Origin of the sequence: Actinoallomurus sp. NPDC050550, from assembly GCF_040655075.1 — a bacterium.
GTDB lineage: Bacteria > Actinomycetota > Actinomycetes > Streptosporangiales > Streptosporangiaceae > Actinoallomurus.
In genome coordinates, this window is sequence record NZ_JBFAJC010000082.1 from 1 (window position 1) to 42,317 (window position 42,317).

Annotated in this window: 35 protein-coding genes and 2 pseudogenes; 15 read left to right on the plus strand and 22 right to left on the minus strand. The window is 70.3% G+C overall.

Annotated elements, in window-relative coordinates:
* Window positions 1-260: 260 nt before the first annotated feature.
* From AB0I04_RS51180 to AB0I04_RS51195, 4 genes are all read right to left on the minus strand, one after another.
* Window positions 261-704 carry an NUDIX domain-containing protein gene (locus tag AB0I04_RS51180; protein ID WP_360902884.1) on the minus strand — a complete coding sequence of 148 codons (444 nt, stop codon included), beginning with the start codon at window positions 702-704 and terminating at the stop codon, window positions 261-263.
* Between the two features lie 96 nt (window positions 705-800).
* On the minus strand, window positions 801-1,637 hold the full coding sequence (locus AB0I04_RS51185) for a PaaX family transcriptional regulator C-terminal domain-containing protein (protein ID WP_360902887.1): 837 nt from the start codon (window positions 1,635-1,637) through the stop codon (window positions 801-803).
* Window positions 1,638-1,807: 170 nt separating this feature from the next.
* Window positions 1,808-4,165, minus strand: coding sequence for a bifunctional salicylyl-CoA 5-hydroxylase/oxidoreductase (locus AB0I04_RS51190; RefSeq protein ID WP_360902890.1), 2,358 nt, complete (start codon window positions 4,163-4,165; stop codon window positions 1,808-1,810).
* A 118-nt stretch (window positions 4,166-4,283) separates the two neighbouring features.
* Window positions 4,284-4,700 (minus strand): RidA family protein, encoded by a 417-nt coding sequence (locus AB0I04_RS51195; RefSeq protein ID WP_360902893.1) that lies wholly within the window; start codon window positions 4,698-4,700, stop codon window positions 4,284-4,286.
* An 84-nt stretch (window positions 4,701-4,784) separates the two neighbouring features.
* Here AB0I04_RS51195 and AB0I04_RS51200 point away from each other — a divergent pair, with 84 nt between their 5' ends.
* The 6 genes and pseudogenes from AB0I04_RS51200 to AB0I04_RS51225 all read left to right on the plus strand — a co-directional run bounded on the left by AB0I04_RS51200 (window position 4,785) and on the right by AB0I04_RS51225 (window position 10,454).
* Complete coding sequence (locus tag AB0I04_RS51200; RefSeq protein WP_360902896.1) at window positions 4,785-5,693, plus strand: acyl-CoA thioesterase domain-containing protein; 909 nt, start codon at window positions 4,785-4,787, stop codon at window positions 5,691-5,693.
* 101 nt (window positions 5,694-5,794) lie between these two features.
* A complete protein-coding gene (locus AB0I04_RS51205; protein ID WP_360902899.1) occupies window positions 5,795-6,277 on the plus strand; it encodes a cupin domain-containing protein in 483 nt (160 codons plus the stop codon).
* Window positions 6,274-7,935: an AMP-binding protein gene (locus AB0I04_RS51210; protein ID WP_360902902.1), complete on the plus strand. Its 1,662-nt coding sequence runs from the start codon at window positions 6,274-6,276 to the stop codon at window positions 7,933-7,935. The genes AB0I04_RS51205 and AB0I04_RS51210 overlap by 4 nt, the downstream gene beginning before the upstream one ends.
* Window positions 7,936-7,972: 37 nt before the next feature.
* Window positions 7,973-8,068: pseudogene (locus AB0I04_RS51215) on the plus strand (DNA-binding response regulator); the annotation flags it as partial.
* Between the two features lie 82 nt (window positions 8,069-8,150).
* Window positions 8,151-9,152: a lysylphosphatidylglycerol synthase transmembrane domain-containing protein gene (locus tag AB0I04_RS51220; RefSeq protein WP_360902905.1), complete on the plus strand. Its 1,002-nt coding sequence runs from the start codon at window positions 8,151-8,153 to the stop codon at window positions 9,150-9,152.
* An 84-nt stretch (window positions 9,153-9,236) separates the two neighbouring features.
* On the plus strand, window positions 9,237-10,454 hold the full coding sequence (locus AB0I04_RS51225; protein WP_360902908.1) for a serine hydrolase domain-containing protein: 1,218 nt from the start codon (window positions 9,237-9,239) through the stop codon (window positions 10,452-10,454).
* Between the two features lie 116 nt (window positions 10,455-10,570).
* Here AB0I04_RS51225 and AB0I04_RS51230 read toward each other — a convergent pair whose 3' ends face one another.
* The 3 genes from AB0I04_RS51230 to AB0I04_RS51240 form a co-directional block, all read right to left on the minus strand.
* Window positions 10,571-11,659 carry a cobalamin-dependent protein gene (locus AB0I04_RS51230; protein WP_360902911.1) on the minus strand — a complete coding sequence of 363 codons (1,089 nt, stop codon included), beginning with the start codon at window positions 11,657-11,659 and terminating at the stop codon, window positions 10,571-10,573.
* Window positions 11,656-13,269 (minus strand): SpoIIE family protein phosphatase, encoded by a 1,614-nt coding sequence (locus AB0I04_RS51235; RefSeq protein ID WP_360902914.1) that lies wholly within the window; start codon window positions 13,267-13,269, stop codon window positions 11,656-11,658. Before AB0I04_RS51235 ends, AB0I04_RS51230 begins: the two co-directional genes overlap by 4 nt.
* Window positions 13,270-13,438: 169 nt before the next feature.
* Window positions 13,439-13,678, minus strand: coding sequence for an EF-hand domain-containing protein (locus AB0I04_RS51240; RefSeq protein ID WP_360902917.1), 240 nt, complete (start codon window positions 13,676-13,678; stop codon window positions 13,439-13,441).
* 139 nt (window positions 13,679-13,817) lie between these two features.
* Between AB0I04_RS51240 and AB0I04_RS51245 the strand changes: the two genes are divergently transcribed.
* On the plus strand, window positions 13,818-15,410 hold the full coding sequence (locus AB0I04_RS51245; protein ID WP_360902920.1) for a metallophosphoesterase family protein: 1,593 nt from the start codon (window positions 13,818-13,820) through the stop codon (window positions 15,408-15,410).
* 93 nt (window positions 15,411-15,503) lie between these two features.
* Here the strand turns inward: AB0I04_RS51245 and AB0I04_RS51250 are convergent, their stop codons facing one another.
* Both AB0I04_RS51250 and AB0I04_RS51255 read right to left on the minus strand, forming a co-directional pair.
* Window positions 15,504-15,824 (minus strand): Lsr2 family protein, encoded by a 321-nt coding sequence (locus AB0I04_RS51250; RefSeq protein ID WP_360902923.1) that lies wholly within the window; start codon window positions 15,822-15,824, stop codon window positions 15,504-15,506.
* Window positions 15,825-15,996: 172 nt separating this feature from the next.
* The gene (locus AB0I04_RS51255; RefSeq protein ID WP_360902926.1) at window positions 15,997-18,681 is read right to left on the minus strand and encodes a discoidin domain-containing protein; all 2,685 of its coding nucleotides are present in this window, start codon (window positions 18,679-18,681) and stop codon (window positions 15,997-15,999) included.
* Between the two features lie 459 nt (window positions 18,682-19,140).
* Between AB0I04_RS51255 and AB0I04_RS51260 the strand changes: the two genes are divergently transcribed.
* From AB0I04_RS51260 to AB0I04_RS51290, 7 genes are all read left to right on the plus strand, one after another.
* On the plus strand, window positions 19,141-19,263 hold the full coding sequence (locus tag AB0I04_RS51260) for a lasso RiPP family leader peptide-containing protein (RefSeq protein ID WP_360902929.1): 123 nt from the start codon (window positions 19,141-19,143) through the stop codon (window positions 19,261-19,263).
* Window positions 19,263-21,143 carry an asparagine synthase-related protein gene (locus AB0I04_RS51265; RefSeq protein WP_360902983.1) on the plus strand — a complete coding sequence of 627 codons (1,881 nt, stop codon included), beginning with the start codon at window positions 19,263-19,265 and terminating at the stop codon, window positions 21,141-21,143. The genes AB0I04_RS51260 and AB0I04_RS51265 overlap by 1 nt, the downstream gene beginning before the upstream one ends.
* Window positions 21,130-21,411, plus strand: a complete 282-nt coding sequence (locus AB0I04_RS51270) for a lasso peptide biosynthesis PqqD family chaperone (protein ID WP_360902986.1) — start codon at window positions 21,130-21,132, stop codon at window positions 21,409-21,411. Before AB0I04_RS51265 ends, AB0I04_RS51270 begins: the two co-directional genes overlap by 14 nt.
* Window positions 21,408-21,836 carry a lasso peptide biosynthesis B2 protein gene (locus AB0I04_RS51275; RefSeq protein WP_360902932.1) on the plus strand — a complete coding sequence of 143 codons (429 nt, stop codon included), beginning with the start codon at window positions 21,408-21,410 and terminating at the stop codon, window positions 21,834-21,836. The genes AB0I04_RS51270 and AB0I04_RS51275 overlap by 4 nt, the downstream gene beginning before the upstream one ends.
* Window positions 21,833-22,771, plus strand: a complete 939-nt coding sequence (locus AB0I04_RS51280) for an ATP-binding cassette domain-containing protein (protein ID WP_360902935.1) — start codon at window positions 21,833-21,835, stop codon at window positions 22,769-22,771. Before AB0I04_RS51275 ends, AB0I04_RS51280 begins: the two co-directional genes overlap by 4 nt.
* Window positions 22,771-23,622, plus strand: a complete 852-nt coding sequence (locus AB0I04_RS51285; RefSeq protein ID WP_360902938.1) for an ABC transporter permease — start codon at window positions 22,771-22,773, stop codon at window positions 23,620-23,622. Before AB0I04_RS51280 ends, AB0I04_RS51285 begins: the two co-directional genes overlap by 1 nt.
* A 140-nt stretch (window positions 23,623-23,762) precedes the next feature.
* On the plus strand, window positions 23,763-23,960 hold the full coding sequence (locus AB0I04_RS51290; RefSeq protein ID WP_360902941.1) for a hypothetical protein: 198 nt from the start codon (window positions 23,763-23,765) through the stop codon (window positions 23,958-23,960).
* A 162-nt stretch (window positions 23,961-24,122) separates the two neighbouring features.
* Here the strand turns inward: AB0I04_RS51290 and AB0I04_RS51295 are convergent, their stop codons facing one another.
* The 8 genes from AB0I04_RS51295 to AB0I04_RS51330 all read right to left on the minus strand — a co-directional run bounded on the left by AB0I04_RS51295 (window position 24,123) and on the right by AB0I04_RS51330 (window position 36,639).
* On the minus strand, window positions 24,123-24,743 hold the full coding sequence (locus AB0I04_RS51295; protein WP_360902944.1) for an L-threonylcarbamoyladenylate synthase: 621 nt from the start codon (window positions 24,741-24,743) through the stop codon (window positions 24,123-24,125).
* Window positions 24,744-24,938: 195 nt separating this feature from the next.
* On the minus strand, window positions 24,939-26,708 hold the full coding sequence (locus tag AB0I04_RS51300; RefSeq protein ID WP_360902947.1) for a sulfatase: 1,770 nt from the start codon (window positions 26,706-26,708) through the stop codon (window positions 24,939-24,941).
* A 15-nt stretch (window positions 26,709-26,723) separates the two neighbouring features.
* Window positions 26,724-27,614, minus strand: a complete 891-nt coding sequence (locus AB0I04_RS51305; protein ID WP_360902950.1) for a formylglycine-generating enzyme family protein — start codon at window positions 27,612-27,614, stop codon at window positions 26,724-26,726.
* 35 nt (window positions 27,615-27,649) lie between these two features.
* Window positions 27,650-29,098, minus strand: a complete 1,449-nt coding sequence (locus AB0I04_RS51310) for a sulfatase-like hydrolase/transferase (RefSeq protein WP_360902953.1) — start codon at window positions 29,096-29,098, stop codon at window positions 27,650-27,652.
* The gene (locus AB0I04_RS51315; RefSeq protein WP_360902956.1) at window positions 29,095-30,618 is read right to left on the minus strand and encodes a sulfatase; all 1,524 of its coding nucleotides are present in this window, start codon (window positions 30,616-30,618) and stop codon (window positions 29,095-29,097) included. Before AB0I04_RS51315 ends, AB0I04_RS51310 begins: the two co-directional genes overlap by 4 nt.
* The gene (locus tag AB0I04_RS51320; protein ID WP_360902959.1) at window positions 30,615-33,029 is read right to left on the minus strand and encodes a glycoside hydrolase family 3 C-terminal domain-containing protein; all 2,415 of its coding nucleotides are present in this window, start codon (window positions 33,027-33,029) and stop codon (window positions 30,615-30,617) included. The genes AB0I04_RS51315 and AB0I04_RS51320 overlap by 4 nt, the downstream gene beginning before the upstream one ends.
* 23 nt (window positions 33,030-33,052) lie before the next feature.
* A complete protein-coding gene (locus tag AB0I04_RS51325; protein WP_360902962.1) occupies window positions 33,053-34,654 on the minus strand; it encodes an arylsulfatase in 1,602 nt (533 codons plus the stop codon).
* Window positions 34,651-36,639: an ABC transporter ATP-binding protein gene (locus AB0I04_RS51330; RefSeq protein WP_360902965.1), complete on the minus strand. Its 1,989-nt coding sequence runs from the start codon at window positions 36,637-36,639 to the stop codon at window positions 34,651-34,653. The genes AB0I04_RS51325 and AB0I04_RS51330 overlap by 4 nt, the downstream gene beginning before the upstream one ends.
* Window positions 36,640-36,773: 134 nt before the next feature.
* Here AB0I04_RS51330 and AB0I04_RS51335 point away from each other — a divergent pair, with 134 nt between their 5' ends.
* Window positions 36,774-37,952, plus strand: coding sequence for an RNA-guided endonuclease TnpB family protein (locus AB0I04_RS51335; RefSeq protein ID WP_360902968.1), 1,179 nt, complete (start codon window positions 36,774-36,776; stop codon window positions 37,950-37,952).
* 42 nt (window positions 37,953-37,994) lie between these two features.
* On the opposite strand, the gene AB0I04_RS51340 is transcribed toward AB0I04_RS51335, so the two are convergent.
* The 5 genes and pseudogenes from AB0I04_RS51340 to AB0I04_RS51360 all read right to left on the minus strand — a co-directional run.
* Window positions 37,995-38,861, minus strand: a complete 867-nt coding sequence (locus tag AB0I04_RS51340; RefSeq protein ID WP_360902971.1) for an ABC transporter permease — start codon at window positions 38,859-38,861, stop codon at window positions 37,995-37,997.
* Complete coding sequence (locus AB0I04_RS51345; protein ID WP_360902974.1) at window positions 38,858-39,814, minus strand: ABC transporter permease; 957 nt, start codon at window positions 39,812-39,814, stop codon at window positions 38,858-38,860. Before AB0I04_RS51345 ends, AB0I04_RS51340 begins: the two co-directional genes overlap by 4 nt.
* A gap of 2 nt (window positions 39,815-39,816) precedes the next feature.
* Window positions 39,817-41,373: an ABC transporter substrate-binding protein gene (locus AB0I04_RS51350; RefSeq protein WP_360902977.1), complete on the minus strand. Its 1,557-nt coding sequence runs from the start codon at window positions 41,371-41,373 to the stop codon at window positions 39,817-39,819.
* A 113-nt stretch (window positions 41,374-41,486) separates the two neighbouring features.
* Window positions 41,487-42,116, minus strand: coding sequence for a TetR/AcrR family transcriptional regulator (locus AB0I04_RS51355; protein WP_360902980.1), 630 nt, complete (start codon window positions 42,114-42,116; stop codon window positions 41,487-41,489).
* A gap of 73 nt (window positions 42,117-42,189) precedes the next feature.
* Window positions 42,190-42,317 (minus strand): annotated as a pseudogene (locus tag AB0I04_RS51360) (AraC family transcriptional regulator); the annotation flags it as partial.

Genomic DNA, 42,317 nt, shown 5'->3' on the forward strand with positions numbered 1-42,317 from the left:
ACTGTTTCCAGCTCCCGTCTGGGGCTTGTTTCCTCAATCTTACCGATCCGTTTCCCTTTGTCGAATCGACCGACTCGGGGGCACTTCTCGGCCCTCCCCAATATACGGCAACCGAAGTCCGAAAACCCCTGAACCCGTTTCTGGGAAGGTCCCGGCGACCGCGCCACCAGACGGTGTCACGTACTCGAGCCGGGCTGATAGATCCATATTAGCTCATCTCCGAGACTCCTCATGCCAGTCCGGACAACAGACAGCCGGCCTCACGTTGCCGGAGCACGGTCACTGCGGCGGCTGAACCACTCCCCGATCGATCGTTTGTACCCGTCCGGCATGCGAAGCCCGGGCACCTCCGTCTCGCTGAAGAGCGCGGCTTTCGCATGTTCATGGCTGACCTGGGGCGGCCGGTCGGTCGTGAGCTCGCACCCGTAGGTGACGATCAGTACGTCCGCCTCGGGAGCGATGTGATACACCCACGTGTCGAGGATCGCCGCGACCGTCACCGGCCAGGACGCCTCTTCCAGGATCTCCCGCGCCAGGCAGACCTCGGGGGATTCCCCAAGCTCGAGTTTGCCGCCCGGCAGTTCCCATTCATCTCGCTCGTTCCGCAGCAGCAACACCCGGTCGGCCGGGTCGAGCACAACGCCTTTGACGCTCACCGCGAACCGGTGCACCGTACCCCTGCCCGCGGTCAAATCCTCTGCCATGCCTGCACCGCACCACGAGCACGGTCCGGCGGTCAACGACGAACTCCCGGTGACCGACCGGGATGACCGGAGCACGAAACCGTGGCAGGTCGCCGGCTATCCCTTGAGGACGGATTCGACGAACTTGTGCGCGGGCTTGGCGAGCCGCTCGTGCAGTTCGAAGAAGGTCTCGGCTGCTCGCATCCCGTTCCAGTCCGTCGGCAGCACCTCGGAGGGAAGCCCCGGATCGGAGTACGGAAGACGGCGCCAGTCCGTGAGGGCGCTGACGTGGTCCACGAATGCCTGAGCAGGATCGATGTCCACGCGGTCGCGATAGCCGCTCAGGATCGGATCGTAACGCTCGAGGAACTCGTCATAGAGGTCCTGCAGGCGAGGCAGATCCCACCAACTTGGGACCTGATCCCTGACGTCGGTGAATGCCAGGTGGTGCGCGTGGAAGAGATTGACGTAGGCGCTCAGCCCGTTGCGCTCGAGGGCGTCGCGCGTCTCGTCGAGGAGATGGGCGGGCGCGATCCAGACTCCCGCGGCGACCGTGCCGAACCCGAGCCAGGTCAGTCGTGAGCGCAGTTGGTGTCGCTTGTCGCGTTCCGTCTCCGGCACGCTGAAGACGGCCAGCAGCCAGCCCTCGTCGGTGGTCGCCTGTCGTCGTTCGAAGATCCGCCGGTCGCCCTCGTTCAAGATCTGGTAGGCCTCCTGGGACAACGCGTACCCGGCGGTGCCGTCGACCTTGGTCGAGGTGAGGAGACCGCGCCGCTTGAGGCGGAAGATCGCCGACCGGACGGAGGGTGCGTCGACGCCGCATCGAGCGAGCAGTTTGATGACCGAGGCGACACTCATCCAGCCGCCGACCTCACGCGCGTACAACCCGTACACGGTGACGATCAGAGCGCGGGGTTTCTGGCCCCGGCCACTGAACTCGTCGTCATCGGCCACCACGACGCACCTCCGCGCTCACGGACGCACTCCTGGTGTGCTCCCTTACGTAGTATCGACGGTCGTCATCGTACCGACTCATTGATGCCGGCCTCCGACCGGCCGGGGCGCACGACAGAGGCGCACGACAGAGGCATCCGGGCTTCTCCAGCCGCCATTCTCGTCGCCGGTCACGGCAGCCAGCGCGCGTGCCGGGTGCCGGACCGGCCCTCTCGGATCAGCTGCAGCCGTGGCTTCGGACCGTCGGTCCGGCCGGTCTGCGGCTTGCGGCGGCCGGCCTGCCAGGGCAGGGGCCAGGTCGCTCCCGGCCCGGTGTAGCCCTGCTCGACGGCCGCGTGCAGCGTCCAGCTGGGATCGTAGAGGTGGGCCCGCCCCAGGGCGCACAGGTCGGCGCGGCCGGCCAGGATGATCGAGTTGACGTCGTCGTACGAGGAGATGACGCCGACCGCGATCGTCGGGATGCCGGCCTGGTTGCGGATCCGGTCGGCGTACGGCGTCTGGTACGACCGGCCGAAGGCCGGCTTCTCGTCGGGTGTCACCTGACCGGTGGACACGTCGATGGCCGCGGCACCAGCGTCCGCGAACGCGCGGGCGATCTCGACGGCGTCGTCTCCGGTGATGCCGTCGTCGACCCAGTCGGTCGCCGAGATCCGTACGGTCATCGGCTTGTGCCGAGGCCACACCCGACGCATCGCGCGGAAGACCTGGAGCGGGTAGCGGAGCCGGGCGGCGAGGTCACCTCCGTACTCGTCGGTGCGGCGGTTCGTCACCGGGGAGATGAAGGAGGACAGCAGATAGCCGTGCGCGCAGTGCAGTTCGAGGAGGTCGAAGCCGGCGGCCTCCGCACGCCGCGCCGCGTCGACGAACTGCTGCTCGATCTCGTCCAGGTCGGCATGGGTGAGCTCGCGGGGCACCTGGTTGACCCCTTCTCGGTACGGGAGGCCGGAGGGCGCGACGACCTCCCAGTTGTCCTCGGGCAGCGGCCGGTCGATCCCCTCCCACATGAGGCGCGTGGAGCCCTTGCGGCCGGAATGGCCGATCTGGACGCCGATCTTCGCGGCGCTCTCGCCGTGCACGAAGTCGGTGAGCCGGCGCCATGCGGCCGTCTGTTCCTCGGTCCAGATGCCGGTGCAGCCGGGCGTGATGCGCCCCGTTTCGGATACGCAGACCATCTCGGTCATGACCAGACCCGCGCCGCCGAGCGCCTTGCCTCCCATATGAACCAGGTGGAAGTCGTCCGGTACTCCATTGACCGCCCGGTACATGTCCATCGGTGACACGACGATCCGGTTGACCAGCTCGAGTTCGCCGAGGCGGAAGGGGTGGAACATCGGCGGTGTCGCGGGCCCGTCGCCGGGGCGGTGCGGCTGCCGCTCGGCGAACCAGGCGTCGGCGCGGGCGACGAACTCGGGGTCGCGCAGCCGGAGGTTGTCGTAGGTGACCCGCCGGCTGCGGGTCATGATGTTGAACGCGAACTGCTCGGGCTCCTGGCCGACGTACTGTCCGAGATTCTCGAACCACTCCAGACTCGCCTGGGCCGCCCGCTGGGTGGACCGGACGATCGGCTTGCGCTCGGCCTCGTACGCGGTGAGCGCGTCGTCCAGGGTGGGCTGCTCGTGCAGGCACGCCGCCAGGGCCAGGGCGTCCTCCATGGCCAGCTTGGTGCCCGACCCGATGGAGAAGTGGGCGGTGTGCGCGGCGTCGCCCAGGAGCACGACGTTCTCATGCCGCCAGTTCTCGTTCCGTACGGTGGCGAAGTTGATCCATTTGCTGTTGTTCGCGCGGAGCGAGCAGCCGCCCAGCTCCTCGGCGAAGATCTCCTTCACCCGCGCGATCGACGTCTCGTCCGACTCCCCCGGGGCGAGGTTCCGGTCGGCCGACGCGTCGAAGCCGGCCCCGCGCCAGACGTCCTCGTGCATCTCGACGATGAACGTGCTGCCGTGGGCGTCGAACGGGTAGCCGTGGGCCTGCATCACGCCGTACGGGGTCTCGCGGATGTAGAACTTGAAGGCGTCGAACACCTTGTCCGTGCCGAGCCACATGTACTTGCAGGAGCGCTGCTCCAGGTCGGGGTTGAAGGAGTCGGCGTACTTCGACCGGACCGCCGAGTTGAGCCCGTCGGCGGCGACCACCAGGTCGTGGGTCGCGGCGAGTTGCGCGACGTCGGGCGCCTCGGCGAGGAAGTGGACGGTGACGCCGAGTTCGCGGCAGCGCCGCTGCATGATCTCCAGCAGCCTCTTTCGACTCAGCGCCGCGAAGCCGTGGCCTCCGCTGGTGAGCACCTGACCGCGGTAGTGGACGTCGATGTCGTCCCAGCGGGCGAACTCCGCCTCCATCCGGCGGTATATGCCGGGATCGGCGTGCTCGATCCCGCCGAGCGTCTCATCGGAGAACACCACGCCGAATCCGAAGGTGTCGTCCGGGGCGTTGCGCTCCCAGACGGTGATCTCGTGGTGCGGCCCCAACTGCTTCGCCAGCACCGAGAAGTACAGACCGCCCGGGCCTCCTCCGATGACCGCAATCCGCACGATGTCCTCCTCCTGCGACGACGGGCCGATGTGAAGTTATCGCGCGAATTCGACGACCGTCAAGAAAGCGTAATGCGCTTGGCCGGAGTTCACCCGGGCACCCTCAGCTTGGCCGGGCTCACGCGGGCACCCTCAGTCGCTCGTCCGGGATCACGGCGGTGCCGAGGATCTCGATCATGGCTTCCGGCTGCCACAGCTCGGTGCATCCGATGCCCGCCATCGCCGGATAGACCGGCCCGGCCATCTCCCGCCAGACCTTGCCGATCTCTTTTCCGTGCGCCTGATAGTCGGCGATGTCGGTGAGGTAGATCGTGATGCTGACCAGGTCCTCCGGCTCTCCGCCCACCTCGCGAAGCGCGGTCAGCAGGTTGCCGAACGCCTGCCGGAACTGCTCGACGATGCCCCCGTCGACGATGCGCATGTTCGCGTCCAGCGCGGTCTGCCCGCCCAGGTAGAGCGTGTTCCCCTGCAGCGTGCCGTGCGAGTAGCCGCTCGGCGCGGGCAGGGCGGCGGGGTTGACGGCGATGGGCTTCACAGGGGTCCTCCTCGGCTCGTTATTGACAATATATGACGACCGTGAAGAATACGGCATACCACGTACGAAGGGATTCCGGCTCGCATGACCCCAACCTCGGAGATCCTCACGGCGGCGCTCAGCCTGGCCCCCACGGCCCCGGAGCAGTTCGACGAGGCCTATGTCGCCACGTCACAGGACTGCCCGTGGCCGAAGGCATACGGCGGCGACCTCGTCGCCCAGGCCGCCGTCGCGGCGATGCGCTCGGTCGGCGACGACCGGACGCTGCACTCGATGCACAGCTACTTCATGCGACCGGTCGAGGTCGGTGCCGAGATCCGCTACGAGGTAGAACGCCTCAGAGACGGGCGCGGCTACTCCACCCGGCACGTCCGCGGATACTCCGGCGGCAGGCTCGCCTACATCGCCATGGCCTCCTTCCACGCCCTGGAACAGGGGGGTGAATACGCCGCGGCCATGCCCGCAGGCGTCCCGGATCCGGACGCGCTGCCGACCAGCGCCGCCTACCTGGAGCCGATCGAGCCCGACAGTGACGCTGGCGGCACCATGACCAAGGAGTCGAAGGCGTACTGGTCGTCGGGGCGCAGCTTCGACATGCGGCACGTACCGGGCCCGGTCTACCTCACGGTGGAAGGCGGGCCGGTCCCGCACCAGGCGATCTGGGTGAAGCCCTTCGACGCGCTCCGGCCCGTCGCAGGGCTCACGTCGCGAGCACGGGACCTCGCGGCCCTCGCCTACGTCTGCGACTACACCATCCTGGAGCCGATCCTCCGCGTCCTCGACCTTCCGTGGGCGCTCCCCGGGCTCATGACGGCGAGCCTCGACCACGCGATGTGGTTCCACCGCCACGAGCCGATGGACGACTGGCTGCTCTACGCGCAGGAGGCGGGAGCGGCCCAGGACGGTCGCGGCCTGGGGCTCGGCCGCTTCTTCAGCCGTACGGGACGACACCTGGCCACGGTCGTGCAGGAGGGGGTCATCCGTACGTCCTGACCATGGACCGACGGCGACGTCGCCGAGACCGAGACCGCCGGCATCGGCATCAGCCTCACCACCGCCTCACCCCACGACCGACCGGAACGGAGCCGACCCCCATGGAACCCGACCTCAGCAAGTACCGCCTCGAGGGCGACAACTCGATGTACCGACTGCCCAGCGGCCTCGTCGCTCCCGTGGTGACGCGCGGCGGATCGGAGAACGTCAACACCGCCGATTCCGGCGGGGCCGTCCGGGTCTCGGGGGTCAGCATCCAGCACACCCCGGCCACCAGGCTGTGGTTCGGCAAGGTCAGCAACGAGCCCGGCTATCGCTCGGTCTCCCACCACCACGGCGAGGCCGAGACCGGGGGCTACGTCCTGTCGGGCCGGGCGCGCATCTACTTCGGCGACAAGTTCGAGGACTACGTCGACATGGAGGAGGGCGACTGGGTCTTCGTGCCGCCGTTCATGCCCCACGTCGAGTGCAACCTCTCGCGGACCGATCCGCTGACGTGGATGACCACTCGCACACCGGAGAACATCGTCGTCAACCTGCCCGACGTCGCCGACGCGGACCTGCGCGACTGGCCGGCCCGATGACGACCTCCCCGGTGGCCCCCTCGTACTCGGCGCACCTGGACACCTTCACCCGCGACCACCTGCCTCCCGCCCGCCTGTGGCCGACGATCGAGTTCACCACGCCGGACCTGCGCTACCCGGACCGGCTCAACGCCGCCACCGAACTCGTCGACGTCCCCATCGCGACGTTCGGGGCCGACCGGCCGGCGCTCCGTACGCCGGCCGGGGAGACCTGGTCGTACGGCGAGCTGCGTACGCGGGCCAACCAGGTCGCGCAGGTGCTGACGGAGGACCTCGGCCTGGTTCCGGGGCAGCGCGTCATGCTCCGCTCGCCCAACAACCCGTGGACGGTCGCCGCGTGGCTCGGCGTGCTCAAGGCCGGTGGCGTCGTCGTCACCACGATGGCCGCACTGCGCGCCCGGGAGATCGCCCCGATCGTCGAGCGGACCCGGCCCTCGATCGCGCTGGTCGACCACCGGTGCGCCGAGGACGCGTACATCGTCCGGGACACGACGCTGCCGTCGCTGACGGTCGTGGAGTACGGCGGTACCGGTCCGGAGGATCTCATCGCCCGCGCCGCTGCCAAGTCCGGCGCGTTCACCGACGTGGAGACGTCCGCCGATGACGTGGCGCTCCTCGGGCCGACCTCCGGCAGCACCGGCACGCCGAAGATCACCATGCACTTCCACCGGGACATCCTGTCCATCGACGGCACCTTCGGCCGTCATGTGCTGAAGCTGGTCGCGGACGACGTGGTCGCCTGCTCCGCCCCCTTGGCCTTCACCTTCGGCCTCGGCATGCTCGTCGTCTTCCCTCTGCGGGCCGGCGCCTGCATGCTGCTGACCGAGTCCGCCACCCCGCTGCAGCTCGCGGAGATCGTCGAGCGGGAAGGCGTCACCGTTCTCGCGACGGCGCCCACGGCGTACCGGGCCATCCTGCGAGAAGGGCAGGAACGGCGGCTCGCCGGGCTCCGGGCCGGGGTATCGGCGGGCGAGCACATCCCCCAGGACACGTGGGAGAAGCTGCGGGACACGCTCGGGCTTGAGATCATCGACGGCATCGGCGCCACCGAGCTGCTGCACATCTTCATCGCAGCCGCCGGTGACGACATCCGGCCCGGGGCGACCGGCAAGCCGGTGCCCGGATACCGGGCCGCTGTCCTCAACCCCGACGGCGCGGAACTCGGCCCCGGAGAGCCGGGCCTGCTGGGCGTCATCGGCCCGATCGGCTGCCGCTACCTCGACGACGAGCGACAGCAGAACTACGTCCTGAGCGGCTGGAACATCACCGGAGACATCTTTTATAAGGACGAGGACGGCTACTTCTTCTACCAGTCCCGCAGCGACAACATGATCGTCTCCTCGGGCTACAACATCGGTGGTCCCGAAGTCGAGGCCGCCATCGACACGCACCCTGACGTCCTCGAGTCCGCGGTCATCGGCCGCCCGGACGCCGAGCGCGGCTCGGTCGTGTGCGCCTTCGTGGTGCTCCGCGACGGCGTGACGCGCGACGCCGCCGAGGCCAAGGAGATCCAGGATCACGTCAAGCGGATCCTGGCCCCATACAAGTACCCGCGCGATGTGCGGTTCTGTGACTCCCTGCCGCGCAACGCGAACGGCAAACTGCAGCACTTCGCGCTTCGCCGGATCCTGGAGAGCGAACAGTCCACCTCGGCCTGACGACCGCGCGACCAGCATGGCTTCCCATCAATCCAGGGAGGCCGGCGCCGACGACTACGTGAGCAAGCCGTTCGGGTTCGCGGAGCTGCTCGCCCGAATCCGGGCGCACCCGCGGGACGGCGCGCCAGCCGCATGATCGCCGGTTCGACAGCTACTATTTCAGTAGTAGCCGGTGGCTCTTCCGGAGCTGGATGACGGTAGGGAATGGGGCTGGCGTGACCGAAAACTCCCGGCGATCGGGCTCGTCGCTTCCCAAAGTGCTGCTGAGTGCCGGTGTCGCCTGCGCCGTCGTTGTGCTGGGAGTCATGCACCGCGCGACCGTGGACGCGGGCGGGGACAGTCTGGCCGGTGCCGACGGGGAGTGGCTGCTGCTCGCCGGGCTCGGCACCGTGGCGCTGTGGGCGGCGTGCACGGTGTCACTGCTCGGGTCGATGCCGGTACGCCTCCCGGTGGCGCGGGTGTTCGCGGTACAGGTCGCCGCGTCCTTCGTGAACCATCTGCTGCCCGCAGGCTCGGGCGGCATCGCGGTCAACGTGCGGTTCATGCAGCGGCACGGCATCAGCCGCGGCTCCGCCGTGGGCGCCGTCGGGTTGAACTCCCTGGCGACCGGCATCACGCACCTCGCCCTGCTGGCGGGCGTTGTCCTGATCGCCCCGTCCACGGTGGGCCGGCTGGACGTCCGCGTGCCGCGGCCCACCGGGCCGCTGCCGCATCCCGGGCCGGGCGCGGCGCTGGTGATCGGCGCGGTCGCGGCTGCCGCCGCGTTCACTCTGACGCTGAAGCGGCCGAGACGGTGGCTCGGTCGGCTCGCCGCGCGGGCGGCGTCGGCCGCCCGGCAGATGATGCGTGAGATGGCGGAGCTGAAGGCGGTTCTCCGGCACCCGGGTCGTGCTGCGGCGCTGTGGCTCGGCTCGCTGACCCTCCCGTTCTTCCACACGCTCGTGCTGTTCTCGATACTCCAGAGCCTGCGGGTGCCCATCGCGCTCGGCAGCGTCATGGTGATCTACCTGGGTGTGTCGTCCGTGGCGGCTCTCATCCCCTCGCCCGGTGGAATCGGCGGGCTGGACGTGGCGCTGGTCACGGGGCTGGCCGCCACAGGCGCATCGTCCACAGTGGCCGTTGGAGCGGTGCTCGGCTACCGGGTGATCACCGTGTGGCTGCCGCTGCTTCCCGCCGCCGGCATGTTCGCCCTGCTGCTGCGCCGCCGGATCATCTGATATCGGAGGTGTATCCAGCGTTACCCCGGAGACGGAAGGCTGCACCATGGGCGCCGGGCCCTGCCCGTCGGTCTAATCGATCTCATGAAGAAAGCACGAACGAGAAGACCGATGGTGCTCGCCGGGGCCGTTCTGGCCGTCTCCATGGCGGCCGGCGCCGCGACCGCTTCGGCCGCTCCCCCTGCCACGGGCACGCTGCCGCCGCTGGACCCGGCGACGATGCGCGCAGCGATCGCCGGGCTGCCGAACGCGACCGTGACGGGCGCGATGGTCAAGGTCACCGGGCCCGCCGGGCACTGGAGCGGCACCTCCGGCGTCGGGAACGTCCGGACCGGGACGCCCGTGCCCGCGGACGGCCGGTTCCGGGCCGGCAGCATCTCCAAGGTGTTCACCGCCGTGGTCGTCCTTCAGCTCGTCGCCGAGCACAAGGTCGACCTCGACCAGTCCGTCCAGCACTACCTGCCGGGCCTGCTGCCCGCCGGCTACCCGAAGGTCACGGTCCGGCAGCTCCTCGATCACACCAGCGGCCTGCCGACCGGCGGCAGTCTCGGCGCGCCGCAGGGTGACCCGAACCAGTGGTTCGTGGACCATCGGTTCGACAGCTGGACACCGCAAGAGATCGTCGCCGACGCGATGAAGAACCCGATGGACTTCGCGCCCGGCACCCGGCAGCGCTACAACGGCGTCAACTACTTCGTCGCCGGCCTCCTCATCGAGAAGGTGACCGGACGCTCCTACGCCCACGAGGTACGGCAGCGGATCCTCCGCCCTCTGCACCTGCGCGGCACCTACATCCTGGACCGGCACGACCCGCGCCTGCCCGGCCCCCACTCCCACGGCTACGTCGCGGTGACCACGAACGGCACGACCGTTCTGGACGACGTGTCCGAGCAGAGCCCCTATCCGTGGGCCGAAGGCGGGATCATTTCCACCAGCGACGACCTCACCGGCTTCATCCGCGCCATCTTCCAGGGCCGCGTGGTGCCCCGCTCCGTGCTCGGCGCCATGTTCACCGTGCCGAACGTCGAGTACGCCGACAAGAACAACTGCAACATCGGGCCCGGCGCCGGTCGCGCCTGTTACAGCGCGGGCCTGATGCGCGTGACCCTGCCCAACGGTCTGACCGGCTGGGGCAAGACCGGCCAACGCCCCGGCTACACCAGCGGCATGTTCGCCACCCGCGACCTTCGCCGCGTCCTGGTCTACTCGCTCAACCCGACGGGCAACAAGGACGGCTCGGAGCAGCCCTACGTCCTCAAGATCGCCGCCGCCGCCTTCGACCCGTCCCTCTCGCATTCCTGACGCGTCTTCTGGCCTGGCACCGACCCGCCGCCTGCCCCTACGTCCTTCCGGGACAGGCAGGCGGCGGGTTTCGCTCATCGGCCAGTCGTCCCCGGGACGTGAGCGCTCGCAGCCGGTCACGCCGACGCTCCTGGCCGAGCGTTTGCGACGCCCTTCAGCGCGCCCTGGCCGTCACGGAGCAGGCCGACGGCGCGGGGGAGGTCCTTGAGCTGTTCGCCCAGCAGGTCCAGGGCCAGGCCGACCGAGTAGGCGGGAACGCCGCGCGCGGTGAGGATGTCGCCGGTCCAGGCGATGAACCGCGTGAACAGGCCGGAGTCGTCCATGTAGAGGGCGACGCCGAGGAACTCCGTGATGTGGGCGATGTCGTCGGCAGCGTGCTGACGCTGCCGGTCGCTGTAGCCGGCCATGGCCGGGAACCGTTCCGGCAGCGCGGCGAGGACCGCCGAGACGAGCCGGTGGGCGCTGCGCGTGACCAGCGTGTACTCCTGGTCTGCCAGGTGTGGCAGGTCGTCCAGCGGCTGACGGGCGGCTGCCGGGGCGAGAGGACCGGCGACGATCTCCTCGAGGCGGCCGGCCGCCGCACGGGCGTCGGGTGCCCAGCCGTCGGCGCCGAGCCGGTCGGCGTAGCGGCCGCCGGGCCCGAAGGCCGCGCCGCCGACCATGACCGGGACACCTGCGGCCTGGCCCGCGATGATCGTGGCGTGCGCGGTGGGCAGGCGGGTCGGGATGGACGAGGACAGGGCCAGCGCGTCGGGTCCCGTACGGTGCAGGTGGTCGATCAGATGCGGGACGGGCACCTGCGCGCCGAGGAAGTCGACGTGCCAGCCCCGCAGCCGCAGGGTCTCCGCCAGCAGGCGGGCGGGTAGGGCATGCCACTCCCCGTCGACGCACGCCACCGTGATCCGGCCCCGCCGCGGCTCCCGGGGCGAGGCCGTGTGGCGGGCCACGGCGGCGATGACACGGTCGTTGACGGCCGTCGCGGCGTGCTCCTGGGCGACGCCGATTCGGTTCGCCGCCCATTCGACGCCGACCTTCACCTGAACCGGCGCGATCACGTCCAACAGCGCCGACTCGGGGTCCAGGCCGGCGTCCACCGCCGCCAGTACGACCTCCACGGCGCCGTACTCGTCGCCCTCCCGCACGGCGTCCCACAGCCGGGCGGAAAGGACTTCGGTGGCGCTGCGGTCCGGAGTCGAAGCGGTCATCGTCGGGTTTCCCGGCCTCGTGAGTGCCGCTCCGCCGCCTCCGGGCGCCCGCTGTGCGGCGCGGTGATCGCAACGATGGCCATGTCGTCGTGTTCCCGGTTCCCGGCCCACTGCGCCGCGAGCATTTGCACGCGCTCCACGATGGCTTCGGCGGGCATCCCCGCGCATTCGGACAGAGCGTCCATCAGCCGCTGTTCGCCGAAGAGTGCGGCCTCGCCGAGCGGGCCGCCACGGACCTCGGTGATGCCGTCGGTATACAACACACAGGTCTCGCCCGGCGCCAGTTCGACCCGGGCGGTCGTCGCTTCGATGTCGGAGAGCGTCCCGATCAGGTCTCCTTGGGTGGCGGCCTTCTCAACGCGGCCGTCAGACCGCACGATGAGCGGCGGCGGATGCCCGGCGCTGGTCAGCCTCAGCCGGACACGGTCACCGGTCCGTACCGCCGATGCCAGCACCAAGGTGACGAACCGGCTCGACTCGGTGTTCAGCAGCGCCCCGTTGAGCAGGGTCAGCATCCGCATGTGGTCGCCGGCCATGGGCAACAGCGCGTGGAGCGTGGTGCGGATCTTGCCGGTGGTGACCGCCGCCTCCAGCCCTTTGCCGCACACGTCGCCGAGGACGACGAGGGACTCGGCGGCTTCGTCGGCACCGGGGTGGACGTCGTAGAAGTCACCGCCGATGAGGTCGCTGCGCACCGACGCGCGATACGCGCCGGCGAAGTCCACGCCGTGGACGTGGCGCAGCCGGGGCGGCAGCAGTTCGCGCCTGAGGATCGTGGTGATCCCGGCCTGCTCGGCGTACATCTGGGCCGCCGACAGGGCCGCACCGGCCCGCGCGGCGAAGATGCGGGCGGATATCTCCTCGTTCTCGCTGAACACCGGCAGGCCGCTGCGGCGCAGCAGGATGAGCGCGCCGACCGGGGTGCCGTGGCCGGGCAGCGGCGTCACCACCACCGCGCCGACCGGCCCGCCGAACGCCTCCGGCACGGCCCACGACGGCAGCTCACCCGGATCGATCCGGCGGGAGGGCACCGGTGGGAAGCCCTGCAGTGCCTCGCTCAGCCCCGGCACCTCGACGGGGTCGGCCTGCACCGTACGGCGGGATACGCCGGCGCCACGGATCGCGAAGGCCGTCGGCAGCCGGTCTCCCACGCCGGGCATGACCAGCACCGCGGCGTCGGCCAGGTGGTCGGCCGCCAGCCGTACCGCGACCTCCGTGCACCGGTCGATGTTCAAGGTCGACAGCAGCGCGGTGGACGTCTCCTCGAGGAACGTCGCGCGCTGCCGCTCCGCCACCAGCTCGGTCTCGGCCCGCCGCCGGTCCGTGTCGTCGACCAGCCACCACATCACGTTCCCGTCAGGTGCGCGGGTCGGGTGCGCCTCGAAGCTGCGCTCCCCGGCCTGTCCCCGCACAGGCTCGGCCCCGGTGCCAGACCGGTCCGCAGCGCGGTGCGCCTCCGCCAGCCAGTCGGGCATCGTCGCGGCGAGGCTCGCCCCCGGCCGGGCTCGCGGAAACAGCCGGGCGGCGGCCTCGTTGAGCTCGACCACCCGGCCGTCGGCGTCGGCGATCACCACCGGGTACGGAGCGGCACCCCACAAGGCGCCGGTCACCCGACCTGGGCCCTGCCGGTCCGCGGGAGTAGCGCTGGAAACGTCCACGCGTCGGGCCCGCGGTCTCGCGAGCCCCCGCCACCTTTCCGATCGAGAACGTCACTAGCTCGATTGTCACGCTAGCCGCTCGCCGGAAATGCCTGGTCGGAGGCCCTGGCCCTACGCGGTATCAGTCGTCGGAGCCCAGTTCGGGAAGGTTCCCGGCCAGTGGCACGAACTCCGTCACCGACAGCAGCCCGTCGTTGTCGGTGTCGTACTCCGCGAACAGCGCCTTGACGATCCCCGACAGATCATTCACCTCGGCCGCCGGGAACATCCCCGCGATCGCCGCGGTCACCTCATCGACGGTGAGCCGCCCATCCCCATCGGTGTCGTACCGCGCGAACACCGCCTCGTACTGATCGGACATGATTCCCTTCCACCAGAGCGACCGTGGCCCCCGATGGTAACCACCGCCACAGTGTTCACGCACCTGAGATGATCGGTTCACGCCTCCATTACCAGCGACGACGATCGTGCTCCCGGGTATCGATCGATGAGGAGTCCTGATGGCCGAGTCCCGAAACGAGTCACACGACCAGGTCGCCAGACGGCAGGTGCTGCGCGGTCTGGGCGGGCTGGCCATCGCCGCGCCGGTCCTGGCCCGGCCCGGCAGCGCCGCGGCACTGGCGACCACCCCGGACCAGGCGGGAGCGCCGGCACCGGAGCAGTTGCACCTGCAGTTCGGCGCGGACGCCGCGCATGAGGTGGCGGTCTCCTGGGCCGCACCGCAGCGGGTCCGCCGTCCGGTCGTCCGGCTCGGCAGGCCGGGTCATGGGCTCGGTTCGGAGGTCGAGGCCGAGGAGCGGGTCTACACGGAGGCCCTCACCGGGGAGACCGTCTTCACGTACCACGCCGTCCTGCCCCGGCTCGCCGCCGACACCCGCTACGAGTACCACGTGGCGCACCGCGGCGCGGCGCCGCTCGGCGGGTCGTTCCGCACGGCACCTCGGGGCCGGTCCAAGGGCTTCCGGTTCACCAGCTTCGGTGACCAGGCCATTCCCGCCAAGGTCGGCAAGGGGCTCGGGCCGGCCACGCCGAACGCCGGCTACATCGTCGACGCCGTGGAGCGGCTCGACCCGCTGTTCCATCTGCTGAACGGCGACCTGTGCTACGCGAACGTCAGTGACGTGCCCGTACAGACGTGGCAGTCCTTCTTCAACAACAACCAGCGTTCGGCGCGCAACCGCCCGTGGATGCCCTGTGCGGGCAACCATGAGAACGAGGTCGGCAACGGCCCGGAAGGCTACCTGTCGTACCAGACCCGCTTCACGTTGCCGGACAACGGATCGCGGGAGTTCGCCGGCAACTGGTACGCCTTCACGGTCGGACCGATCCGGGTGATCTCCATCAACAATGACGACGTGTGCCTGCAGGATGGCGCGTTCAGCGCGTACCGGCGCGACAACGTCCCCGGCTACAAGGCGAAGGGGTACGACCCCTACATCCGCGGATACAGCCACGGGGCGCAGAAGGCCTGGCTGGAGCGGACGCTACGCGCGGCGAGCGAGGACCCGGCCATCGACTGGATCATCGTCTGCATGCACCAGGTGGCGATGTCCTCCGCGCACTTCAACGGCGCCGATCTCGGCATCCGCCAGGAGTTCCTCCCCCTCTTCGACAAGTACGGCGTCGACCTCGTCGTAGCCGGACACGAGCATCATTTCGAGCGGACCTTCCCGGTCAAGGGGGTGCTGCCGGGCAGTTCGCTGCTCACGCCGGCGCCGCAGGACACCGATGCGTCCGTCATCGACACCACCAAGGGCACCGTGCACATGATCATCGGCGGCGGCGGGCACTCCTCCGCGACGCCGTGGTCGGCGTTCGACTCACCGCACGACGGCGTGGTGATCTACGACGTGGGCCCCGGCGACCCGACGACCCAGCGCGCTTCCAAGACCACCACCGAGCCCGCGCCCTGGTCGGCCTACCGCGACCTGCAGCGGCCGTACGGCTTCGCCGCGTTCGACTTCGAGCCGCACGCCCCGGGCGGGAACACCGAGATCACCGTCACCCACTACGGTGCCGACCTCGGCTCCGCCGACTACCAGGAGCTGGACCGGTTCGTGCTCCGCAAGCCGCACGGCGGGCACCGGGCGTGATCGCCTGATCGAGCGACGCACCGGGCGCGGGCATATACCCCGTCCGGTGCCGCTCCAGATCAACACACGCCACAGCGCGGGACTCCACGACCGTCAGTGTGCTCGCTGATACTCTTCGACGATCGTCGCCGGGATCCGGCCGCGTTCGCTGACCTCGATTCCGCTGGCCTTCGCCCACGCACGGATGTCCGCGCTGCGCCGTCGGCTGGCAACGGCACGGCCTCCCTGCTGCCGGACGCCACCGGACCGCCGTGCACGCTGCACGAACGGCGACAGACGGTCACGCAGTATTCGCGCGTTGTCGGCGCTGAGGTCGATTTCATACGTGACCCCGTCGATGGCGAACGAGACCGTCTCTTCCGCTTCGTCGCCATCCAGATCGTCGATAAGACGTTTAATGACTTGCTGCGCCATTTTGTTCCTCCGTGGTTTCGGAGGCACAATAGTAACGTAAGCAGTTCGGCCTCTCATGAAACTCCCATCAGAGGCCCTTCATGGCCTGCGGAGCAACTTCTACGCTCCCGGCCATGAATGAAGAACTACACCACCTGGCCCGAGGCCTGTCATTCGGCCTGGTCACATTCATTCATCGGCTGGGCGCGGTCAGGACCTGGACCTCGGCGAGCGCGAGTTGGCCGGTCCCGGCGAGTTGGACGCGGACGTACCGGCCGCCGTGCCCGACGGGAATCGTAGTCGGCCGCCCGGCCTGCACGGTCTCGTGGTGGGACCACACCCCTGGCTGAGCGAGAGTGTCGCTCACCGAGGTGGATGAGAAAGGCGCGTCGGAGACGAAGACGTAGTAGTCCGCGAGCCCGGCGGCGCAGCAGTCCGCCCGGTTGTAGACCGCGATCCGCTCGATCGGGTAAGGGGCTCCCGCGTCGACCTGCCACCACGGCTGTGCCTCGGTCTTCGTGCCGGCGTAGTTGTTCAGGTCGTCGTCCACCGCATAGCTCGCAGGGTAATTGGAGGACACCGTCGAGGACTGCGCGACCTGCTTGCCGAGCGCCACATTCGGCGGAGGCACCGTACCGGACGCCGTTCCGGCCCGCGTGGTGACGGTCACCGCGGTCGGGGGCGTACCGGACGGCGCCGTCGCCACGAGGAAGGCCGGCGAGAGCACGCGCACGCCGTCGGCGGGCCTTCCGGTGAAGCTCACTCGCGTACCGGCCGTGAACCCGTCCCCCGCCACGAAGACCGTGCGGCCCGCGGCCTGGGCGTAGCGGACCAGCGGCGGACGGCCGGTCACGAGGTCACGGAAGCCGGCCCGCAGACCGGCGGCGCCCACGGTCCCCGTCGGCAGGTCGGTCGCCATCGGGCGCAGGGGCAGCGTCGCGTTGTCCGTGTAGGTGACGTCGGTGCCACCGGGCGGGTTGCAGTGGTACTGGCCGATGGGCTGCGCGGAGTGGTTCCCGGTCACATCGAAGTGTCCGGTGGTCTGGCAGCCGCCCTGGGACAGCTTGCCGTTCCACTCGACGTTGCCGTCCCAGTGGATCCACTCCGCTCCGGCGTCGTCGTACCAGGTGAAGTTAACGTTGCCCTGGTCGTAGGCGACGTTGCCCTGGGCGTGCAGTCCGTGCGCGATGCTCGCGGCGCGGTCGACCGTGCCGTCGGCGGCGCGGATGGTCTGGCCCTGTTGCCCTTCGACGTAGATGGCGCCGCCGTCGCTGAGCACCTGCATGAAGCCGTGGATGAGGTTGCCGCTGATCGTGTTGTCGCTGTTGACGTTCGTCGTGTTGTCCGGATGATCGACGTTGTCCACGTGTCCCTGGATGACGCCCGCGCTGATCCCGGTGTACGGCACGTCCCGGATGTCGTTGTGCGCCACCGACGTGTGCCGGCCGAAGAAGAGCGTGACGGCTGCGGCGCTCGGGTAGTCGGTGCCGACGTGCTCGATCAGGTTGTCGTCGATGGTGTTGTACTCGTTGATCTCCCGGTCGTCCGCGCCCACGTCGGACGGGTGCGGGTCGGTGGTGTCACCGAGGATCACGCCGTTGCCCGCTATCCCGCTGAACACGTTGCCCTCGACCGTGTTGTGCCGGCTCCCGTACTCGAATACCAGCCCCGCCGCGCCCAGGCCGGTGAAGCTGTTCCGTACGAAGGTCACGTCTTGCGCGGCATGCCACTGGACGCCGCCCGGCTCCCGGGTCAGCGAGCCGAACGGGCAGGTCCCCGGCGGGTTCCCGAACGTGCAGGTGCCCTGCGGGTGGGCGGGGTCATCGCCGGTGAGCCGCAGGTTGTCCTGCACGTCGGCGAACCCGGCGGCCGAACTCGGCTCGTTCCATGTGGCGTACGCGAACCGCAGACCGGTGAACGTGATGTCGTGCACCGGCCGGTCGAGTGTGCCGGTGCCGGTGAGCAGCGAGGTCAGCCGAGGCGCCTCGATGTCGAGACGCGCCATGTCCTGCCCCGGCTGCGGGACGTAGTCCAGCACGTGCCGCTCCGCGTCGAGATACCACTGTCCGGGGTGCAGGAACGGGTAGGCGTTCTCCATCCGGGTCGGCGCGGTGCCCGGCTTCATGTTGGGCAGGCCTCCGGAGGCCTGGGTGAACACGGGGCGGGCGGTGATGTTCCGCCAGCAGGGCTGCTGCATCTGCACGGTGGCGCCGCTGACGGAACCGACGCGGCAGCGCGACTGGGTCCAGTCCCCGTTGCCCGCGGTGTAGACGAACTCGACCCGCGCCATGGCGGCGGCGCCGATCTGATCCCGCAACCCGGCGACCCAGTCCGGTGAGGTGGTGTAGCCGCCGTCGGCGGCGGCGAACGTGACCCCCTGCTCGGCCGGGGTGGTCTGCGCGATCGGCGCCTCGCGGCCGTCGACGTAGATCTGACGTGTCTCGAGATCGGCGGGCACCGGAGCGGACCAGACGTGCTTCGCCGGGTCGGTCAGGCGCCAGCCCTGCACCCGCGTCGCTCCGCTCAGCACCGGGTGGGCGCCGGGCGCGGCGCTCCAGATCACCCGGTGTCCGTTGCGACCCGAGTCGTCCGGCCCGAACCGGAGCGGCGCCGTGAGCCGGTACGTGCCGTCGGCCAGCAGCACGACGACGTCCCTGCCCGCGCCCTTGGCGGTGCCGAGGACCTGCCGCTCGCGTTCCAGCGCGCCGGGCACGGAGCAGGGCCGGGCCCGGGTGCACGCCTGCCCGGATCCGCCTGGGGCCGCGTACAGCAGCGTCGGGGCCGGCGCGGCCGTCGCGGACGAGGTGGTGACGATACCCAGTGCGCCGGTCAGCAGAGTGGCAGCGAGGCCGGCGGCCAAGCGTACGGGTGCGGACATCGGATCTCCCAACGTGCGGCGGGCGTCAGACGGTCGGTTCTGGGATGAGCGCCCGCCCGGCCGGCGCCGATGAGGCAGTGGGGCGGCACGGTGCAGTAGCGGTCACGTCGATGTCGTCGCGGGGACGGGTGCCGGAGGCCGACGGCTCAACGCATGGTTCGACCTCCACACCACCTGATACATCCGATGTTTGTAGCCGGAGACTAGGAGCAGACGGAAGCCGGGGTCAAGACCCCGACGCGCGATCTCGGTGTTCACTCGGACCGATCGTGGCCACGCGGGCGGCAATGGGCCGCTCTGCCACTTGGCGGAAAATTGCGCCGTAAATCAAATTATATACAGATTATCCACTTTATTTACCAACCGTAACCTTTACCCTACTAAACGTTGATGTCCACGGCTTATGGGTAGGACGACGGGCGCACAAACGATGGGACGAACGAAAGGAGGGGAACATTCATGGACCGCATTACGGAGCTAACGGCGTATGAGCCCCCGCGGGTGACCGAACTCGGTCTGTTCGATGTCGTGACACGCGGCGGCTACGCGAGCGGCATGGATGACTACGGCGGCCGCAGTTGATGGATGCCGCTGTCACCTGGTTCGTGGTGCTGCCCGACAGCGCTGCGGGCGCCGGCGTGAGGCGGCTGCTGGGAGGCGCGACGGTTCTGGACTATGCGTCCCGTCGGCCGTGCCTGGTGGCCGCCTCACCCGGCGGTGTGAACCGCGCCGTGGTCCGCGCCCAGGTAGGCGGGGTCCGGCTGGCGGTGATCGGCGACACGCCGGTCACCGCCACCCGGCTGGAGAACCTGGCGGCGCGGATCGACCGCCTCGAAGACGCCGACGTGGTCGCCGCGCGCCTGCCCGGCAGCTTCCATCTGGTCGCCGTCGTGGGCGACCGGGTGCGGGTGCAGGGCACCGCCTCGGGCCTGCGGCGGGTCTTCTTCACTCGCCTGGACGGCACGGTCGTGGCCGGCGACCGCGCGAGCGTGCTCGCCGCGCTGAAAGGTGCGCGTGTCGACGTGGAGGCACTGGCCGTCCGGCTCCTGGGCCTGGTCCCCGCTCCCCTGGCCACGCCACTGTGGGAAGGGGTGAGCGCGGTCCCGCCGGGCAGTGCCGCCCACCTCGACCCGGGCGGGGTTCGGCTGAGGGCCTGGTGGGCCCCGCCTCAGCCACAGGTGCCGCTCAGCCGGGGAGCACCGGCGTTCGCCGCCGCCCTGGAAGAGGCCGTGAACGCACGGGTCGGCCCGGGAATGGTGGTGGCCTGTGACCTGTCCGGTGGGCTGGATTCGACCCCGCTGAGTTTTCTGGCCGATGCCGCCGTACGCCGCCGTGACGGCCGACTGGTCACCTTCGCCAGAGGGGTCGGCGACCCCGCCCATGACGACGCCGCATGGGCCCGGCGCGCCCTGCGGCATCTGAGCGGCGAGCATGTGAGAACCCGGCCGGGTGAGCCAGCCGGCTGGTTCGCCGATGTGGCGACTCCGGTGCTCGGCCTGGACGAGCCGATGTTCCCGCTGCACCCCCTGGCGTGCAAGACCGGCACGGCCGCCCTCTTGGCCGCACACGGTGCCCGCGTCCACCTGACCGGTCACGGCGGGGACGAGCTCACCGTCGTTCCGCACTGTCATCTGCACGATCTCGCCCGCACCCGGCCCGCCGCGCTCTGGCCGCGCCTGCGCGCCGGCCGCGCCCGGGAGCGCTGGCCCTTCCGGTCGTGTCTCCACGCGCTGGCCGACCGTCGTACCTACGCGGAGTGGCTGGCCGACCAGATCCAGCTGCTGACCGCGCCAGAGCCGCCGGCGCACCACCCGGACTTCGGCTGGGAGCTGCCGCTGCGGCTGCCCGCCTGGGCCGCCCCGGCCGCGGTCGACGCGGTCGCGCGACGGCTACGGGTGATCGCCCGCGACGCTCGTCCTTACGCGACCGAGCGCGCCCAGCACCAGATCATCTCCAACGTGCTCAGGACGGCACCGGCCTACGCCGCCTTGCAGGACCTCACCGGCCGGATCGGTGCCGCCACGCACGTCCCCTTCCTGGACGACCACGTCATGAGCGCGGCGTTGGCGGTCAGGCTGGACCATCGCGTCGTCCCCGGCGTCTACAAGGCCCTCACCGTGGCCGCCATGCGCCCGTACATGCCGCCCGAATGTCTGACACGCACCACCAAGGCCGACTTTTCCGCCGATTTCTACGAGGGCCTGCGCGCGCACCGCGACGAGGTGCTCGCCCTGGCCGACGGCTCGCTTCTGGCCGAGTACGGCCTGGCCGACCCCGCGGCCCTCCGCGACGTCTGTGCCGGTACCCCTGCCGAGACCGGGCGCCCGGCGCTTCCCCTCATCACCTTCGTCGCCGTCGAGAACTGGCTGCGCGCCCAATCCGCCGGCGCCGAGAACACGGGCACCGGCTCGACCGCCGGCCGGCGGAAAGGAGGACCGGTCCGTGAAGATGCGCCTACCTGACCACGTCACTCTCACCCCTGTCGACCCCGAGCCGGGCGATGACGGCGGGCAGAACGGGGCGGTGCTGCTCGACGAACGCACCGGCCGCTACTACCACCTCAATCCCACCGCCCATCTGATCGTCGCGGGGCTGCTGGAGGGGGCGACCCAGGCCGAGGCCGCCGAACGCCTGGCGGCCGCCTGTCCCGACGCCGCCGCCCGCGCGGACACCGACACCGGCGAGCTGATCGCCCACCTGACCCGCGCCGGGCTTCTGGAGCGGCGATGAGCGTCTCGTACGTCCACGAAAGGCGGCCTCGGCTGCCCTGGCGGCACCGCCCCGCCGCCCTGCTCGCGGTCGCCGCCGCCCACGTGATCGCCCGCCGGCCTCCCGCCCGCATCCGCGCCGTACTCGCCGTGGCCCGGCGCGGCGCCCGTCCGGCCACCGCCGCCCAGGCCAAGGCGGCCCGTGACGCCGTCATCGCGGTGAGCCTGTCCTGCGCCGGCGAAGGCTGCCTGCCCCGCTCCATCGCCACCGCCCTGCTGTGCCGTCTGCGTGGCACCTGGCCCACGTGGCGCACCGGCGTCCGCCTCTATCCCTTCTTCGCGCACGCCTGGGTCGAGGCCGACGGCCATCCGATCGACGAGCCCTACCCGCCGGGCTACCACACCCCCACCATCACCGTCCCGCCGACGACCGCCGCACCTCCATGACACCGGCGCAGGAGGCGATCGTCACCCGGGGACTGACCAAGGTCTACGGCGACCTGACCGCGGTGGACGGCGTGGACCTGACCGTCCGGACCGGGGAGATGTTCGCCTTCCTCGGGCCCAACGGCGCGGGCAAGTCGACCACCATCGCGATGCTGACCACCATGGCCCGCCCGACCGCCGGGTTCGCCCTGGTCGCGGGCGCGGACGTGAGCACTCACCCGGCAGCCGTGCGCCGCCGGATCGGAGTGGTCTTCCAGGAGTCCACGGTCGACGACGACCTGACCGCCGAGGAGAACCTGGGTATCCACGCCACCCTGTACGGCATGCCTCGCCTGACCGCACGGGCCCGCATCTCCGAGATGCTGGACCTGGTCGGGCTGGCCGCGCACCGCCGGACCCGCCTGGCCACCTTCTCCGGCGGGATGACACGCCGCCTGGAGATCGCCCGCGGCCTGCTGCACCGGCCCCGCGTACTTTTCCTCGACGAGCCCACCCTCGGCCTCGACCCGCATGCGCGTACCCGCGTGTGGGACCACCTTCGCCACCTGCGCCGGCAGGAACCGATCACGATCTTCCTGACGACGCACTACCTGGAAGAGGCCGAACACTGCGACCGGATGGCGATCATCGATCACGGCCGCATCGTCGTCTGCGACACCCCCACCGCCCTCAAGGCGACCCTCAGCACCGACCACGTCCACCTGCGCACCAGCGACGACACGGTCGCCCAAGCCGCGCTGGCGCGCGATCTGGGCCTGACCGCCGCCCTGCGAGCCGACGGGCTGCACCTGCACCTGCCCGACGCCGGCACCGCCGTCCCCCGCCTCTGCGCCGCCCTGGACGTCCCCATCGCCTCCATCGAGGTCACCCACCCCAGCCTTGACGACGTCTTTCTGCACTACACCGGCCACGCCATCACCAGGGCGGACTGCTGATGCTGTCGCGCATCGCACCCACAGCGACCGGCGACCACGCCGCCAACGACGCCGGCTGGTCGCCGGTCACCGAACTACGCGCCGCCCTCGCCCTCTGGCGGCGCGAAATAACCCGATACGTCCGCAATCGCGGCCACCTGGCGCTCACCCTGCTACAACCGATGCTGTATCTGCTCATCATCGGCACCGGGCTGAGCAGCCTCGTCTCCCATACCGGCCGCAGCGACTACCGAACGTTCCTGTTCCCCGGCGTCCTGCTCCTGGCCGTCCAGATCGCGGCCGTCGGCTCCGCCGGCTCCATCGTCCGCGACCGCGAGGGCGGCTTCCTGCGCGAGATGCTCGTCGCCCCCGTCCACCGCACCACCCTGCTGATCGGCAAATGCCTTGGCGCCGCCACCATCGCCATCGGCCAGGGCACGGCCGTCCTCGCCCTCGCGCCCGTCGCCGGAATCCCCTACAACCCGCTCCTGCTCGCCACCCTGATCTTCGAAATGGCCGTGCTGTCCCTGGTCCTGACGGCACTCACCGCGCTGCTCGCCGTCACCATCACCGACAGAGACACCTTCTACGCCACGGCCGGCGCCATCGTGCTCCCGATGACCTTCCTGTCCGGCATGTTGTTCCCCACCACCCGGGCGCCCGGCTGGCTCGTCACCCTGATGATCATCAACCCGCTCCTCTACATGACCGACGTACTGCGCCGCACGATCCAGGCGTACCTGCCCGCCCACACCGCCATTCCCGCCACCCTCCCCTGGCATCCCCCGGTCGTCGCGGAACTGGCGGTCATCGCCCTCGTCGGCCTCATCGCCCTGACCCAGGCCGCCCGCCGTTTCTCCCGCACCGCGTAAAAGTCGAGCGCAGCGGCGGGACAGCCCTACTTGACCAATATTTGGGTACAAGCCCGGCGTCCATTCGCCATCCGTCGACACGTGGTCGAGCCCGATTCCCATCGGTGCCGATCGCGGCCGACGTAGTCGTTGGAGTAACGATGAGAATCACCACGGCCGTGATCATCCTGTGGCTCATCATCGGTGCCATCGCCGCCGGGCAACGGCACTACTACAGCAGCGGGCCGAAGAACTGCTCCCAGGCGGGCACGCTCCTCGTCACGATCATCGCGGGCCCCCTCAACTACGTGGGTGTGAACCCCAAGATCTCCTGCAAGACCCCCGAACCCAGCAAGTGACATCTCTCCGCCGGACCCGGACACCCGTATGACGGAACGCGGCCGGGCACGCCTCCGTCGCGCGCCCGGCCGCCGGTCACACCATGTTCGTCACGCCGTGCGGCCCTGCTCCGAGCGGACCGGGCATAAAAGTCGACGTTGAGGTCAGACCTGATCACCGCGCTACTCGAAGAGGGACGGGTCTCCCGCGCCTCGGCGGACGATCTCGGGCTCGTCCTGGGAGAAATCGATCACCGTCGTCGGCACGGCGCCGCACTCGCCGGAGTCGATGACGGCGTCCACCGCATGGTCGAGTCTCTCCTTGATGTCCCACCCCTGCGTCATCGGTTCGGCCTCGTCGGGCAGGAGCAGGGTGCTCGACAGCAGCGGCTCGCCGAGTTCGGCCAGCAAGGCCTGGGTGACGGCGTGATCGGGGATCCGGACGCCGACGGTCTTCTTCTTGGGGTGCAGCAGCCGCCGCGGCACCTCCTTCGTCGCCGGCAGGATGAAGGTGTAGCTCCCGGGAGTCGCCGCCTTGATCGAGCGGAACAGCGCGTTGCTGACCTGGACGAACTGGCCGAGTTGCGCGAAGTCCTTACAGACCAGGGTGAAGTGGTGGCCGCTGTCGAGGCGGCGGATCTCTCTGATCCGGTCGATGCCCTCCTTGTTGCCCAGACGGCACCCGAGCGCGAAGCACGAATCGGTCGGATACACGATCAGCCCGTCCGCGCGGAGGATGTCGACCACCTGGCGGAGCACCCGGGGTTGCGGGTTGTCCGGATGCACGTCGAAGTACCTGGCCATTTGCGAAGCTTAGGGGGAGAAGCCGCAGGTCGACCACCCGAAACCCGCCACTTCCCAAGGTCAAAGCCAGGGACCGAGCGTGGGCGCCTTGGCGGAGCGCCCGGTCAGCCACGCGGCCAGGTCCGCGGCCGACCCGCGAGACGCGTGCCTGGCCACGGCGTCGGCGGCGAGGACGCCTGCGGATGATCGCGAGTTTCAACGAAGACCCGCGAGTTCGTCGGCGATGGCGTGCAGGCGGTCGCGGGGAAGCAGGCCGATGGCGAACGCGGCGATCTGCAGCAGGGTCAGGTGACCGGCGATGCCGACGAGCGGGCCGTCGACCAGGTCCGGCACGTGACGGCGCAGGACCGCGGCCGAGTCCTCGTCGGCGAACAGTCGCCTCAGCGGGATCTCGAGGCCGTCGGGACAGGCGAACTCCTCCGCGCGGGCCGGGCCCTGCCGGCTGGTCCGCACCTGCTCCCACTGGGCGCGCACCAGGAGATGGTCCGGGGTGACCGGGCCACTCTCGGGGAGGCCGAGGCGCTCGTACTGTTCGGGGGGCGCGTCGCTCGCTCGCAGCTGCTCCATGAGCAGGCCGGCCATGCGGAGTTCGAGCTCGTCGTCGGCGAGCGGGTGCTCCTGGTCCGGGTCCTCGGTCAGGTCGAACAGCAGGGTGCCGAAGGCGTACGGGTTGGCCATGGCATGCCCCGTGGTCTTGAGCACCGGCACGCCCTTGGTGAACGGCAGTGGTCCGGCCAGTTCGGCGCCGCGGAGCTCCTCCGGGCGGAAGCGGCCTCGCATGTGGGTGGGCATCAGGGTGTGCTCCACGAGCGGCCGGTTGTCCGGTGCGGCGCACGATCGCATGTAGACGTACCGACCGTCGGTGACGCTGACGTGGCCGCCGAACGCGCCGAACAGCCCCACCTCGCGTACCGGCGTGTCCGCCGCGACCGTTTCACGCAGCGGTACGCCCTGCATGCCCGGTGGCGGATTCAGGCCGAAGAACTCCAGCAACGTCGGCGCGAGGTCGATCGTCTGCACCAGGGACTCGCGTCGTTCGCCCCGGACCCCGCTGCGGGGATCCCAGATAAACAGGGGCGTATGGATGGTCTCGTCGAACCACGGGGCGACGTTCTTGCCCCACCAGCCGTGCTCGCCGAGCAGGAACCCGTGGTCGGTGCACACGATCAGCAGCGTGTCGTCCCAGAGCCCGAGCTCGTCCATAGTGTCCAGCACGCGGCCGAGCGAGTGGTCGCACATGGACAGCAGCGCGGTGTACTCGTACCGCAGGTGCTGCACCTGTTCGGGCGACTCCAGCACCTGCTGGTAGTCGGGCCAGTCGAACAGCGGGCCGTCGTAGTCGTGCGGGTAGTGCTTCTTGTGCCGTTCATAGCTGAAGAACGGCTCGTGCGGGTCGAAGGTCTCGATCTGCAGGAACCAGTCGTCGTCGCCGTGGTTGGTGCGGATGAACTCCAGCCCCGCGTCGAAGGTGCGGGTCTGCGGATGGTCGACCTCGTCGGCGAGGTACTGGCGGTTGATCCAGTCCTGGCGGACGTATCCGAGCATCCTGCGCTTGAGCATCGGAGGCAGCTCGGGGTCGGCGACGTGGCCCTTCCAGCGATCGCCTTCCTGACCGCGGAAGAACTCATAGGTGCTGAACCGGTTGTGATAGGTGCCGCCGCCGTCCTCCCAGTAGTGCTGGTGATCGGTGACCAGATGGCTGTACACCCCGTTTTCGCCGAGGATCTCGGGCACGGAGTCGTCGAACGGCTCCAGCGGCCCCCAGCTGCGGTGCAGGAAGTTGTACCGTCCGGTGTGCAGCTCACGGCGGGCAGGCATGCACGGCATGCTCCCGGCGTAGCAGTTGTCGAACATCGCCGTCCGCTCGGCCAGGCGGCTGAAGTTCGGCGCGTGCACCCAGTCGGCGCCATAGGGCGGGAGCATCTGGCGGTTCAGGCTGTCGAACATCACCATGATCGCCTTCATGGTTCTCGCCCTCCTTTAGAGCTGGACGTCGGCGGCGCAGCGGAAACCGAGGTTGCCGCCGGAGCTGTCGGGTGTGTTGGCGGTGCGGGCGGCGACGCGGTAGCGGTTGCAGTACGACTCGTGGCAGAGGTACGAGCCGCCCCGCATGGACCGTTCCGACATGCCTTCGGCGAACGGGTCGGCGCACCACTCCCACACGTTGCCCGAGGTGTTGTAGAGCCCGTACCCGTTGGGCTGGAACGCGTCCACCGGTGCGGTGCCCGCGTAGCCGTCCTCGGCGGTGTTGTGCACGGGGAAGCGGCCCTGCCAGATGTTGCAGCGGTGTTCGCCGCCCGGGGTGAGTTCGTCCCCCCAGGGGTAGCGGGCCTGGTCGAGCCCGCCGCGCGCGGCGTACTCCCATTCGGCCTCGGTGGGCAGCCGTCCACCCGCCCACTGGCAGAAGGCGCTCGCGTCGCGCCAGGAGATGTGGACCACGGGGTGGTCCCACCGGTCGTCCAGGTCGGTGTCCGGGCCTTCCGGATGCCGCCAGTACGCGCCGGACACACCACACCACCAGGGGGTCTGCGGCGGCCGGGGCGCGGTCTTGCGCACCCGGCCGGGCAGGAACTTGGCGAACACGTAGCTCCAGCCGAACCGTTCGGCGTCCGTGCGATACCCGGTCGCCTCGACGAACTCGGCGAACCGGGCGTTGGACACGCAGTACGGATCGATCGCGAACGGCGCCACGGTCACCTCACGGACCGGCCCCTCATGGTCTTCGGGGAACCCGTCCTTGTCGTCGGTGCCCATGCGGAACGTTCCACCCGGCAGCACGATCAACTCGCCGAGATCGCCTCCGCCACCGGACACGGTGGGGACGGGCGCGGGTCCACCACCGGTCCGGGACGGGGCACAACAGTGGTCCATAAGGGCTCCTTCCACTCCCTTCCGGACACTAGCCGTCATCGTTCCGCCCCAGGCGTGGGCAGGTCGACCTTCGGCCGGCGAGGGTCCGGGGCGAACGGCACGACGTCGGCCGTCTCGATGAGCCGGCGCAGCAGCTCGCCCCGCATCCGTTCCTCGACCTGCGCGAACTCCGGCCGCCCGGCGAGGTTGATCCGCTCGTCCGGGTCGGCGATCCGGTCGTAGAGCTCCGGCGGGTCGTACAGCCGGTGAACGTAGGTCCACGAGCGGTCCCGGATGGCGGTCGCCTTGCCGACGAGCCGCGGCTCCGCGTGCTGCAGGTCGCCCTTGCGGTCGTACGGGAAGCCGGGACGCTCCAGCTGCGCCTCCTCTTCGAGCGTGAAACCGCCCTCGGTGAAGGCGTACTCGCGGTGCGGCACGCCCTCGCCCCGCAGCCGGGGAACGAGGCTCCGGCCGAAGTGCCGGTGCGTGTCGTCGGGCACCTCGCACAGGTCGAGCAGGGTCGGGAACACGTCGATCAGCTCGACCATGTCCTCGACCACCTCGCCGGCGGGTATCCCCGGCCCGGCCAGGATCAGCGGATCCCGGGTGATGTTCGCGCTCATCGAGGTCGGCCACTTCTCGACGAGGCCGTAGTCGCCGAGGTATTCACCGTGGTCGGCGAAGAAGGCCGTGATCGTGTCGTCGGCGTGCCCGGCCCGCTCGACCGCGTCCAGGACGCGGCCGAGGTGGGCGTCCATCCGGGACACCATGCCGTAGTACGTCGCGGTGATCTCCCGCCAGTGCTCCGGCGTCGCGCGTTCGAGGCCGTACGCGTCGCGTAGGGGCTGGTGGAAGCACGGCTCGGATCCGTCGGCAGGGGCCACCGGGTCCGGCATCGCGTCGCGGTCGTACATCGAGAACCAGGGCTCCGCCGCCTTGAACGGTACATGTGGCGCGAGCAGCGGGACGAACAGCAGCCACGGCTCCCGTGGCGCGCCGGCCAGCCAGGCCTCGGCGGTCCGGATCGCGGCCTCGTCGAAGTCGACGGCGTCCTCGGCCCGCCCAGCGTAGAAGGTGCGCGCCGCGAGGTCGTTCTCGTACTCGATGTCCTTCGCCCAGCGCATGCCGGTCGGCTCGACGGAGAAGCCGTACTCGTCGACGCTGGCCTCGGTCCCACCGGGCGCGAAGGTGTCGCCGCGCTCCCCCACCCAGGTGACGTGGTAGCCGTTGTCCCGGAAGGTCTTGAGGAAGTTCGGCTCGTCCGCGCGCAGCAGGTTGGTGAGCGTGCGATGGCCGGACACGTGCGGGTACCAGCCGGTGAGGAACGACGCGCGGCTCGGCGAGCAGACCGGATGCTGCACGAACGCGTTGGTGCAGCGGGCGCCGCGGGCGGCGAGGCGGTCGATGTTCGGGGTCCGGACGTGCGGGTTGCCGAAGGCGCCCACCGCGTCGGCCCGCAGCTGGTCGGGCACGAAGACGACGACGTTCGGCCGCCCGGCGCTCATTTCGCCTTCTTCCGGTCGGGCACCCGCAGCGTCGGCAGCGGCGCCTGCGCGTGCCAGGAGACGTCGACGGCGCCGTTGTCCGGGTGCAGGCGCGCCTCGAGGTCGTCGGCGAGCTCGGCCCGGCCGGTGGCCCGCAGGTGCGCGGCGTACTCCTCCGGCTTGGCGTAGAGCGTCGGCCCGGCCTGCAGCGAGATCTGCATCGGGTCCGGCAGCGCGCCCGGTGTCGCGGCGTACCGGTGCCACCATTCGAGCAGGTGGGAGCGCATTTGCGCGAGCAGCTCCGGTTCCTTGTCGACGAGGTTGTGTTCGAGGTGCGGGTCGCCGGTCACGTCGAACAGCGACTCCCATTCGGCGCGGAGCGAGCCGGGGTGGTAGGTGCGGATGTAGAGGTGGTCACGGGTCCGCACCGACCGCTGGAAGGTGTGCGCGCCGTGCCCGAGCACGAGGTACTCACGCTGCTCGGGCCGCTCGCCGCGCAGTGCCGCGGCGAACGACCGGCCCTGCCACTTCTCCGGAACCGGGATGCCGAGCAGCTCGCAGATCGTCGGCGCGTAGTCGATGTTGTACAGCAGCGATTCGTCGCTGCCGCCCTCGGTGACGCCCGGCCAGTGGACGATCATCGGCAGCCGGTGCACCGGTTCACTCGCGAAGGCGTGCTCACCGTACGAGCCGAGCTCGCCGAACGCCTCCCCGTGGTCGGCGCTGACGACGATCGCGGTCTCCTCGGTCAGGCCCATCGACTCGAGCGCCGCCAACAGCCGGCCGAAGTGGTGGTCCCAGTACAGGATCGCGCCGTCGTAGCCGTTGATCAGATGCTCGAAGTCGGCGCGGGTGCGGATCTCGTCCGGCATGTTGTGCGGCACCTGCGAGGACCGCGGGCCGCCCACGTAGTGCAGGTCCAGGGCGGTGCGGGGGCCGTAGACCTCGGCGTGGCGGTCGATGGCCTCCTGGTCCGGCCAGTCCGGGGCTGGGCCGCTGCCGGCGGCGCGCTCCGTCCACTCGGGCGCCTGCAGGTAGTCGGTGTGCGGATCCCAGTACGTGATGTGCAGGTAGAAGTCGTCGTCGCGGTGCCGGGAGATCCAGTCCACCGCGGTGTCGGTGATGAGCTCGGCGGGTTCGTCGCCGATGTCCGGCGTGGCCTGGATGTTCTCGCGAAAGTTCCCCTGGAAGAAGTACGCGCGGTGCCGCTCGGCGAACGACGACACCGCCGCCGTGAGGTAGCCGGCCCGCGTCAGCACCTGGCCGAGCAGCGGGCGGCCCGGCTCGGGCCGGTGTCCGCTGTCGAGCCGGAACCGCGCGGCCTCGCCCGCGTGGCCGACGACGCCGCTGGTGATGCCGAACTGCCCGCACGTCAACGCCGTGCGCGAGGGCAGGCACGGTGAGTCGGAGCAGTAGTAGCGGTCGAACCGGACGCTGCGCTCGGCCAGGGCGGCGAGGTTCGGCGTGATCGGACGCCGGTAGCCGTACGGCTCGGTGTGGTCGGGACGCAGGGTGTCGACGTCCACGTAGATGATCTTCACTTCGCCTCCACCTTTCCCGTCAGCGGCAGATCCGCGCTCGAGGCCCCGGCGTGCACCAGGAACGCGCCGGGCTCGTACCGCCATGCGCCGTCCCAGTGCGCCAGCGCACGCGCGCCGACCTCGACGTTCACCTCGATGGTCTCCCCCGCCTCGGCCCCTACCACGGCGAACCCCGCCAGCCAGCGCACCGGCCGGTCGATCTCGGTCTCCGGCCGGGAGAGGTAGACCTGCACCACCTGCCTACCGGGACGGGCCCCGGTGTTGGTGACCCGCACGGTCACCGGCAGCGCCGCGCCCGCGTCGACCGACTCGGGCACCACGAGATCGTCGAAGCGCCAGGTCGTGTAGCCCAGGCCGTGGCCGAAGGGATACGCGGGCTCGCGGCCGGCCCGCAGCCAGCCTCGATGACCGACGTGCACGCCCTCGGCGTAGTCGAGCGCGCCGTCCACGGGACGGGTGGACAGCACGGGTACGTCGGCCTCGGCGGCGGGCCACGTGGTGGGCAGCCGGCCACCGGGTTCGGCGACGCCGAGGAGGACGTCCGCGAGCGCGTGCCCGAAGTCCTGCCCGGGGAACCAGGCGAGCAGAATCGCCGCGACCTCGTCCCGCCATGGCATCAGCACCGGAGCGCCGGCGTTGACCACCACCACGGTCCGCGGGTTGGCGGCGGCGACCGCGCGTACGAGCTCGTCCTGGCGACCCGGCAGCGCCAGGGAGGTACGGTCGACGCCCTCGCTCTCGACCCGGGCGGTGGTGCCCACGACCACCACCGCGACCTCGGCCGTACGCGCGGCCTCGGCGGCCCGGGCGATCTCGGCGTCCTCGTCGTCCGCTCGCACCTCGAGGCCGAACGACAGCGACACCGACGAGGTACGGCCGCCGGCTCGCGAGGTCAGATCGTGCACGACGCGGAGCAGGACCGGCCGGTCCGCCGTGAGGTGCACGGGCGCCGACGTCGACGGCGGGGCGAACAGGCCCGCCCCGAGGATCGCGTCCGGGTCGGTCAGGTCGGCCTCCAGCGCGACGGCATCGTCGACGAAGACGGTACTGCGGCCCACGGAGGCGACGCCGATGTGCGTGCGCCCGGTCGTCTCCGGCCGATACCGCGTGCTGAGCTCCAGCGTGGTCGCCTCCGCGGGGCCGCCGCCGAACCAGAGCAGGTCGGTGGAGATGCGGTCCTCGGCGGACACCTCGTTGCCGTCCGTGTCGAGGAACCGGGCTCGTACGCCGGGCTCGCCGGTGACCGGGTTGGTCAGCGCGTGCGGGGGCAGCGGCAGGGGGCCGTCGGTGATGACCGCGCCCCCCTCGTACCGGATCTCGGCCTCGGGAAGCGCCTCCCGCAGGCCGTGCAGCGGCGGCACGACCGCGAGCGGCACCACCCGGGCGCTGCCGCCGCCCTGGGTGCGCGCGACCTCGGCCGCCTGCCCGATCACCGCGATCGACCGCGGGCCCGCCGAAGGCCAGGGCAGTTCGCCCTGGTTGCGCACCAGCACCATGCCGGCCGCGGCGGCCTCTCGCGCGAACCCGTCGTCCGGGGGCGGTGTCGTCGGGGCGACGATCTCTTCGCCCAGCGCACCGACCTTGGCGGCCAGCCACAGGATGCGGCGTACCTTCTCGTCGATGACCGCCTCCGGCACGCGGCCGGCTCGTACCGCCTCGACCAGCGCGGCGCCCCACGGACCGTCCGGGCCGGGCATCACCAGATCCTGTCCGGCGAGCGCGCTGGCCTCCGTGCTGTGCACGGCCGTCCAGTCCGAGACCACCGGGCCGGCGAGGCCCCACTCGGCCGACAGCGGGTCGCGCAGCAGGTCGTTCTCGCTCATCGTGGCGCCGTTGACCGAGTTGTAGGCCGACATGACCGCCCAGGCCCCGCCGTCGCGCACCGCCATCTCGAACGGCGCCAGGTAGACCTCGCGGAGTGTGCGCTCGTCCGCACGTACGTCGGCGGTGTACCGGTCGGTCTCGGACTCGTTGGCCACGAAGTGCTTGGGCACCGCGGCGACGCCGTACCGCTGGACTCCACGCACGAACCCGACGGCCAGCGCGCCGGACAGCAGCGGGTCCTCGGAGAAGCACTCGAAGTGCCGGCCGCCGAGCGGGCTGCGGTGCAGGTTGATCGTGGGCCCGAGCACGGCGTGCACGCCCTTGGCGCGCGCCTGCGCGGCCAGCACCGCACCGTACCGCTCCGCGAAGGCGACGTCCCAGGTGGCCGCCATCGCCGAGGCCGACGGCAGGTTCAACGACGGGTCGCGTTCGTCCCAGTGCTCACCGCGTACCCCGGACGGGCCGTCGGACATGAGCATCGAGCGGAGCCCCACCGCCGGCTCGGCGTGTGTGCCCCAGAAGGTCCCCCCGGTGAGCAGCCTTACCTTCTGTTCCAGATCGAGCTCGGCGACAAGGGCGTCCAGCATCGAGTTCCTTTCCGTAGTGAGTGTCAGACGCGGGCGGCGATGCCCCAGCGCGTGAGCTCGAGGATCCGTTCCCGTGGCACGACTCCGCAGCGATGCGACCACTCGGCCCACGCGTAGGCGAGCTCGCGGACCAGGTCCGGGTGGTCGGCGGCGACGTCGGCGCATTCGACCGGGTCCGCGTCGAGGTCGTACAGCTCCCAGTCACCGGGGTATTCGCGGACGAGCTTCCATCTCCCGCGGCGTACGGCGGCGTTGCCGATGTGCTCGTAGAACTGGTACCGCTCCCCCGGATCCGGCGTGCCGCGCCAGGAGCCGAGCATGCTGTGTCCCTCAAGCGGGAGAGGTGACCGGCCGGGGAAGTCCTCGGGATAGGCGGCCCCGGTCACCTCGAGCACCGTCGGCATGAAGTCGGGCAGGTAGTGCGGCGTGTGGACGATCGTTCCGGCGCGCTCGCCAAGGCCGCGCGGCCAGTGCGCGATGAACGGGTCGGCGATGCCCCCTTCGTGTGCCCACCGCTTGAACATGCGGAACGGCGTGTTCGAGACGTTCGCCCAGCCCCGCCCGTACATCATGTAGACGTCCTCGCCGCCCGGCATGCGGTCCGGCCGGCTTCCCACGTAGATCTCACGGCCGTCACTGGTGGCGGCGGGCACGGCCTTGAACCCGCGCGCGGCGTACTCGCTTCCGAGGCCGACCGGGAACTCCTCGGCGCAGCCGCCGTTGTCGGACAGGAAGACCAGCAGAGTGTTCTCCAGCCTTCCCGTGGCGCGCAGCGACTCGACGATCCGGCCGATCCCGCGGTCCATGCACTCGACCTGCGCGGCGTAGACCTCCATCCGCCGCTGTTCCCACTCGGGATGCTCGACGTCCTCCCACACCGGGACCTCCGGATCCCGCGCGCTCGGCGCGACGTGCTCGGGGAGGATCCCCAGGTCGCGCATCTTCGCCACGCGGCGCGCCCGCACCACGTCCCAGCCCTCGCGGTACCGGCCGGCGCAGCGCTGGATGTCGCTCTCCCGCGCCTGCAGGGGGAAGTGCGGCGCGGTGTAGGCCACGTAACAGAACAGCGGCCGTTCCCGAGGCGTCGTCTGGACGAAATCGACCGCGGCGTCGGTGATGGCGTCGGTGTAGTAGAAGTCCGGGTCGGTGCGCGCCTCTTCCGAGACGTCCTCCTCGCCCCGGGTGAGCCGGAACGGCGCGAAGTAGTTTCCGCCCCCGCCCGGAGTGCCGTAGAAGCGCTGGAACCCCCTCCGGGTGGGCCACGCGTGCGACGGTTCGTCCATTGAATGAGCAAGGTGCCACTTGCCGCTCATACACGTGGCGTATCCGGCCGCCCCGAGTACCTCGGCCACGGTCAGGCACCGGTCATTGAGGCTTCCCGGGTAGCCGCCCGGTCCGTCGTCGCCGTTCAGCACGCCGATCCCGGTCTGGTGCGGGTGCAGGCCCGTCAGCAGCGAGGCCCGCGACGGGCTGCACCGGGCGGTCGTCGTGAGGTGGGTCATGCGCACGCCGTCGCGGGCGAGCGCGTCGAGGTTGGGCGTCTCGATCTCGCCGCCGTAGCACCCGAGGTCGGAGTAGCCGAGGTCGTCGGCGAGGATCAGCACGATGTCCGGGCGATCGGTCATCCGGCCAGGGCTCCTTCCGCGAGAAGCTTCTTGTGCATTTCGCCCGGGAAGTGGCAGGCCGCCCCGTGCCGGTCGTCCGCGCCCTGCGGCAGCTCCGGGGCCTTCTCCACGCAGATCGTGCGGTCGGGATGGGCCAGCGGGCCGATCGGGCAGCGCGTCCGGAACCGGCAGCCCGAGGGAGGGTTCTTCGGGCTGGGCAGGTCACCGGTGAGCACGATCCTCTCCCTGGGCGCCTCCACCGAGGGAGAGGACGACAGCAGGGACACCGTGTACGGATGCAGCGGCTCGCGGTACAGCCGCTCGGCCGGCCCGGTCTCCACGATCTTGCCGAGGTACATCACCGCGACCCGGTCGCTGATGTTGCGCACCACCGCCAGGTCGTGCGCGATGAAGAGGTAGCCCAGGCCGAGCCGGTCGCGCAGGTCGGCCAGCAGGTTCATGATCTGCGCCTGGATCGAGACGTCCAGGGCCGAGACGGGCTCGTCGAGGATCAGGCCGGCCGGCTCGACCGCGAGCGCGCGGGCGACGGCGATGCGCTGCCGCTGGCCTCCGGAGAAGGCGTGCGGGAACCGGTCGAGGTGCCGTTCGGCCAGCCCGACCAGCTCCAGCAGCTTCACCGACTGCTCCCGGCGCTCGGCGGGCGGCACGCCGCGTACCTCCAGGGCCTCGTCGAGCACCTGCCGGACGGTGCGGCGCGGGTTGAGGGACGCGTAGGGATCTTGGAACACGTACTGCAGCGCGCGATGGGAGGCCGCGCCCGGACCCTGCCCCTGGATCGTGATGGTGCCGGCGGCGGGCCGGTTGATGCCCACCGCGGTACGGGCGAGGGTGGACTTCCCGCATCCGGACTCCCCCACCAGCCCGACCGTCTCGCCGACGCGTACCCGCAGGCTCACACCGTCGACGGCGTACACCGGGCCGCGCCGGCCACCAACGTTCACGCGCAGGCCGTCGATCTCCAGGACCGGCGGCCGGTCGGCGGCGACGGCCCGCTCGGTCGCTTCCGTGGGCTCGGCGGCGGCCGGGCTCTCGGTCACGGGGAACCAGCACGCAGCCGCGCGTCCGCCGTCCAGGGACGTGAGGGCAGGCCGCGTGGTACGGCAGGTGTCCTCGGCGCGGGCGCAGCGCGGATGAAAGGCGCAGCCCGGCGGCAGCGTCGCCGGGTCGGGCGGCTGCCCCGGGATCGCGAACAGGCGCCGTCCGGCGACGTCGTCCAGCCGGGGCATCGCCCGCAGCAGGTCACGCGTGTACGGGTGGGCCGGGGCGGCGAACACGTCGGCGACCGTCCCGGTCTCGACGATGCGGCCGCCGTACATCACCGCGAGCTCGTCGCACAGCTCGGCGACCACGCCCATGTCGTGGGTGATCAGCAGCACCGCGACCCCGATCCGGTCGCGCAGCTCGGCCAGCAGCCGCAGGATCTGCGCCTGGACCGTCACGTCCAGCGCCGTGGTGGGCTCGTCGGCGACGAGCAGCGCCGGCTCATGGGCCAGCGCCATCGCGATGACCACCCGCTGCCGCATGCCGCCGGAGAACTGGTGCGGGTACTCCCCGGCCCGGCGTTCGGCGTCGGGAATGCCGACGAGATCGAGGAGCTCCACGGCGCGCTTCCGGGCCCTTCGGTGCGGCGTGCCGTGCACGATGAGCGCCTCGGCGACCTGGGCGCCGACGGTGGCGACCGGGTTCAGCGACGCGTGCGGGTCCTGGAAGGCCATCGCGATCCGCTGGCCCCGGATCGACCGCATCTCACGTTCGCGCAGGGTGAGCAGGTCCCGTCCCTCGAACCGCACCGTCCCGCCGGTGATCCGGCCGGGCTCGGGCACCATCCGCATGATCGCGCGGGCGGTGACCGACTTGCCGGAACCGGACTCGCCGACCAGGGCGACGATCCGGCCACGGTCCACCCGCAGCGACACCCCGTCCACGGCGACGGCCGATCCGAACCGGACCCGCAAGTCCTCGGTTTCCAGTACGGCCTCGGTCATCGCGGCTCCTTCATGGATACCCCCGCCTTCAGACGGGGATGAAACGGACCCTGCGGAACAGGGCAGGCAATGCGATCCGCCGTCAGGGCGAATCGGCATGCCCTGTCGACACGGGAACTGGTAAAAAGTGAGGCGTGGCGCGGCAGGTCAAGCGGGCTTTCAAGTACCGCTTCTATCCGACGGACGAGCAGGCAGCGGAGCTGTCCCGCACGTTCGGATGTGTCCGCCTCGTCTACAACAAAGCGCTTGAGGAACGCACGCGCGCTTGGCACGGCGAGCAGCGCCGCGTCTCCTACGTCCAGTCGTCTGCCGCGCTGACGGCCTGGAAGAAGTCCGAGGAACTGGCCTTCCTGTCCGAGGTGTCGAGTGTCCCGCTCCAGCAGACATTGCGCCACCTGCAAACGGCGTTCGCGAACTTCTTCGCCAAACGCGCGAATTATCCGCGTTTCAAGAGCCGGAAAAAATCCCGATCCTCGGCCGAGTACACCCGCTCCGGTTTCACGTGGCGTGAGGGCCGCCTGAGATTGGCGAAGATGGGCGAACCGCTGGACATTCGCTGGTCGCGCCCCCTGCCCGAAGGGGCGGAGCCCTCCACGGTGACCGTCTCCCACGATGGCGCGGGGCGCTGGTTCGTCTCCCTGCTGTGCGAGGACACGATCGCTTCGGCTCCGGCCACGACGAACACCATCGGCATCGACGCGGGCATAACCTCCCTGGCGACCCTCTCCACCGGCGAGAAGATCATCAACCCCCAGCATGAGCGCCGTGACCGTGCCCGACTTGTCAAGGCGCAGCGTGCCCTGTCGCGCAAGGCGAAGGGTTCGGCGAACCGGGAGGCGGCCCGCCGACGCGTGGCCCGCGTGCACGCCCGCATCGCCGACCGACGCCGGGACTTCCTCCATAAGCTCACTACTCGGCTCGTCCGTGAGAACCAAACGGTCGTGATCGAGGACCTCACCGTCCGCAATCTGCTGAAGAACCGCAAGCTCGCCCGCGCCGTCTCGGATGCGGCCTGGACGGAACTGCGGTTCATGCTGGAGTACAAATGCGCCTGGTACGGGCGCGAACTCGTCGTGGTCGACCGCTGGTTCCCCAGCTCGAAGCTGTGCTCGGCCTGCGGCACCGTCGCGGCGCAGATGCCTCTCAACGTGAGGGAATGGCGCTGCGACTGCGGCACCGTGCATGACCGCGACGTGAATGCGGCGACGAACATTCTGGCCGCCGGGCTGGCGGTGTCTGCCTGTGGAGCTGGTGTAAGACCTCAACGGGAGTCCTCCCGGACGGGGCGGTCGGCGGTGAAGCAGGAAGCCTGACCAGCGATGGTCAGAATCCCCTCCGTTCAGGAAGGGGAGAAGTCAATTCCGCGTCACCGCCTCGTTGAGGGCATCGGAGAGCAGGCTGAACGACAGGGCCAGCAGGATGAGGACCAGGGTCGGCCCGAGCACGTACATCGGTGCCAGCGACAGGAACCGGACCCCGGTGTTGAGCAGCATGCCGAGCGAGGGCTGCGGCGGCTGGATGCCGAGGCCGACGATCGACAGCCCGGTCTCCAGGAAGACCGCGGTCACCATCGAGATCGCGGCGTGCACGATGATCGCGTCGATGGAGTTCGGCAGGATGTGCCGGACCAGCACCTTCCGCCGCGAGATCCCGAGCACCCGCGCGGCCTGCACGTACTCGCGGCGTTCCTGCGCCAGCATCGCCGCCCGCGCCAGGCGCCCGAACCCGGGCAGGCCGTAGATCACGATGGTGACCAGCAGTGCCCAGAGGCCGGGCTGCATGATCAGCACGATCACGATGCCGAGGATCAGGCTGGGGAACCCGATGATGATGTCGAACACCCGCTGCATGAACAGCCCGGCCGTCCGGGACACGGCGCCGAGGACGCCGAGCAGAGTGCCCAGCACCATGCTGACCGGCACCCCGATGAACAGCAGGACGAGGTCGGAGCGGAGGCCGTACAGGGTTCGGGTGAACACGTCCCGGCCGAGTTCGTCCGTGCCGAACGGGTGCCCCCACGACGGGGACAGGAAGGTGTCGGAGGACTGCTGGTCGTAGCCGTTCGAGAAGAGCGGTATGAGCAGGGCCGCCAGCACGAGCACGGCCAGCAGGCTCAGCGCGAACGCGCCCCGCGGCCTGCGCACCCCGGCGAGGTAGCGCCGCCAGCCCTCCCGTACCGTCTCCTGGGCGACCGGTGGTGCCGCCTGAATGGTCGTCGTCATGCGGTCGCCCCTTCCAACCGGATTCGGGGATCGAGCACGGACAGTGCGATTTCGGTGAGCAGCTGGAAGATCACCGCGATGGCCACCGCGAACAGGATCATCGCCTGCAGCACCAGGTAGTCGCGCTGGTTGACGCTGGTCACGGCCAGTGCGCCGAGGCCGCTGCGGGCGAAGATGGCCTCGATGACGATGGCTCCGCCGAGCAGCTCGCCGATCCGCATCCCGAGGCTCACCAGCGCGCTCGCCATCGAGTTGCGAAGCACGTGCCGCAACGTCACCCGGGTGGGCGAGGCGCCCTTGGCGATCGCGGTCTGCACGAACTCCTCCGACCTCGACTGCCACATCGCGCTCTGCAGCAACCGGGCGATCTGCGCGGCCTGCGGCAGGGCCAGCGCGAAGGCGGGCAGCAGCAGGTACTGCACGCCGATCTCCGGATCGGTGAACACCGACACCTCGCCGCTCACCGGCAGCACGGTCCAGGCCACGCCGAGCAGCAGTACGAGAAGCAGGCCGGTGAGGAACGGCGGCACCGCGAGCAGCACGGAACACGCCACGTCGAGCACGCTCTTGGCGAAGCGGCGCCGGGCCGAACCCGCGGCCACCCCGAGCGCCATGCCGATCACGACCATGAACACCGCCGCCAGCACGGCGAGCTGAACGGTGCTGCCCAGCCTGCTGCCCATGAGCTCGGTCACCGGCCTGCCGGTGGCGTACGACCGCCCGAAGTCACCGGTGAAGATGCCGCCCATCCAGTGGAAGTACTGCTCGACGAGCGGCCGGTTGAGGCCGAGGTCCCGGCGGATGGCGGCGATGTCGGCCGCACTGGCGTCGGGACCGGCGGCGGCCACCGCCGGGTCCCCCGGTGCCAGCCGGGGAAGGACGAACGCGAGGATCGAGGTGGCGAACAGCACCAGCAGGGCCGAGGGGAGCCGGCGCACCAGGAATCTAGTCATGATCACACCAGGTAAGCGCTGTCGAGGAGGAAGCTGCCCACGACGTCGAACCGGAGCCCGCGGACGCGCTGGGACTGCACGCTGATCGAGTTCGACATGCCGAGCGAGTGGATGAACGCCTGGTCCTGCATGTAGGCGGCGAGCCGTCTTACGGCCGCCGGGCGGTCGGCGGCCGAGGCGGTGAGCGCGGCGTTGACCGCGGCGCCGTACTCGGGCGTGGTGAAGTGGGACGGGTTGTGGCCGGGGGTGAGCATCGGGCTGGCGCTGACGATGGTGGCCGCCGACATGTCCGCCATGCCGATGCTGTTCAGGTACGCCTGCCCCAGTGCCCCCTTGACCAGGCGACTGCTGAAGTCCACGTTCTCGTACACCTTGGTCGCCACCCGCAGGCCCGCCGCCTCCAGGTCGTAGCGGACGATCTGCGCCGTGCTCATCACCCCCAGGGTGTTGATCACGTCGATGGTCACCTGGGTCCCCGCCACCCCGGCCTGGCGGAGCATCGCCTTCGCGCGGGCCGGGTCGTAGCGGTACTCAGCGGCCTGCGCGGCGTCCCAGCCCGGCTCCTTGCGGCTCCACCACAGGCTGCTCGTGTCGCCGTAGCCGGCGAAGACCTGCTTGACGATGCGCTCGCGGTCGATCGCGTACGCGACCGCCCGCCGGACCTGCGGGTCGTTGAACGGCGGGGTCGAGGTGTTCAGGCCGAAGACGTACGCGAGCGAGATCCCCCGGTTGACGTGGAATCGCTCGTCCTTCGACAGCCCTCTGGCGTCCAGCGGCGTGATGCCGAACACGACGTGGGCGCGCCCGCCGCGCACCGCGGTCACCAGCGCCGTCGGGTCCGTGAACACCGGCTGCTCGACGCGGTCGAGGTACGGCCGCCCGGGCACCCGGTACGCGGGGTTGCGCACCAGCGTGAGCTGCGACCCCGGCGTCCACGACCTCCACACGAACGGGCCGGTGCCGATCATCGCCCGGCCGCTCGCGATGCCCGCCGCGCTCTCGCTGTCCACGATCATCGCGTACTGGAAGAGGTCGAACAGGTTGACCGCCGGCCGCTTCAGCCGCAGCCGCACCGTGTGGGGGTCCGGCGCGCTCATATCGTCGATGAGCAGGGCGATCGGCTTGACCTGCGACTGCGCCGCCGGCTGCGTGGTCCGGCGCAGGGAGAAGATCACGTCCTGCGCGGTCATCGGCCGTCCGGAGTGGAACCGGACATCGTCGCGGAGGTGCATGGTGACCGTACGGCCGCCGTCGGCGAGCTCCCACGACCGGGCCAGCACAGGCTGTGGCACGCCCGCGGAGTCGTACGACGTCAGCGGCTCGAACACGAGGCCGCGCCAGGCGATGCTGATGGGACCCTGCGACTGCACGGCTGCGGGTTTGGCGTCGATGTTCACGCCCATGACGAGGGTGCCGCCGCGCCGGGGACCGCCGCCCACGGCGCCGCGGGCCTCGTCCACCGCCAGCCGGCATCCGGCGACACCGGCCGCGCCGAGCCCGGCCATGCCGAGCAGCGCGGCCCGCCGGGAGAATTCCCGGCCTGTCGAGCCGAACTCCATGAGTGGCCCTGCCTTCCTGCGCCGTCGCCGGCGCCACATCCGCCCACGTCAGGTGGGTGCGATGGAGTGTAGGCAGAGAAAACCAATCAAGTGAATAGTTTGTTACCGCTTCGTTACATCTGCGGCTCCGGCGCCAGTCCGCGCAGGTAGGCCTCCAGGAAGTCCGCGAACGCCGTCCTCATGTCCACCGCGTCCGGGTCGTGCAGCCACTGGATCTGCAGGCCGTCCATTGCCGCGATGAGCACCGAGGCCACGGCCGGCAGGTCGACGTCGGCCCGGATCTCCCCGGCGTCGCGGGCGTCCCGCAGACGGCTCGCGACGCGTTCGCGAATCGTGGTGTACCGCTGGAGGAAGTACGGTCGCGCCGGGTGCCCAGCCCCCACCGACTCCCCGGCCAGCACCGTGTACAGCCGGACCAGTTCGACCTGGCGGGCGTTCAGCTCGACCAGGTCGATCAGGTACCGGACCGCGTTCAGGCCGTCGTGGCGCCCGAACCGCTCGTTGAACGTCTCCTGCTCCTCGTCCCGTAGCCGCAACACCTCTTCCAGCAGCTCGTCCTTTGACGAGAAGTGGTGCAGCAGGCCGGCCTGGCTCAGCCCGACCATCTCCGCGATCTCCCGCATCGACGTGGCTCGGAAGCCTTGCTCGGCGAACGCGTTCAGCGCGGCGAGGAGGATCTCCCGGCGACGAGCACGGCCCTTCGCATACCCCCGGGACGGCGAGGACGCACCATTCGATGACATACGAAGAAAGGTAGCCAACGGTCACCCGTACGGCGGCCGGGCGCGTGGCGGCGTGGGCGAGTGCTCCTGAGGGTCAGGCCGGCTGCGGCTCGGCGAGCGGCGCTTGTCGATTCCTGACCGGCCGGGTCACCTGCTTGGCCACACACGAGGGCATCCCCGCCGTCGCGTCCGCTGCCTCCTGGCGGTACACACTGGGCGGCA

Excerpts from the sequence above, each read along its gene's own strand:
- AB0I04_RS51225 (WP_360902908.1), top strand. The coding sequence starts at position 9,237 with ATGAAGAAAGCACGAACGAGAAGACCGATGGTGCTCGCCGGGGCCGTT.
- AB0I04_RS51240 (WP_360902917.1), bottom strand. The coding sequence starts at position 13,678 with ATGTCCGATCAGTACGAGGCGGTGTTCGCGCGGTACGACACCGATGGG.
- AB0I04_RS51210 (WP_360902902.1), top strand. The coding sequence starts at position 6,274 with ATGACGACCTCCCCGGTGGCCCCCTCGTACTCGGCGCACCTGGACACC.
- AB0I04_RS51275 (WP_360902932.1), top strand. The coding sequence starts at position 21,408 with ATGAGCGTCTCGTACGTCCACGAAAGGCGGCCTCGGCTGCCCTGGCGG.
- AB0I04_RS51350 (WP_360902977.1), bottom strand. The coding sequence starts at position 41,373 with ATGGAGTTCGGCTCGACAGGCCGGGAATTCTCCCGGCGGGCCGCGCTG.
- AB0I04_RS51230 (WP_360902911.1), bottom strand. The coding sequence starts at position 11,659 with ATGACCGCTTCGACTCCGGACCGCAGCGCCACCGAAGTCCTTTCCGCC.
- AB0I04_RS51300 (WP_360902947.1), bottom strand. The coding sequence starts at position 26,708 with ATGAAGGCGATCATGGTGATGTTCGACAGCCTGAACCGCCAGATGCTC.
- AB0I04_RS51310 (WP_360902953.1), bottom strand. The coding sequence starts at position 29,098 with ATGAGCGCCGGGCGGCCGAACGTCGTCGTCTTCGTGCCCGACCAGCTG.
- AB0I04_RS51280 (WP_360902935.1), top strand. The coding sequence starts at position 21,833 with ATGACACCGGCGCAGGAGGCGATCGTCACCCGGGGACTGACCAAGGTC.
- AB0I04_RS51285 (WP_360902938.1), top strand. The coding sequence starts at position 22,771 with ATGCTGTCGCGCATCGCACCCACAGCGACCGGCGACCACGCCGCCAAC.
- AB0I04_RS51265 (WP_360902983.1), top strand. The coding sequence starts at position 19,263 with ATGGATGCCGCTGTCACCTGGTTCGTGGTGCTGCCCGACAGCGCTGCG.
- AB0I04_RS51260 (WP_360902929.1), top strand. The coding sequence starts at position 19,141 with ATGGACCGCATTACGGAGCTAACGGCGTATGAGCCCCCGCGGGTGACC.
- AB0I04_RS51325 (WP_360902962.1), bottom strand. The coding sequence starts at position 34,654 with ATGACCGATCGCCCGGACATCGTGCTGATCCTCGCCGACGACCTCGGC.
- AB0I04_RS51200 (WP_360902896.1), top strand. The coding sequence starts at position 4,785 with ATGACCCCAACCTCGGAGATCCTCACGGCGGCGCTCAGCCTGGCCCCC.
- AB0I04_RS51345 (WP_360902974.1), bottom strand. The coding sequence starts at position 39,814 with ATGACTAGATTCCTGGTGCGCCGGCTCCCCTCGGCCCTGCTGGTGCTG.
- AB0I04_RS51205 (WP_360902899.1), top strand. The coding sequence starts at position 5,795 with ATGGAACCCGACCTCAGCAAGTACCGCCTCGAGGGCGACAACTCGATG.
- AB0I04_RS51330 (WP_360902965.1), bottom strand. The coding sequence starts at position 36,639 with ATGACCGAGGCCGTACTGGAAACCGAGGACTTGCGGGTCCGGTTCGGA.
- AB0I04_RS51250 (WP_360902923.1), bottom strand. The coding sequence starts at position 15,824 with ATGGCGCAGCAAGTCATTAAACGTCTTATCGACGATCTGGATGGCGAC.
- AB0I04_RS51290 (WP_360902941.1), top strand. The coding sequence starts at position 23,763 with ATGAGAATCACCACGGCCGTGATCATCCTGTGGCTCATCATCGGTGCC.
- AB0I04_RS51295 (WP_360902944.1), bottom strand. The coding sequence starts at position 24,743 with ATGGCCAGGTACTTCGACGTGCATCCGGACAACCCGCAACCCCGGGTG.
- AB0I04_RS51245 (WP_360902920.1), top strand. The coding sequence starts at position 13,818 with ATGGCCGAGTCCCGAAACGAGTCACACGACCAGGTCGCCAGACGGCAG.
- AB0I04_RS51320 (WP_360902959.1), bottom strand. The coding sequence starts at position 33,029 with ATGCTGGACGCCCTTGTCGCCGAGCTCGATCTGGAACAGAAGGTAAGG.
- AB0I04_RS51255 (WP_360902926.1), bottom strand. The coding sequence starts at position 18,681 with ATGTCCGCACCCGTACGCTTGGCCGCCGGCCTCGCTGCCACTCTGCTG.
- AB0I04_RS51340 (WP_360902971.1), bottom strand. The coding sequence starts at position 38,861 with ATGACGACGACCATTCAGGCGGCACCACCGGTCGCCCAGGAGACGGTA.
- AB0I04_RS51355 (WP_360902980.1), bottom strand. The coding sequence starts at position 42,116 with ATGTCATCGAATGGTGCGTCCTCGCCGTCCCGGGGGTATGCGAAGGGC.
- AB0I04_RS51180 (WP_360902884.1), bottom strand. The coding sequence starts at position 704 with ATGGCAGAGGATTTGACCGCGGGCAGGGGTACGGTGCACCGGTTCGCG.
- AB0I04_RS51305 (WP_360902950.1), bottom strand. The coding sequence starts at position 27,614 with ATGGACCACTGTTGTGCCCCGTCCCGGACCGGTGGTGGACCCGCGCCC.
- AB0I04_RS51270 (WP_360902986.1), top strand. The coding sequence starts at position 21,130 with ATGCGCCTACCTGACCACGTCACTCTCACCCCTGTCGACCCCGAGCCG.